This window comes from Ideonella sp. BN130291 (assembly GCF_036231905.1).
Lineage (GTDB): Bacteria > Pseudomonadota > Gammaproteobacteria > Burkholderiales > Burkholderiaceae_C > CAMLIZ01.
The window spans coordinates 340,088-397,758 of record NZ_JAZARE010000004.1 but is presented as its reverse complement, the minus strand read 5'-3'; the positions used below and the strand labels follow the sequence as shown (position 1 = coordinate 397,758).

The following is a 57,671-nucleotide window of genomic DNA, read 5'->3' as shown; positions in this document are numbered from 1 at the left end:
GTCGTCCGTCCACATCCACTGGCCGTCGAAACGCGGCGCCGGCACCGGCTGCGCAGCGACCAGCGGTGCCTGCTTGCCGAACACGGTGAACTGCGCCGCCTTGACCTGGCGCTTGCCACCGTCCCACCAGAACAGCACCTCGTTGGCGCCCTGGTACATGGCCCACTTCTCGGCCTCGTGCCAGAAGGGATACGGGAACTGGCCGGGCTGCAGCCGGTTGCGGAAGGCCACGCGCAGGCGGATCTGGAACAGGCCCTCGCGCTCCACGTAGTCCACCGTGTGCTCGCCGTTGAACATGAACAGCGGCAGGTACATGCCGGTGAGCACGTCGGGCGCGAACTGGGTGAGCGAGGTTTCCTTGAGCGACAGCGACGCATCGCGCTGGCGGCCCCACAGCACCACGCTGGCGAGCTGGCGGCGCACCGCGGAGTCGCCGAACAGGCCCTGGCGGCAGGCATCGAAGGCCGCCTGGTCGCCGGTGGAGGCCACCGGGCAGGCCTGCGACAGCTCAGCCGCCAGGTCGGCGGCTGCCGCGCGCGCCGCGGTCCAGGTGCTGGTGTCGGGTGCGGCCGAGGCCGCGGGCAGGAATGACAAAGCCCATGCGGCTGCTGCCGCAGCCGCGATTGCTCGCGTGTTCACGATTTTTCCCCTGATGGTTCGGCTCTAGCCGACGAGTCGTCCGAAGCGGTCGATGACGACCATCTCCACGTATTGCGATCCGGTGGTGTTATCGGGGCCGAAGGCCACGCGGTAGCCGCCCAGGTCGGCGCGCAGGTTGGCCAGCGTGTCCTTCAGGCGCGCGCGGCCCACGGTGCCGCCCTTGGCGGCCTGGCGCGCGGCTTCCACCGCCACGCGGCCGGCGATGTAGCCCTCGAGCGTGGTCACGCCCAGCTTGGTGCCGTTGCCGAAGGCGGCGAAGTCGTTCTTGGCCTGCGCGACCACCGCCACGCCGAGCGCGGTGGGCCGCGGCACCACCAGGCTCATCACCACGCTGCGGTTGCTGTTGGCCAGGCCGTCCACCAGGTCCTGCCCGGCAAACGACGACGCGAAGAACATGCCCGGGTACTTGGCCGCGGCCATGTGCTCGGTGATCTTGATGATGGGTGCCGCGTTGGTGGTGAACAGCACGCAGTCCAGGTTGGCGGCCATCAGCTGGTCGGCCACCGGTTGCAGGCTCTTGGCGTTGCGGTCGATGCCGATCGCGGCCGCCGGCTTCACGCCCACCGCGTCCAGCGCCTGCGTCATCGCGGCGAGGTTGGCCTTCGAGGTGTCGCCCAGGTACACATACCCGACGCGGCGCAGGCCGAAGTCGCGGATGTAGGTGACCATGCGCTTGTATTCGACGTCGTAGCCCGCGCGCACATGGCAGGCCGGCGCCTTGGCGTTCTGGCGGATGCCCATGTTGCCGCTGGCGGTGCCCAGCAGCGCGATCTGCGCCTGCTCGATCGCCGGCAGCGACGCTTCGGCCGCGGCGCCGCTGGTCAGGCCCACGAGTGCGGCCACGCCGGAGTCGATGAGCTGCTTGACGTTGCCGACGCAGCGGTCCTTCACGCCGCCATCGTCCAGGGTCTGCAGCTCGAAGCGCAGGCCCTTGGTGCCCTCGGCCTTGTTGGCCGCGGCAAAGGCGGCGGCGATGCCGTCGCGGATCTCGGTGCCGTACTTGGCCTGGCCGCCGGACAGCGAGGCCGACTGGCCGAAGGTGACGACGCCGGCTTCCGCCCGCGCGTTGCCGTGCAGGCCGCTCAAGGCGCCAGCCCACAGCGCCGGTGCGCTCAACAGAAGGTCGCGTCGTTTCATGTTCTTCTTCTCCGGGGGGTCAGCCGACCAAGCGGCCGTAGCGGTCCACGGCGATCAGGTCCACGTAGCGCGAGCCTTGCATGCTGCCGGCGAACTCGACCTTGTAGCCACCCAGGTCGGTGCGCAACCCGGCCAACGACTCCTTCATGCGGGCGCGGGTGACGCTGCCCACTTTCTGCGCCTGCAGCGCGGCTTCCACCGCGATGCGGCCGGCGATGTAACCCTCCAGCGTGGTCATGCCCATGCGGGCGCCCTGCACCAGGGCGATGTCGCGCTGGCACTGGTTGACCACGTTCACGCCCATGGCCGTGGGCCGCGGCACCACCATGCTCATCACGCAGCTCTGCTGCTTGGCGGTGAGCGTGTCCACCAGGTCCTGGCCGGCGAACGAGGAGGCGTAGAACAGGCCGGGGAATTTGGCCCGGTGCATGTGGTCGATGATCTTGGCCACCGGGCCGGCGTTGGCGGTGAACAGCACGCAGTCCAGGCGGGCGGCGAGCAGCTCGTTGGCCACGCCTTCGAAGGAGGTGCTGTTGCGGTCGATCGCCAGCGTGAGCTGCGGCTGGATGGACAGCGCGGCCAGCGCCGCGCTCATCGCTTCGAGGTTGGCCTTGGAGGTGTCGGCCAGGGTGACCACGCCGACGCGGCGCAGGCCGAAGTCCTTGGCGTAACCGACCATGCGCTTGTATTCGGCGTCATACCCGGCGCGCACGTGGAAGGCGCCGTTGTTGTTGCCCGAGCGGATGCCCATGTTGCCGCTGGCGGTGCCGAGCAGGGCGATCTGCGCATCCTCCACCACGGGCATGCAGGCCTCCGCGCCCGCGCCGCTGGTCAGGCCGATGAGCGCGGTGACGCCGCTGTCCACCAGCGACAGCGCGTTCTGCAGGCAGCGGCTGCGCACGCCACCATCGTCCAGCGTCATCAGCTCGAAACGCACGCCGGTGGTTGCTTCGTTCTTGTTGGCGTTGGCAAACGCGGCATTGATCCCGTCGCGCACGTCCTTGCCGTAGCTGGCCTGGCCGCCGGTGAGCGACGCGGACTGGCCGAAGCGCAGCACTTTGCCGTTGGCGGCAAAGGCGCTGGCAGCGCCCAGGCCCAAACCACCCATGGTGCCCGCCGAGGCGGCGAGCATGAAGTTTCTGCGCTTCATCGTGATCTCCCTGAGCGCGCCATCGCGGCGCATGCCCTGCTCATCGGCCGATCAAGAAGCACCGTTCAACGGAATTACTCCACAAGACATTTGAAGCATTTGGTTGCAAGATGGACACATCCCGTCTGGAGGCCCATCTCGATGCGAACCCTGCCCACTCTTGCCCGCTCCCTGGTGTTGATCGGCGCTGCCTTGTGCGCCAGTGCCGCGGGCGCCGTCGAGCTGCGCGGCTTCCGCGGTCTGATGTGGGGTGATGCGCCGTCCTACCTGGGGCCGGCGCAGCTGGTGCAGGCCGAGGGCAGCGTGGCCTGCTACCGGCGCGAGAACGAGAACATGCTGTTCGGCGACAGCCCGCTGTCGGCGGTGCGCTACTGCTTCAACCGAGACCGGCTGTTCCTGGTGGTGCTGGATTCAACGGTGAACCTCAACGGCCTGCTGGCCGACTTCAAGAGCGGTTACGGCGCGCCCGATGTGCAGACCGCGGCGTATGCGCGCTGGGGCGGCGCCGAGGCCAACCTGATGGTGGACATCAGCACGGCGGCTCCCGGCGCCGCGGCCACGATGCGCATCGTGGCGAACGAGTACGCGCGCTAAAGGCGCAGCCGCGCTCGGCTCAAACCGTTTCTTTCTGCGCCCGGGCCTGGGCGAGCGCATGGTGACGCGACATCTCCGTCGCGAGTTCCAGCTTGCCGTATCGGGCCAGTCCCGCGAGCGCGTCTTCCAGCACGTTCGCGGGATCGCCCTGCCCCAGCTTGAACTGCACCTGCGTGTCGAGCACGGTGGCCCGGAACGGCACGATGGCGGTCGCGAGTTGCTCGAAGCGCGGGCCCATTTCCTCGATGCTCCAGGGGTTCGGGTAAGGGGCGTCGACGTGGCGAATCAGCGTCTCCAGCGCTTCACGTGCAGCACCTGGGCGCTCGTCCAGTTCGATTTCGACCTTGAAGTGCACCGCCTGGTAGTTCCAGGTGGGGGCGTACCGCCTCTCGCGCAACCATGACGACGAGATGTAGCCTTGCGCGCCGGAGAACGCCACCAGGGCCCGGCGTTCGCGCTTGACCAGTTCCACCTGCGGATTGAAACGCGAGAAGTGTCCGATCAGCGTGGCGCTTCCTGCGGCGTCGCGTTGCAGCACCAGCGGCAGGGGCGACGCTTGCAAGTCCCCGTCCACGGCGCTGATGACCAGCGCCAGCGGGTAGGCGGCCACCATGCGGTCGATCTCGCTGTCGGCGCTGGGACGGAAGATGTCCGGTGTGTTCATGCAGTTCAGTGATGGGTAGTCAATGGGGGTTCAGCGCGCCGCAGCGGTCGGCCGGGCGGGGGAGCCTCCATGAGAGAGCAGTGAGCTTTGGTGCTCACGCACACGGATCTGAGAAAGGTCCCGCGCGTGAGGCGCCTTTTCGACGCGCTGTATGACGGCACGCGCCCGCTGGTGCCTCTGTTCGAAGGTGATGTGCCGCGCCGGGGCCGACCATGCCGGGGTGACCGCAGGTCAGAGCTTGACCGGCCCGTCGCCCGAGGAGGGCGCGGCCGCATCCCGCGCCAGCTGCTGCCGCGTGCGGTCCACGTACTGGTCCGCCCGCGCGATCTGCTCGCGGATGATGGTGTTGTTCTGCCCCATCACGTCGATGGCCTTGGCGCGGAAGGTGTCCATCGCGTCCATGGCCTTGAAGGTCTGGTCGAACATCTCCTTCAGCTTGTCGATGCCGAGCATCGGGTTCTGCGCGAACTGGGTGGTGTGGTCCACATGCTGGTTGAGGGCGCGGCCGGTTTCGCTGATCAGGTTGCCGATGGTGGTGTTCACGCCCGAGAGCATCTCCATCACCTTGATCTGGTTGCCGGTGGCGCGCGCCACCGTCTGCGCCACGGCCAGCGCGCTCATGCCGGTGGTGGCCACTCGCGTGCAGCCGTTCATCATCTCGCGGCCGGTCTTCTTGAGCACGTCGAGCGCCAGGTAGCCGTTGATGCACACCGCCTGCTGGGTCTGGATGTCCTGCAGGTTCTGGCGCGCGTAGAACAGCACCTCCTGGCGCAGGGCCTGGGCCTTCTGCGGATCGGTGGCTTCCAGCGCCTGCACGCGCTCGGCCAGGCGGGTGTCCAGCGTGGTGGCAAAGCGTGCCGCCGCCGCCAGCTTCTGCATCGCCTCCCACAGCTTGCCGCGGGTGGATTCGATCTCCACCACGTCCTTCTGCAGCTCGTCGCGCGCGGTGTACAGCTGCGACATCGAGGTCTGCAGCTGCTCTGCGGCGCTCTGGTATTTGCGGAAGTAGGCCTGCAGCTTGTTGCCGTAGGGGATGATGCCCAGCAGCTTGCGCGGCTGCAGCAGGTCGCCGTCCTTGCCGGGGTTCAGGTCGTCGAGCTGGGCCCGGATCTCGCCGATCGCCTGGTAGGCCGCGCTGCCTTCCATGCCGACGAAGTTGCGCTGCATGAAGCGGCCCTGCATCAGCGCCGAGGCGTTGGAGATCTCCTCCTTGCCGAGCGCAAAGGCGCTGTCCAGCTTGGCCTTGAAGCCCTCTGAGTGCAGGTCTTCCTGCATCAGCGCGTCGATGAAACGCAGCACCTGGTTGTCCACCGCCTGCTGCACCTCGGGCTTGAGCGGTACGGCCTCGCGGCTTTGTTCCGCCGGCACCGGGGTGATGACGGTGGGCGGCTCCAGCTGGAACACCGGGGCGGCCGTGGCGGTCGCCGTCGGCTTGGGTTGGGTCTCGCTCATGAGCGCGGCTCCTTGGGCAATGGCGAATGCTCGCCGAATTTCTGTTTCACGAACTCGGAATGCGTGAGGAAGGCCTGCGCATCCTGCGCGGCCAGGTCGTCGCCGAGCTCGCGCACCTTGGCCTCCAACTCTTCCAGGGTGTCCTTGAAGATCTCGGTGGCCGTCTTGCCGTTGGCCAGCACCTTGCCGGTGGCGTAGGCGGCCGGGATCGACAGGTAGGTGTTCAGCGCGTCGGGCAGGTAGGTGATGGCGATGCGGCGGGCGTCGAAGCTGTCTTCCAGGGACAGCTGGCCACGCGAGCGCTCCCACTGGTGCAGCAGGCCTTCGAGCGCCTTGCACAGCTCCAGCACACGCCCTTGCAGGCTGGCCGGCATGCGGTTCTCGGGGTTGTACTGCGTGAGCTGGCGCACGCCGTGCAGCGCACGCTCCATCGCTTCACGCGCGCTGCCTTCGTCGCTGAACTGGAGCGCCTCCCAGGCGGGCGCCGACCACTTCGGGAAGCCCCACCACAGCCCGCCGGCCGTGAAGCCCGCGGCATATCCCAGTGCGGCCACGGCCAGCCCGGACAGGCCCACGAAGCCCGTCGCCTTGAGCACCAGCACGGCGCTGGCCAGGCCCAGACCGCACCAGTTGGCGGGTGAGCCGAGCCAGCGGAAGAGGCGATCCATCACTGGTAGGCCCGGATGTCCTTGAACACGCTGTACAGCGGCGTGCGGCGCGCGTCGAACACCCGGCCGCCGGTCACCGTCACCAGGTCCTTGAGCGCCTTTTCGTTGGCCTCGCCGAACAGCACCATGAACACCGGGATGCCGCGCACGTCTTCCGGCAGCGCGGCGTAGTCGCGCTTGAACTGCTCCAGGCTGCGGCCCTGGTTGTTCTCGCCGTCGGTGAAGGCGACCACCGAATACTGGTAGTCCGGGTTCTTCTTCTTTTCCTCGACCATGTGCTCCAGCGATTGCAGCACCGCGTCATACAGCGCCGTGCCGCCGGTCATGCGCAGCTTGTCGGCAAAGTCGCGCACGTCGGCCAGCACCTTCTGCTTGGCCTCGCTGTCGGCCTGCAGCTGCACGCCCCTGGCGCTGGCCGAGCCGGCCGGCACCTCGAAGTTCACCAGACCATACGGCCGGTCGGCAAACGGCTGCAGCCACAGGCGCTCGCGATTGGTCAGCTTGGCGATGCGGCCAGTGAGCGACTCATCCGCGCCGGCCACGTACTGGATGGCCTGCACCAGCTGGCCACGGCGCCCTTCACGCTCCATGCTGCCGCTGGTGTCCAGCACGAAGGTGGAGGCGATCGGGCGGCGGAATTCGTTCAGGTACGCCGCGATCAGCCCGTCGGCCAGCGCACGGTCGGGCGAGAACGGCAGCTCCACCCGCATGCCCTGCTGCGGCAGCACGTCGGCCACCTTGGCCGCCACCTCCGGCACGATGGGCCGGCGCAGGGTCTGGCGCGCCAGCCACAGTTGAGCCGGCTCGCTCTTCAAGTAGGCCACCACCTTCTGGTAGTCCTCCCGCCGGGCGTCGTTGAGCAGCATCAGCGGATAGTCGGCCGTGCTCACGCCCTCATGCGGGTACACCAGCACCAGCTTCTCGCGCAGCTTGCCGGACTGGTTGAGGCTCAGCAGCCAGCTCTCGTAGTTGATGAAGGCATTGACCCGCACACCCTGCTGCGCGATGAACTGCTCCGACAGGTAGGTGGAGTTGTCGCCCGGCAGCTTGTAGCCCTTCAAGAAGGCGGCGATGGCGCCACGGTCCACGTCGGCGGCACTCATGGCCTCGGACTTTCCGCTGGCCGCCGCCACCACCCCCATCAGCGCCATGAAACCCTGGTTGGAGGTCGCCGGGTTGGACAGCGCGTAGTTCAGCTTGCCGGTGCGGGCCGCTTCGGTGATCTCCTTCCAAGTGACCTTGGCGGCCGCGTCGGGCGTGTCCCAGCCGAGCTTTTTCGCCGCGGACTCGCTCACGCCCACGGCCATGGGCGACAGCATGATCTTGTCCTGCAGCTTCACGCGCGACTGGCCTTGCGCGTCCGACAGCAGGTACTTGGCGTTGGCGAACCAGGCCACGTCGGCCTTGGCGTTGCCGGTGAGCACGGCCTCGGTGCTTTCCATGGTGCCGCCGAACTGCAGCTTGAGCTTCACGCCGGTGGCCTTGAGCACCATGTCCTCCAGCGGCGTGATGTCGCGCAGGTCGCTGGTGGCCAGCACCTTGAGCTCCGCCACAGCGGCGGCGGGCGGTGCCTCGCGGGGCGCAGGCGCGGGCTCTTCCTTGCGGCCGCAGCCGGCCACCAAGGCGACGGACAGGCCCCAGCCCGCCCAGACCAGCCACTTCGTTTTCATGCAATGCCTCCCTGTTGCTGCGCCGGTCAAGCGCCCGACGCTCATTGGGCCCCCTTGGCGGCGCGCGCCGTCCCCCCCGAGGGGGAGCGAGCGCCTTCGGAGCGGCCGCGCGACGCTCACTGCGTCATCTCCTTGGCGACCACGTCGATCATCTCGGTCATGATCTCGGCAGACGGCGGATCGATCACCTGCGACACCCGCGGCTCGATCGCCAGCCCGGTGGGCTTGACGGCCTGGGCGAAGCGGTCCACGTCCGCGATGCGGAAGCCGTATTCCACCGCGATGCCCTGGAGCTCGGCGTTGGCCGACAGCAGCGCGCCCAGCGCCTTGGCGCGCTCGCTGGTGGCCACGAACACCACCTTGTTGATGATGGTGGGCTGCGGATACAGCAGCACCATGTCGGCGGCCACGCCCTTCTTGGTGAGCGCGTAGCTCACCAGCTGGTTCTCGTAGATGAAGGCCATGGGCGTCTTGCCGATGCCGATGGAGACGTAGTCGTCGAAGTTGCCGTTGACATAGTTCTCCTGGTAGCCCTGGCGCTTGAACAGCTCGGCCAGCTTGCGGGCTGCCTGCTGCGCGGTGGCGCGGTCGGTGACCACGTCGCCGTTGAGCGCATGGCTGGTGAGCGCCAGGTACATGGCGGCGGAGTTGCTGCGCCGCACGTCGGTGGTCGACACCAGCACGCTGCGGCTCACGTCGTAGGCCGCCGCACCCTTGAAGTCCTTCCAGCGCTTCTTGGCCAGCATGGCCTCGGTGAGCTTGGCCATGTCCACGCCATACACCTTGGGCTGCATCGGCCTGGCCAGGCCGTTGGCCACCAGGATCTGCGCGATCGGCTCCCACGAGGCGATGACCATCGGCGTGTAGAACGGCGAGAACTGCGCGTTGCCGATGTTGGCCTGGCGCGCCGCGTCCACGATCTGGTTGGCAGCCACCACGCCGGAAGGGAAGAAGAAGTCGGGCGTGGAGCCGGCCACCACCTTGGCCGCCATGTCGCGGCTGCCCACGCGGGTCACCTTCACCGGCAGGCGCTGGGCCGCCAGGATCTTCTGCACCCGGGGGTCGTTGAAGAAGGGCTCGACGTCCAGCGCAATCAGCCCGGCCAGGGGGGCGACGGCGGCCAGCTCGGCCGTCTGCTGCTGTTCGATGCGCTGCTGCTCGTGGCCGCGGAAGGAGAAAAACAAGGCCGCCCCGAACGCCGCCAGCAACGCCAGCGTGATCAGCGCCTTCACCGGTTTGGACATGCCGCTGTCATCCCTCTCGGCTGCACCTGCAGCCCGGCGCATTATGGGGCGCTGGCGCCCGTTTCAAGGCTCAGTGCCCGCCCGGCCGCCCGTAGGGCGCTGACGCCCCCCTGGGGGGCAGCGAACAAGGTGAGCGTGGGGGCCCCACTCACTTCCCGCCCGGCCGCCCGTAGGGCACTGACGCCCCCATGGGGGGCAGCGAACAAGGTGAGCGTGGGGGCCGCAGTTACTCGCCGAGGTCGGCGGTGCTCTCGCGGATGGTGATGCTGGGCGCCGTGCGCTCGATCACCAGGTGGGTGCCAGCATCGGCCGCGACACTGGCCTGCACGACGCCGGCGTGCTTGCGCTGCGCGGCCGCCTGCCGGCGCTGGCCCTTGGGTGCGGCGGCCACGGCGGTGACCGGGGGCTCGCCTGCCAGCCAGCGGCGGATGTTCAGCGCATCCAGCGCCCGCTCCGACGAGCCCATGGCGCCCATCAGCACCACGGCCACCGTGCGGCCCGCGGCCTGCAGCCGCATGCTCAGGCAGCGGCCGGCTTCATTGGTGAAGCCGGTCTTGGAGGTGAGGATGTTCCAGCCGGGCGAGCCGACCAGGCTGTTGGTGTTCTTCACCGCCCACACATGGCCGTTGACCATGACCGCATGGCGGCGCTTGCTGGTGATGTCGGTGATCACCGGGTAGCCGCCGGCGGCGCGCACCACCTTCACCATGTCCAGCGCGCTCGAGCGGTTGTGGGGCGAGAGGCCGGTGGGCTCCTCGATCAGCGTGCTGGCCAGGCCGAGCGTCTGGATCTTCTGCTGCACGGCCGCGAGGAACGCGTCCATGCCGCCGGGGTAATGGCGTGCCAGCGCGGAGGCCGCATGGTTGTCCGACGCGATCAGCGCCAGCTCCAGCAGCGCAGCGCGCGACAGCACCGTGCCCACGCGCACGCCGGATCGCGTGTGCTTGAGCGTGTCGATGTCGGCTTCGCTGATGCGCAGGCCTTCGTTGGGGTCCTGCTGCGCGTCCAGCACCACCATCGCGGTCATCAGCTTGGTGAGCGAGGCGATCGGCGCGGCGGTGCTGCCGTCTTTTTCCAGCAGCACCTCGCCGGTGGCTTCGTCCACCACGATCGCATGGGCCGAGCCCAGGCGCAGGTCCGACCAGGAGGCGGCCTGCGCGCTGCCCATGAAGAGCAGTGAAACCAGGGCGATGGCGGCAAGACGGTGCATGAAAGGATTGTCGACACCCATGGTCACGGATTGACACTGCCTGGACAGGCATGCCGTGATGAAACACACGCCAGGCAGAGCCAGCAACGAAGATGCCCACGGAAGCCCCCTGTTCAGGGGCCGCCGTGGGCATGGCAGGCCGTGCGGCCCGAAGCCGGCTTAGATCAGCGGCGTGTTCTTGTTGTGCTCGTCGTCCAGCAGGCGATGGACCGGCAGTGCGCCGATGCTGGCGTGCTGCGCGGTGGCCGGGGCCACTGCCGCGCTGGCCGCCGCATGGTCCGCCGGCAGGATCTCTGCCGCCGGTGCCACCAGCACGTCGCTCAGGCTCACCTTCGGCTCGGCAGCAGGCGTTGCCTTGCTGAACCACACGTCGGCCATCTCGTGCGAGGCGCCGTCGGTGGTCTTGTAGCTGCCCACCAGGCCCAGCAGGTTGCCGTGGTCCACCTGGCTGCCGGCCTGGTGAGCCAGGCTCAGCTCGCTGATGCCCAGCTCGCTCAGGCCCTTCATTTCGCCGGCCTCCACCTTGGCGTCGTGGTTGCCGTCCACCCACACCTTCAGCTTGTCCCAGTTGGCGTCGTGCAGGTTCAGCACGCCGTCGTGGTTGCTGTCCTCCATCGCCATCGCGTTGAAGCCGTTGCCGGCGCGCTGGCCGTTGGCGCCGACGGTGGCCACGCCGAAGAGCTCACGCCCGTCGTTGATCTGGCCGTCGCCGTTGCGGTCCATCACCAGCAGGCCGTCGTTGCCACCCACCCAGCCCACCTGCGAGGCATGGCCGGTGGCGTTGAGGTCGAAGCTCACGCCCTGGGCCGCGCTGCGGGTGCTGACGCCATTGCCGTCCAGGTCCAGCACGATCGGCGAGGCCGCCATGTAGGCGTCCAGCTGCGAGCCGGACATCACCGCCACGTCCGCCGTCTCGAAGGCCGACACCTGGGACATCGTCATCGCGGCGATGTCACGGGTCTCGAGCGCCAGGATCTGGTCGGTCGTGAAGGCCACGATCTGGTCCGTGGTCAGGGCATGCACCTGGGCCGTGGTGAGCGCCGCCACGTCGGCGGTGCTGAGCGCCGCGAACTGGTCGGTCGTCAGCGCAGCCACCTGCGCGGTGGACAGCGCCGCCACCTGGGCGGTGGACAGGGCCGTCAGGTCCTCGGTGGCCAGCGCCTGGATCTGCGCCGTGCCCAGCGCAGCCAGCTGGGCGGTGCTCAAGGCAGCCACCTCGCTGCTGATGAGCGCGTCGATCTGGCTGGTGGACAAGGCGGCGATGGCCGAGGTCCGCAGGGCTGCCAGGTCGGCCGTTTCCAGCGCGGCGATCTGCTCGGTGGTGAAGGCCGCTGCCTGGGCCGAGGACAGGGCCGCGAACTGGGCGGTGCCCATCGCGTTCAAGTCCTCGGTGGCAAAGGCCGCCACCTGCGCGGTGGTCAGGGCCGCGATGTGGGCCGTGGTCAGCGCTGCCGCTTCGGCGGTGGTGAGGGCGTCGATCTGCGCCGTGGTCAGCGCGGCGATCGAGGAGGTCTTCAGCGCCGCGAAGTCGGCGGTGTCCATCGCCGCGATCTGGTCGGTGGTCAACGCTGCCACCTGGCTGGCGCTGAGCGCATTGGCCTGCGCGGTGGTGAGCGCCGCCACTTCGGCGGTGGTGAGCGCCGCGATGCCGTCGGTGGTGAAGCCGCGGACCGCCGCCACGCTGAGCGCTGCCACGTCGGCCGTCTCCATCGCCGCGATCTGCGCGGTGGTGAGGGCGGCCACCTGCTGGCTGGTCAGCATGGTCATCTGCAGGGTGCCCAGCGCATTCAGTTCGGCCGTGCTGAGCGCGGCCACCTGGGCCGTCGTCAGCGCCGCCACCTGGGTGGCCGACAGGCCGGCCATCTGGTCGGTGGTGAGCGCGGCGATCTGCGCCGTGCTCATGGCCACCAAGCCAGCGGTGGCCAGGGCCCTCAGGTCATTGGTGCTCAACGCCGCCACCTGGTCGGTGGTGAACGCAGCCACCTGCGCGGTGCTCATCGCACCCACCTGGGCCGACGTGAGCGCCGCCACTTCGGCAGTGGTCAGTGCCGCGATGGATGCGGTGCCCAGGGCGCGGATGCCGGCCGAGCTGATGGCCGCCAGGTCGGCGGTCTCCAGCGCGGCGACCTGCGCGGTCGTCATGGCGGCCACCTGCGCCGTGGACAGCGTCGCGAACTGCGCCGTGCCCAGGGCATCGAGGTTGGCGGTGGACAGGCCGGCCACCTGGGCGGTGGACAGCGCAGCCACCTGGGCGGTGCTGAACGCCGCCACCTCATCGGTGCTCATCGCACCGAGCTGGGCGGTGCTGAAGCCACGCAGGGCTGCCGTGCTGAGCGCACGCAGGTCCGCGGTTTCCAGCGCCGCCACCTGGTCGGTGGTGAACGCGGCCACCTGGGCGCTGCCGAGCGCCGCGAACTGCGCGGTACCCAGGGCGTTGAGTTCAGCCGTGCTCAGCGCGGCCACTTGCGCCGTCGTCAGCGCTGCGGCCTGGGCCGAGGTGAGTGCGGCCATCTGGTCGGTGCTGAGGGCACTGACCTGCGCGGTGCCCAGGGCCGCCACCGTGGCGGTGCCCAGGGCCCGCAGGTCGGCAGTGCTCAGTGCGCCGATCTGGTCGGTGCTCAGCGCTGCGGCCTGCGCGGTGCTCAGGGCCGCCACCTGCGCGGTGGTGAGCGCGGCCACTTCGGCCGTCGCCAGGGCGGCGATGCCGGCGGTGCCCAGGGCGCGGATGTTGGCCGTGCTCAGGGCGGCCAGGTCGGCCGTTTCGAGTGCAGCCACTTGCGCGGTGGTCAGCGCAGCCACCTGGGCTGTGCCCAGCGCGGCGAACTGTGCCGTGCCGAAGGCATTCAGCTCGGCGGTGCCCAGCGCGGCGATCTGCGCCGTGCCGAGAGCAGCCACCTGGGCGCTGCTGAGCGCGGCGGTTTCATCGCTGCTGAAGGCGGCGATCTGCGCCGTGCTCATCGCACGCAGCGCGGCGGTGCTCATCGCCCGCAGGTCGGCGGTTTCCAGGGCAGCGATCTGGTCGGTGGTCAACGCCGCCGCTTGCGCGCTGGTCAGCGCGGCAAACTGCGCGGTGCCCAGTGCGGTCAGTTCGGCGGTGCTCAGTGCAGCCACTTGCGCGGTCGTCATCGCGGCCGCTTGAGCGCTGGTCATGGCGGCCATCTGGTCGGTGGTGAGCGCGGAGACCTGCGCGGTGCTCAGGGCCGCGATGGTCGCGGTGCCCAGGGCACGCAGGTCACCGGTGCTCAGTGCGGCGATCTGGTCGGTCGTGAGCGCCTGCGCCTGGGCGGTGCTCAGGGCGGCGACTTGCGCGGTCGTCAGGGCAGCCACTTCAGCGGTGGTCAGGGCGGCGACAGCGGCCGTGCCGAGGGCGCGGATGCTGGCGGTGCTCAAGGCGGCGAGGTCAGCGGTCTCCAGGGCGGCCACTTGCGCGGTGGTCAGGGCAGCCACTTGCGCCGTGCTCAGGGCAGCGAACTGGCCGGTACCCAGGGCATCGAGGTTGGCGGTGCTCAGGCCAGCCACTTGTGCGGTGGTCAAGGCTGCCACCTGCGCCGTGCTCAGCGCAGCCATCTCGTCGGTGCTCATCGCCGTCAGCTGAGCCGTGCTCATCGCACGCAGCGCGGCGGTGCTCATCGCACGCAGGTCAGCAGTCTCCAGCGCAGCAACCTGGTCGGTGGTCAACGCAGCTGCTTGGGCGCTGGTCAAGGCAGCGAACTGTGAAGTTCCCAGGGCCGTCAACTCGGCCGTCGTCAGGGCGGCCACCTGCGCGGTCGTCATGGCAGCCGCTTGCGCGCTGGTCATGGCGGCCATCTGGTCGGTGGTCAACGAAGAGATCTGCGCGGTGCTCAGGGCCGCGATCGTCGCGGTGCCCAGGGCACGCAGGTCCGCCGTGCTGAGCGCAGCGACCTGGTCGGTCGTCAGGGCTTGCGCTTGCGCGGTGCTCAAGGCGGCTACTTGTGCCGTCGTGAGCGCTGCCACTTCAGCGGTCGTCAGGGCCGCAATCGCGGCCGTGCTGAGGGCACGGATGCTCGCGGTGTTGAGTGCCGCCAGGTCAGCGGTCTCCAGGGCGGCCACTTGCGTGGTGGTCAGGGCAGCCACTTGCGCCGTGCTCAGGGCAGCGAACTGGCCGGTACCCAGGGCATCGAGGTTGGCGGTGCTCAGGCCAGCCACTTGTGCGGTGGTCAAGGCTGCCACCTGCGCGGTGCTCAGGGCAGCGGTTTCGTCGGTGCTCATCGCAGCCAGCTGGGCGGTGCTCATCGCCCGCAGCGCGGCGGTGCTCATCGCACGCAGGTCCGCGGTTTCCAGCGCAGCCACCTGGTCGGTGGTGAGCGCTGCCGCCTGGGCGCTGGTCAGCGCAGCGAACTGCGCGGTGCCCAGGGCAGTGAGCTCAGCCGTGGTCAGAGCGGCCACCTGCGCGGTCGTCATCGCAGCGGCTTGTGCGCTGGTCATGGCGGCCATCTGGTCGGTGGTCAGCGCAGAGATCTGCGCGGTGCTCAGGGCCGCGATGGTCGCGGTGCCCAGGGCACGCAGGTCACCGGTGCTCAGGGCGGCGATCTGGTCCGTCGTCAAGGCTTGCGCTTGTGCGGTGCTCAAGGCGGCCACTTGCGCGGTCGTGAGCGCTGCCACCTCAGCGGTGGTCAGGGCAGCGACTGCAGCCGTGCCGAGGGCGCGGATGCTGGCCGTGCTGAGCGCAGCCAGGTCCGCCGTTTCCAGGGCGGCCACTTGCGCGGTCGTCAAGGCAGCCACTTGCGCGGTGCTCAGGGCAGCGAACTGACCGGTGCCCAGGGCATCCAGGTTGGCGGTGCTCAGGCCAGCCACTTGTGCGGTGGTCAAGGCTGCCACCTGCGCCGTGCTCAGCGCAGCCATCTCGTCGGTGCTCATCGCGCCGAGTTGGGCCGTGCTCATCGCACGCAGGGCTGCGGTGCTCATCGCTCGCAGGTCGGCGGTCTCCAGCGCAGCCACCTGGTCGGTGGTCAGTGCGGCAGCCTGGGCGCTGGAGAGCGCGGCGAACTGAGCCGTGCCCAGCGCCGTCAGCTCGGCGGTGCTCAGTGCAGCCACTTGCGCGGTCGTCAACGCAGCCACCTGCGTGCTGGTCATCGCGGCCATCTGGTCGGTGGTGAGCGCGGAGACCTGCGCGGTGCTCAGGGCCGCGATGGTCGCGGTGCCCAGGGCACGCAGGTCACCGGTGCTCAGGGCGGCGATCTGGTCAGTGGTGAGGGCTTGGGCCTGGGCGGTGCTCAAGGCGGCGACTTGCGCGGTCGTGAGCGCTGCCACTTCAGCGGTGGTCAGGGCGGCGATCGCGGCGGTGCCCAGGGCACGGATGTCAGCGGTGTTCAACGCCGCCAGGTCGGCCGTCTCCAGGCCGGCGACCTGCGCGGTCGTCAGCGCAGCCACCTGGGCCGTGCCCATCGCAGCAAACTGCGCGGTGCCGAAGGCGTTCAGGTCAGCGGTGTCCAGCGCCGCGATCTGGGCGGTGCCCAGGGCTTGCACCTGGGCCGTGGTCAGGGCGGCCAGCTGGTCGGTGGTGAGGGCATCCACTTGCGCGGTGCTCATCGCACGCAGGCCGGCGGTGCTCATCGCACGCAGGTCACCCGTTTCGAACGCGGCCACCTGGGCGGTGGTCAGCGCAGCCACCTGGGCGCTGCTGAGCGCGGCCACCTGGGCCGAGGTCATGGCCACGATGTTGGCGGTGCTCAGGCCCGCCAACTGGTTCGGGTTGGTCACCAGCGCCGCGATCTGCGCACTGGTGAGGGCAGACACCTGGTCGGAGGTGAGCGCAGCGATCTGGCCGGTGCCCAGCGACGCCAGGGCGGCCGTGCCCATGGCACGCAGGTCGGCGGTTTCCATCGCCGCGATCTGGTCGGTGGTGAGCGCTGCCGCCTGGGCCGTGCTCAAGGCGGCCACCTGGGCCGTCGTGAGGGCCGCGATCTCAGCGGTGGTCAGCGCGGCGATGGCGCCGGTGCTCAGCGCCCGGATGCTGGCGCTGTTCAGCGCGGCCAGGTCGGCCGTCTCCAGCGCAGCCACCTGGGCGGTGGTGAGCGCCGCCACTTGCGCGGTGCTCAGGGCAGCGAACTGGGCGGTGCCCAGCGCATCGAGGTTGGCGGTGCTCAAGCCCGCCACCTGGGCGGTGGTGAGCGCAGCGACTTGCGCGGTGCTCAACGCGGCCATCTCGTCGGTGCTCATGGCCTCCAGCTGTGCGGTGCTCATCGCACGCAGCGCCGCGGTGCTCATGGCCCGCAGGTCCGCGGTTTCCAGCGCAGCCACCTGGTCGGTGGTCAGCGCAGCAGCTTGCGCGCTGGTCAGCGCAGCGAACTGCGCGGTGCCCAGGGCCGTCAGCTCAGCCGTCGTCAGTGCAGCCACCTGCGCGGTTGTCATGGCAGCGGCTTGCGCGCTGGTCATGGCGGCCATCTGGTCGGTGGTCAGCGACGAGATCTGCGCGGTGCTCAGCGCCGCGATGGTCGCGGTGCCCAGGGCACGCAGGTCGCCGGTGCTCAGCGCGGCAATCTGGTCGGTGGTCAAGGCTTGCGCTTGTGCAGTGCTCAAGGCGGCCACTTGCGCGGTCGTGAGCGCTGCCACTTCGGCGGTCGTCAGGGCGGCAATCGCACCCGTGCTCAGGGCACGGATGCTGGCGGTGCGCAGGGCAGCCAGGTCAGCCGTTTCCAGGGCGGCCACTTGCGCGGTCGTCAGGGCCGCCACTTGCGCGGTGCTCAGTGCGGCGAACTGACCGGTGCCCAGGGCATCCAGGTTGGCGGTGCTCAGGCCAGCCACTTGGGCGGTCGTCAGCGCGGCCACCTGGGCGGTCGTCAGGGCAGCCGATTCATCGGTGCTCATTGCTGCCAGCTGCGCCGTGCTCATCGCGCGCAGCGCGGCGGTGCTCATCGCACGCAGATCGGCGGTTTCCAACGCGGCCACCTGGTCGGTGGTCAGCGCGGCAGCTTGCGCACTGGACAGTACAGCGAACTGCGCGGTGCCGAGCGCATTCAGCTCAGCGGTGCTCAGCGCGGCCACCTGGGCCGTCGTGAGCGCAGCGGCTTGTGCGCTGGTCATCGCTGCCATCTGGTCGGTGGTCAACGACGAGATCTGCGCGGTGCTCAGGGCCGCAATCGTCGCGGTGCCCAGGGCACGCAGGTCCGCCGTGCTGAGCGCAGCGACCTGGTCGGTCGTCAGGGCTTGCGCTTGCGCGGTGCTCAAGGCGGCCACTTGGGCGGTCGTCAGCGCAGCCACTTCGGCGGTGGTCAGGGCAGCGACAGCGGCTGTGCTCAGGGCACGGATGCTGGCGGTGCTCAGTGCCGCGAGGTCGGCGGTTTCCAGCGCAGCGACCTGTGCCGTGGTGAGAGCCGCCACTTGTGCGGTGCTCAGCGCAGCGAACTGGCCGGTGCCCAGGGCATCGAGGTTGGCGGTGCTCAGGCCGGCCACTTGTGCGGTCGTCAGGGCCGCCACTTGCGCGGTGCTCAGGGCAGCGGTTTCGTCGGTGCTCATCGCAGCCAGCTGGGCGGTGCTCATCGCCCGCAGCGCGGCGGTGCTCATCGCACGCAGGTCCGCGGTTTCCAGCGCAGCCACCTGGTCGGTGGTCAGCGCTGCCGCCTGGGCGCTGGTCAGCGCAGCGAACTGCGCGGTGCCCAGGGCAGTGAGCTCAGCCGTGGTCAGCGCGGCCACCTGCGCGGTCGTCATGGCAGCAGCTTGCGCGCTGGTCATGGCGGCCATCTGGTCGGTGGTCAGCGCAGAGATCTGCGCGGTGCTCAGGGCCGCGATGGTCGCGGTGCCCAGGGCGCGCAGGTCGCCGGTGCTCAATGCAGCGATCTGGTCGGTCGTCAGCGCCTGGGCCTGGGCGGTGCTCAGCGCGGCCACTTGCGCGGTCGTCAAGGCAGCCACTTCGGCGGTGGTCAGGGCGGCGATCGCCGCTGTGCCCAGGGCGCGGATGTCCGCGGTGTTCAGGGCGGCCAGGTCGGCCGTCTCCAGGCCGGCAACCTGCGCCGTGGTGAAGGCAGCCACCTGGGCGGTGCCCATGGCGGCAAACTGCGCTGTGCCGAAGGCATTGAGGTCAGCCGTGTCCAGCGCCGCGATCTGCGCCGTTCCCAGCGCCTGGACCTGGGCCGTGGTCAGTGCGGCCAGTTGGTCGGTCGTGAGGGCATCCACCTGCGCGGTGCTCATCGCACGCAGCGCGGCGGTGCTCATCGCCCGCAGGTCGGCTGTCTCGAACGCAGCCACCTGGGCTGTGCCGAGTGCGGCCACCTGGGCGCTGCTGAGCGCAGCCACCTGGGCCGAGGTCATGGCCACGATGTTGGCCGTGGTCAGGCTGCCCAGCTGGTTGGGGTTGGTCACCAGCGCAGCGACCTGGGCACTGCTCAGCGCGGCCATCTGGTCGGTGGTCAGCGCCTCGATCTGGCCCGTGCTCAGGGCGGCCAGCGCGGCGGTGCCCATGGCCCGCAGGTCAGCGGTTTCCAGCGCGGCAATCTGGTCGGTGGTGAGCGCGGCGGCCTGGGCCGTGCTCAGGGCGGCGACCTGGGCGGTGCTGAGCGCCGCCACTTCGGCGGTGGTCAGCGCGGCGATGGCGCCGGTGCTCAGGGCGCGGATGCTGGCGGTGCTCAGGGCGGCCAGGTCGGCAGTCTCCAGCGCAGCCACTTGTGCGGTGGTGAACGCCGCCACTTGTGCGGTGCCGAGCGCCGCGAACTGGGCGGTGCCCAGGGCGTCGAGGTTGGCGGTGCTCAGGCCGGCCACTTGCGCGGTCGTCAGCGCGGCCACTTGTGCGGTGCTCAGTGCGGCCGCCTCGTCGGTGCTCATGGCCGCCAGCTGCGCGGTGCTCATCGCACGCAGCGCGGCAGTGCTCAAGGCACGCAGGTCGGCGGTGTCCAGCGCCGCCACCTGGTCGGTGGTGAGCGCGGCGGCCTGGGCGCTGGAGAGCGCGGCAAAGTGCGCCGTGCCCAGGGCGTTCAGTTCAGCGGTGCTGAAAGCAGCCACCTGGGCCGTGGTGAGCGATGCCACCTGAGCGGTGCTCAGCGCGGCCATCTGGTCGGTGGTGAGCGACGACACCTGGGCGGTGGTCAGCGCCGCGATGGCGGCCGTGCCCAGGGCCCGCAGGTCGGCGGTTTCCAGGGCAGCGATCTGGTCGGTGGTCAGCGCCTGGGCCTGGGCAGTGCTCAGGGCGGCCACTTGCGCGGTGCCCAGTGCCGCCACTTCAGCGGTGGTGAGCGCGGCCACCGCGCCGGTGGACAGCGCGCGCACGGCAGCGGTGCTCAGGGCCGCCAGGTCGGCGGTTTCCAGCGCGGCGATCTGGGCCGTGGTGAGCGCGGCCACCTGGGCGCTGCTCAGGGCGGCGAACTGCGAGGTGCCGAGGGCGTTGAGCGCGTCGGTGGTCAGGCCGGCCAGCTGGGCGGTGCCCAGCGCGGCCACCTGCGTGCTGGTGAGCGCGGTGGTCTGGTCGGTGCTGAATGCAGCGAACTGGGCGGTGGACAGGGCGGCCACGGCCGCGGTGCCCAGGGCGCGGATGTCGGCGGAGAACAAGGCCGCCACCTGGTCGGTGGTGAGCGCGGCCACCTGGGCCGTGCCCAGCGCGGCCACCTGCGCGGTGGTGAGCGCGGCCACTTCGGCGGTGGTCAGCGCCGCGATGGCGGCTGTGCCCAGGGCACGGATGTTCGCGGTGTTCAGGGCGGCCAGGTCAGCGGTTTCCAGCGCGGCCACCTGGGCCGTGGTGAGCGCTGAGGCTTGTGCGGTGCTCAGCGCCGCGAACTGGGCGGTGCCCAGGGCGTCGAGGTTGGCAGTGCCGAGGCCGGCCACCTGCGCGGTGGTCAGGGAGGCCACCTGCGCCGTGCTCAGCGCCGCCATCTCGTCGGTGCTCATCGCGGCCAGCTGCGCCGTGCTCAGGGCACGCAGCGCAGCGGTGCCGAGCGCACGCAGGTCAGCGGTCTCCAGTGCAGCCACCTGGTCGGTGGTGAGTGCGGCGGCTTGCGCGCTGCTCAGCGCGGCGAATTGCGCGGTGCCCAGGGCGTTCAATTCGGCCGTGCTCAGCGCCGCCACCTGGGACGTGGTGAGCGCCGCGACTTGCGCGGTGCTCAGGGCGGCCATCTGGTCGGTGGTGAAGGCGCTCACCTGGGCGGTGCCCAGCGCGGCGATGGTCGCCGTGCCCAGCGCACGCAGGTCGGCCGTTTCCAGCGCGGCCACCTGGTCGGTGGTGAGCGCGGCGGCCTGGGCGGTGCTCAAAGCGGCGGCCTGGGCGGTGCCGAGCGCGGCCACTTCAGCCGTGGTCAGGGCGGCGACCGAGGCGGTGCTCAAGGCGCGGATGCTGGCCGTGCTCAAGGCCGCCAGGTCCGCAGTTTCGAGGGCGGCCACCTGCGCGGTGGTGAGCGCCGCGGCCTGTGCCGTGGTGAGCGCAGCGAACTGCGCCGTGCCCAGGGCATCCAGGTTGGCGGTGCTCAGGCTCGCGATCTGCGCGGTGCCCAGGCCGGCAACCTGCGCGGTGCTGAGCGCGCCGATCTGGTCGGTGGTCAGCGCGCCGATCTGGGCGGTGCTCAAGGCATTCAGCGTCGCTGTGCCCAGGGCGCGCAGGTCGGCCGTGCTCAGGGCGGCGATCTGGTCGGTGGTGAGGGCGGCGGCTTGCGCGGTGCTCAGTGCCGCCACCTGCGCGGTGGTGAGCGCGGCCACTTCGGCCGTGGTGAGCGCGGCGATGGCCGCTGTGCCCAGGGCGCGGATGTTGGCGGTGTTCAGCGCGGCGAGGTCCGCCGTTTCCAGCGCGGCCACCTGGGCCGTGGTGAGCGCGGCCACTTGCGCGGTGCCCAGGGCAGCGAACTGCGCGGTGCTCAGCGCATCAAGGTTGGCGGTGCTCAGGCCCGCGACTTGCGCGGTGGTCAGGGACGCCACCTGCGCCGTGCTCAGTGCGGCGATCTCGTCGGTGCTCATCGCCTCCAGCTGCGCCGTGCTCAGGGCCCGCAGCGCGGTGGTGCTCAGCGCACGCAGGTCGGCGGTTTCCAGTGCAGCGACCTGGGCCGTGGTCAGGGCAGCTGCTTGTGCGCTGCTCAAAGCCGCAAACTGGGCGGTGCCCAGCGCAGTCAGCTCCGCGGTGCCCAGTGCGGCCACCTGCGCGGTGGTGAGCGCGGCAGCCTGCGTGCTGGTGAGCGCGGCCATCTGGTCGGTGGTGAGCGCGGCCACCTGGGCCGTGCTCAAGGCAGCAACGGTCGCGGTACCCAGCGCACGCAGGTCGCCCGTGCTCAACGCGGCGACCTGGTCGGTGGTGAGCGCGGCGGCTTGTGCGGTGCTCAGCGCGGCCACCTGCGCTGTTGTCAGTGCAGCCACTTCGGCGGTGGTCAGGGCCGCGATCGCGGCCGTGCCCAGGGCGCGGATGTTGGCGGTGCTCAGCGCGGCCAGGTCAGCGGTTTCCAGCGCGGCCACCTGGGCCGTGGTGAGCGCTGCGGCTTGCGCGGTGCTCAGCGCTGCGAACTGGGCGGTACCCAGCGCGTCGAGGTGGGTGGTGCTCAGGCCCGCCACCTGCGCGGTGGTCAGCGCGGCCACCTGGGCGGTGCCGAGCGCGGCCACGGCATCGGTGCTCATCGCGTCGAGCTGGGCCGTGCTCATGGCACGCAGCGCGGCGGTGTTCAGCGCGCGCAGGTCGGCCGTTTCCAGCGCGGCCACCTGGTCGGTGGTGAACGCGGCGGCTTGCGCGCTGCCCAGGGCGGCGAATTGCGCGGTACCCAGGGCATTCAATTCAGCAGTGCTCAGCGCACCCACCTGCGCGGTGGTCAGCGCAGCGGCCTGCGTGCTGGTCATGGCCGCCATCTGGTCGGTGGTGAGCGCGGCGACTTGCGCGGTGCTCAGCGCCGCGATGGTGGCGGTGCCCAGCGCACGCACGTCGGCCGTGCTCAAGGCAGCAACCTGGTCCGTGGTGAGTGCCGCGGCTTGTGCGGTGCTCAGCGCGGCCACTTGTGCGGTCGTCAGCGCGGCCACTTCGGCGGTGGTCAGCGCAGCGATGGCGGCCGTGCCCAGGGCGCGGATGTTGGCGGTGTTCAGCGCGGCGAGGTCAGCGGTTTCCAGCGCAGCCACCTGCGCGGTGGTGAGGGCTGCTGCCTGTGCGGTGCTGAGCGCAGCGAACTGCGCCGTGCTCAGGGCATCGAGGTTGGCAGTGCTCAGGCCGGCGACCTGCGCCGTGGTCAAGGCTGCCACCTGGGCGGTGCCCAGGGCCGCCATCTCGTCGGTGCTCATGGCAGCGAGCTGCGCCGTGCTCAGGGCACGCAGCGCAGCGGTGCTCAGCGCACGCAGGTCTGCGGTTTCCAGCGCCGCCACCTGGTCGGTGGTGAGCGCCGCGGCTTGCGCGCTGCTCAGGGCCGCGAAGTGGGCGGTGCCCAGCGCGTTCAATTCAGCGGTGCTCAGTGCGGCGACCTGGGCCGTGCTCAGTGCGCCCACCTGCGCGGTGGTCAACGCTGCCATCTGGTCGGTGGTGAACGCTGCGGCTTGCGCGGTGCCCAGCGCGGCGATGCCGGCGGTGCCCAGGGCGCGCAAGTCGGCGGTTTCCAGCGCGGCCACTTGTTCGGTGCCCAGCGCGGCCACCTGAGCCGTGCTCAAGGCGGCCACCTGGGCGGTGCCCAGGGCGCGCACTTCATCGCTGGTCAGCGCGGCCACGGAGGCGGTGCCTAAGGCGCGGATGCCGGCCGTGGTGATGGCGGCGATGTCTGCTGTCTCCAGCGCGGCCACCTGGGCCGTGGTGAGCGCGGCGACCTGCGCCGTGCCCAGCGCGGCGAACTGCGCCGTGCTCAAGGCATCGAGGTTGGCAGTGCCCAGGGCCGCCAGCTGCGCGGTGCTCAGTGCGGCCACCTGCGCCGTGGTCCACGCGGCCATCTGGTCGGTGCTCAAGGCATCGAGCTGGGTGCTGCTGAAGGCGCGCAGCGAGGTGGTGCTGATCGCACGCAGGTCCGCGGTCTGGAACGCGGCCACCTGCGAGGTGGACAGCGTCGCGATGCCCAGCGTCGGGATCGCGGCCATCTGCGCGGTGGTGAGCGCCACGATCTGGTCCGTGCTGAACGCCGCCCAGTCCTCCGTGGTCAAGCCGGCGATCGTGGTGGTCGAGAGACCGGCAATCTGGGAGGTCGAAAGCGCCGGGATGATCGTGGACATGTCTTTGTTCCTTTTGCCTTGTTGTGGCAAGTGGTACGGCCTACCAAGATCCGGGTGCGCAACACGCGGCACACGGCCTTCCGGCCCTTTCGATGTCGGTTTATCGGCGACCGGCCGATTGACTTAAGCGGACACAAAAAAAGGGTGCATCAGCACCCGGGGAACGTGAATAAGCCCGCAAGGGCCGCAGCGGCAGTGACTTTGTGCCGTGACGCGCCGCATCGGAAGCCGCCACCATGGCGCTGGAGGCCTACTGCAGCCAGTTGTAGATGCCGCCGCCCAGCGACCACAGCAGCGCGTTGGCCTGCTGGCCGTCATAGAGTGCATTCACATAGGAGATGCGCAGGTTGTAGTGGTCACCCTCGGCGGCCATCACGTCGAACAGCGAGCGCTTGCCCAGCTGCTGCCATTGCTGCAGCGTGAAGTTGCGCACACGGTCGCTGTCGCGCAGCACATCGACGATGCGATGCGCGCGGTCGAAGGCGCTGGACGCCTGCTCATGCACGTCGATCACGCGGGCCCTGCGCGCTTCCAGCGCATCAGCCTTCTGCAGCCGCACCGCGTCGGCCCGCTTCTTGGCCGCATCGGCCTGCGGGTCGGCGGCGGCGTTGTACAGCGGCACGTTCACATTCACGCCGGCGGACCATCCGCTGGGGTTGCCGGTGCCCAGCGCCTTGGTGCCGGACACCGACCAGTTGACCTGCGGCTTCTGCGCCGCCACCACCGCACGCGCCAGCGCCTCGGCGGCGTTGGCCTGCGCGCCCAGGGCCACGATGTCGGCCGCACGCTCGGTCTGCGCCAGCACCTCGTCCATCGCCGGCAGCCGCGTCAGCACCGATGAGAAGCCCTGGCCCACCGGCAGGCCGTCGCCGACGAAGCGGCGCAGCCGGGCTTCCATCTGGCGCACGTTGGACTGCGCCTGCAGATAGGACAGCTGGGCCTGCTGCTGCGTCTTGCGCGCCTGCACCAGCTCGCTGGCGCGGCCCTTGTCGGCCGCCACGATCTGGCCCAGCGCCTCCACCAGGCAGCTCATCTTGCGCGCGTACTGCTGGTACACCTGGGCCTGCAGCCGGTAGCGCCCGCGCTCCAGTGCCAGCGACACCGCCTGGAAGGCAATCTGTTCCTGCGTGCTCAGCATGCCCTGGCGCGCCGATTCGGCCAGCTGCGTGCGCCAGCTGGTGAGCTGGTTGATGCGCCCGCCGTCGAACAGCGGTGCGCTGATGCTCAGCCCGCCACGTACCTGGCCGCCGGCGCCTTCGCTGACGCCGTAGGCTGTGCTGCCCTGCCCGCCCACCGAGCCGGTGAGCGCCACCTGCGGCAGCGCACCGGCCTTCACTTCCTGCACATCGCTCACGGCAGCCTCCGCCAGCAGCTTGGCGGCACCCACCGAGTTGCTGCGGCTGATGGCGTCGCGCACCATGGACTGCAGTTCCACCCGCGGCTCGGCCGGCGGCACCGGGGCGCTTTCGGCGCCCTGGAACTCCACCGCGCTTTCGTCGATGCAATTGCTCGCGGCAGCCGGCAACACACACGCCAGCGCCAGCATCGGCACGACTGCGCGGGGGTTGAACTTCAGGGCCATCATGCGAACTCCGGACATGGCAGCCGCGGGACTGCGGCCATGGTCGGAATTTCATCGCGGTCGGCGCGATGGCAGCGGGTGGAAACGACGGCGAATCGCGGTGCTATTCAGTGGGGCGGGGCGCGCGGCGGCCGGTGTTGCGCGATGATGCGCGCATGCCCGACACCCCGCTCCACGGCAGCTTCGACGACGTGCTCGCACTGGCCAGCGCCGAACTGCGGCCGGTGTGCCAGGCGCTGCACCAGGCCATCCTGGCGCTGCACCCGCATTGCACCCAGGTGGCCTGGCCGCGGCAGAAGATCGCCAGCTACGGCGTGGGGCCGCACAAGATGAGCGAGCACTATGCCTACATCGCCGTGCAGCCCCGGCACATCAACCTGGGCTTCTACCGCGGTGCCATGCTGGACGATCCCGCCGGCTTGCTGGAGGGCACCGGCAAGGGCCTGCGCCACATCAAGCTGCGCAGCGTCGAGCAGGCTGTGCAGCCGGCCGTCATCGCGCTGCTGCGGCAGGCGATCGCCGAGCGCCGGCAGGCAGCCCCCTCACCCTGAAAGGAAGACCTTGAAGCTCATCGGCATGCTCGACTCCCCCTACGTTCGCCGGGTGGCGATCTCGCTGCAGCTGCTGCAGCTGCCCTTCGAGCACCAGTCGCTGTCGGTGTTTCGCACCTTCGATGAATTCAGCCGCATCAACCCGGTGGTGAAGGCGCCCACCCTGGTGTGCGACGACGGCCAGGTGCTGATGGATTCCACGTTGATCCTGCAATACGCCGAGGCCCTGGCGCAGCCGCGCAGCCTGCTGCCACGCGGGCTGCCGCAACTGCAACGCGACTTGCAGCTCACCGGCCTGGCGCTGGCCGCGCTGGAAAAGAGTGTGCAGATCGTCTACGAGCGTGGGCTGCGCCCGCCGGAGAAGCTGCATCAGCCCTGGGTGACCCGGGTCACCGGCCAGTTGCTGGCCGCCCTGAGGCTGCTGGAGCAGGCGCTGGCCGAGCGCCCGCTGGAGGCCAGCAGCGCCACGCTCACGCAGGCCGGCGTCAGCGTGGCGGTGACCTGGCACTTCGTCCAGCAGATGCTGCTCGAAGTGGTGCCGGCCGACCGGCATCCTCAGCTGGTGGCCTTTTCCGCGAGGGCGGAGGCGTTGCCGGAGTTCATGGCCGCGCCGCATGGGGAGGGCGTGGTCGCCGCCCCCGCCCACCGGGCCTGACGCCATGCCATCGGCCACCCCGCCGGCCGGTTATTCCGGCACGCCATTGCCCAAGAAGCTGGGCATCGTCGGTGGCACCCGCCTGCTGTTGCTGAACGCGCCGGCGGACTTCACCGAGCTGCTGCAGCCCTTGCCGGATGGCGTGGTGTTCATGCGGCACGCGGGCCAGGACGTGGACATCGTCCACCTGTTCGCCACCCAGCGCGACGCCTTGGGCACCGACCTCGCGTCGCTGCGGCGAACGCTCGCGCCCAACGCCACCGTGTGGGTGTCCTGGCCCAAGAAGGCCTCTCGCGTGCCCACCACCCTCACCGAGGACACCATCCGCGAGCTGGCGCTGCCCATGGGCTGGGTCGACGTGAAGGTGTGCGCGGTGGACGCGGTGTGGTCGGGCCTGAAGCTGGTGGTGCGCAGGGAACATCGCTGATCCGGGCCATGATCGAACTCGCCTTTCGAACCGCCACCGCCGACGACGCCCTGTGCCTGGGCGTGCTGGGCACCCAGGTGTTCCTGGACACCTACGCCACCGGCGGCATCCGGCCGTCGCTGGCGCGCGAAGTGCTCGCGCATTTTTCGACCGAGGCGATGGCGCGCCTGCTGGCCGCCCCGGACACGGTGCTCCTGCTGGCCGAGTCGCAGGCCCACCTGGTGGGCTTTGCCCAGCTCGCGCCGGGAAAGGGTCACGCACGGGTGCAGGCCCGAGCCCCGGTGGAGCTGGCACGGCTGTACGTGCAGGAGCCCTTCACCGGCCGCGGCGTGGGGCGCGCGCTGCTGCAGCAGGCCGAGGCCAGGATGGCGGCGCAGGGTGCCGACGTGATGTGGCTCACCGCCTGGGTGGGCAATGCGCGGGCGCTCGCCTTCTATCCGCGCCAGGGCTACCGCGAGCAGGGCGTGACCTCCTACGAGTTCGAGGGCGAGGCCTACGAGAACCGGCTCTTCGCCAAGCCCCTCGGGCCAGGCGGGGGTGACGGGGCCGCAGCGGCCCGCCAAGAGTCACCTGGTTGACACCCGGGCTGCGGGCGCAGGCCTAGACTGGGCCGGCACCCTCCGGGTGCCACACCCACAACAGCCAGGAGACCAGCCATGAACCTCTTCAGGCGACGCCTGTCGTTTGCCGTCGCCGGCCTCGGTGCCGGCCTGCTCACCGCAGGGTGCGCCAGCCCCGCGACCACCCCGCCGGCCGCACCCGTGAGCGACTGGCAGAGCTTTGCGGCCGCCGACGGCACCCTCGTCCACTATCGCCGCTGGCTGCCCACCGGCAAGCCCCGCAGCGTGGTGCAGGTGGTGCACGGCGCGGCCGAGCACAGCGGGCGGTATGACCGTTTTGCCCAGGCGCTGGTGCGCGAGGGGCATGCCGTGTATGCCACCGACCACCGCGGCCATGGCCGCACGCGGCTGCGCTCCGGCCAGCTGGGCGACGCCGGGCCGGACGGCTGGAACCGCATGGTGGACGATGAGATCGCGTTGACGCAGCGCCTGCGCGCCGCCCACCCCGGTGTAAAGCTCACGCTCTTCGGCCACAGCCTGGGCTCCTTCATGGCGCAGGACTACATCACGCGCCGGCCCGAGCTGCTGGACGCGCTGGTGCTGAGCGGCACCTCCTACGGCCCGCCGCCGCCCAAGCCGCTGCTGGACCTGCTGGAGACGGCCACCAAGGCCAACCCGCTGGCGCCGTCCGAGGTGTGGGTGAACATCTTCAAGGACTTCAACAAGCCCTTCACCGGCCAGCCGGGTTTCGAATGGCTGAGCCGCGACCCGGCCGAGGTGGCCAAGTACATGAACGACCCGCTCGCCGGCTTTGGTTTCAGCAACGAGCTGGTGCGCGACTTTTTCGTCGGCATGGCCGCGCTGCGCGACCCGGCGCGCGAGGCGCGCATCCCCAAGACCCTGCCGGTGCTGGTGATCCAGGGCGAGAAGGATCCGGTGGGCGAGAACTTGAAGGGGACGCAAGCCCTGCTGGACCGGCTGAAGGCGCTCGGCCTCACCCGCGTGGAGCACCGCTTCTATCCCGGCGCGCGCCACGAGGTGCTCAACGAGACCAACCGCGGCGAGGTGCAGCGCGACGTGATCGGCTGGCTGGCGAAGACGGTGGGCTGAGCCGTCGCGCGAACGTTCAACGCTCGCGGAACGCCTCGCGCGACTTCAGCATCGGCTGCAGCAGGAAGCTCATCACCGTGCGTTCCTGCGTGTTCACTTCCACCGCGCCTGTCATGCCCGGCAGGATGGGCAGGGCCTCGCCGTGGGCCTTCAGGCTGGAGCTGTCGGCCCGGATGAGCGCGCGGTAGTAGGTGTTGTCCCCGCCACCCTGGCGCTCGGCATCGCCCAGCGCGTCGGGGCTGATGTATTCGACCGTGCCGCGAAGGCCGCCGTAGATGTTGTATTCGTAGGCGGAGAGCTTGATCTCGGCCGTCTGCCCCACGCGGATGAAGCCGATGTCGGCCGGCTTCACGCGCGCTTCGATCAGCACGCGCGGCCCCAGCGGCACGATCTCCATGATGGGCGCGCCGCCGGCGACCACGCCGCCCACGGTCATCATCCGGATGTTCTTCACCAGCCCGCGCACCGGCGACTTCAGCACCGTGCGGCGCAGCTGGTCCTCGCGCACCACCTGCTGCTCCTGCAGCTGCGCCAGCTCGCTGCGCACACGCACGAGCTCGGTGCTGGCCTCCTGGCGGAAGCGGTTGACGCGCTCCTGGTTCTGCAGCTTCAGGTCGTTGACCTGGCGGCGCAGCCGCATCACTTCCACATCCGACAGCAGGCCCTTGGAGGCCATGGCCTCGGCCACGTGCAGCTCGCGCATCACCAGCTCGATGCTGCGGGCGTTGGCCGCCACCGAATCATCGAGCGAATAACGGCGTGCGGTGTAGGCCGCGGTCTCGGCCTCCACCACGCCCGGCAGGGCCAGCACGTCGGGTGGGAACTGCAGCGGCCGGCCGGTGGCTTCGGCCTGCAGCCGGGCCACGGTGGCGTGCAGCGCCAGGCGCTTGGCCTGGCCTTCGTTCTGCTGCGCTTCGAAGCGCGTGGGGTCCAGGTGCGCCAGCACCTGGCCGGCGTCCACCGCCTGGCCCTCGCGCACCAGCAGCTCGCGCAGGATGCCGCCTTCCAGGCTGGCGATCACCTGCTCGCGCGCCTCGGGGATGATGCGGGCGTCGGCACGCGTGATCACTTCCACATGCGCGAGGCTGGCCCACAGCAGGCCGGCCACCACCGACAGCAGCATCAGGTACAGCGCCCAGTTCACCTGCGGCGTGCCCTCCACCACATGGGCGGCATTCACGCTGCTCATGAACGCGGCGTCGCCCGGCTCCACCCGGCCGGCCAGCGCCAGCGGCTTGTCGCGGCCGAACATCAGGCGGCCTGCCTTTGCAAGGCCAGGTCAGGCACCGGCGGTGCCGCGGGTGATGGCTGCGCAGCGGGCGGCGCTGCGGGCGCCGCGGCGGCGGGTGCGACCGGCGCGGCGGGCTTCACGCCGGCGAGCGTGTTCAGCACATCGGCCTTGGGGCCGTCGAGCGCCACCTTGCCGCCGTCGATCACCACCACGCGATTGGCCAGCTCCAGCACCGCCGGGCGGTGCGTCACCATGATCAGGGTGCAGTTTCCGGCGGCCTGCGCCAGCTGGCGCAGAAACATCATCTCGGACTGCGCATCCATCGAGCTGGTGGGCTCGTCCATCAGCAGGATCTGCGGCCGCGTGACCAGGCTGCGCGCCAGGGCCACCAGCTGGCGCTGGCCGCCGGACAGCAGACCGCCCATCTCGCCCACCGGCAGCTCCCAGCCCATGGGGTGTTGCGCCACCAGGCGGTCCAGCCCGGTCAGGCGCGCCACCTCGGCCAGCTGCGTGGCGTCGGCCGTAGAGCGGCCCATCAGCACGTTGTCACGCAGGGTGCCGTTGAACAGGCGCGGCTCCTGCGACACGAAGCCCACGCGGGCGCGGTAGTCCAGCGGGTCGATCTGGCGCAGGTCGATGCCGTCAGCTTCCACCATGCCTTCGGTGGGCTGGTACAGCCCGCCCAGCAGGCGCAGGATGGTCGACTTGCCGCTGCCGATGCGCCCCAGGATGGCCACGCGCTCGCCCGGCTGGAAGCGCAGCGTCACGCCCTTCAGAACGCGCGGCGCCGGCACGTTGCCGGCGGAAGGGGTGGCGGGGTAGGCGAAGGCCACTTCGTGCAGCCCGACGCGGCCGCTGAGCTTGCGCATGGGCACATAACTTCGCCCGGGCTCGCGCTCGTTGGGCAGCTCCATCAGCCGGTTGAGCATCTGCATCGCCCCGCTCGCGCCCTGGTAGCGCGTGGCCAGCTGCACCACGCTGCCCAGCGGCGCGATCGCGCGGCCGGCGATCATCACCGCGCCCACCAGCGCGCCGGGGCTGATGGTGCCGTCGTGGATGAGGTACACGCCCCACACCAGCATGATCAGCGTGATCAGCTGCTGCGAGGTCATCGACAGGTTGTTGGTGAAGGCGGACAGCGCCCTCGCCTTCAAGGCGGTTTCGGTGGCAGCGGCCGTGGCGGCTTCGTAGCGGCTCAGGAAGCGCCCTTGGGCGCCCGCGGCCTTCACGTCCTCCAGCCCTTCCACCGCTTCCACGAGCACGCCCTGCAGGTCGGCATGGTGCTGCATGTTGGCGCGCATGGAGCGCTTGAGCGAGCCCTGGATGGCGAAGGCCAGGCCAAGCAGGATGGGAATGGCCAGCACCAGCACCCAGCCCAGCGGCCCGCCCACCACGAACACCATGGCGACGAAGAGCACGATGAACGGCAGGTCGCTGATGGCCGACAAGGTGGCCGAGGCGAAGAAGTCGCGCACGATCTCGATCTGCGCCAGGTGGTGGGCATGGCTGCCGGCCGACTCCGGCTTGTGCTCCATGCGCACGCCCAGGGTCTGGCGGAACAGCAGCGAGCCGATGATGAGGTCGGTCTTCTTGCCGGCCATGTCGATCAGGTGGCTGCGCAGCTGGCGCGCCAGCAGGTCGAAGGCCAGCGCAATGCCGCCGCCGATGGCCAGCGTCCACAGGGTGACGAAGGCCTGGCGCGGGATCACCTTGTCGAACACCACCGAGGTGACCATGCTGATGGCCAGCATCAGCACGTTGGACAGCAGCGCGGCCAGCATGGCCGAGCGGTAATACGGAATGAAGCGCTTGAGCGTGCCCCACATCCAGTGCTTGGCCGGGTCGCGCACCGCGTCTTCGCCGCGCGGCGGCACGGGCTGCTGCGCCTGCGGCGTGGCCACCAGCGCATATCCGGTGTACTCGGCCGACAGCTCGGCCTCGCTGGCCACGCAGCTGTGGAACTCCGGGCCCGGCATCACCACTTCGTACTGCACCGCGCCGCCATTGGGCGGCACGCGGCGCGCCTTGACGATGCAGGCGTCGGCGCCCTTGAGCAGCAGCACGGCCGGCAGCAGCAGCGCCGGCACGTCGGCCACCGAGCGGCGGATCAGCCCGGCGTTGAAGCCGGACTCGCGCATCAGCTTCACCGCCTGGTCCGGGCCCAGCGGGCCCTCCAGCACCAGCCCCGCGAGCAGGGCCTCGGGCGAACGTTCGCGCCCATGGTGGCCGCTCAGCCACACCAGCGAATGCAGCAGCGCATCGTCGGCGCGCACCTGCTGGCCGCCCACCTGCCCTTCACCCGCGCCAGCGCTACCGCGCGGCATGGCCGCGAAGTTCGCCTCGTCGGGGAGGAAGGGGTCCTGGCGTTGCTGCACCGGTGTCCTCGCAGCTCTTTATCGGACGCGCGCCGCCAGGGCCAGGCGCTCGAACTCGGCTTCCAGGTCACGCACCAGCTGCGGCATGTCGAACAGCGCGGAGCTGCGGCCGTGTTCGGCCAGGTAGCGCTTGTACGACGCCACGCGCTTGGGCTCGCGGCCCAGCAGCACCGCCTGGCGCTCGTAATCCGTCAGCGAGGTGGTGATCAGATCCGGCAGGCCCACGGCGGTGAGCAGGCTGCCGGCCATGCGCGAGATGTAGCTGCGGCCGGCGCAGGTGAGGATGGGCGTGCCCATCCACAGCACGTCGTTGGCGGTGGTGCCGGCGTTGTACGGGAAGGTGTCCAGGAACAGGTCGGCGAGCTGGAAGCGCGCCAGGTATTCCGGCGGCGCCACGCGCGGGGCGAAGACCAGCCGCTCGCGCGCCACGCCGTGCGCATCGGCCTCGCGCAGCATGTTCTCGCGCGCCCAGTCGTTGTCGGCCAGCAGCCAGAGCACGCTGTTCGGCACCTGGCCCAACACGCGCATCCAGCTGCGGAACACCTCGGCGGTGAACTTGAAGTTGTTGTTGAACGAGCAGTAGACGAAGGCCTCGTCCGGCAGGCCGTAGGTGGCGCGTTCAGGTTTGGCCGCCACGGGCCGGAACCGGTCGCTGGCCTGGTAGCAATGCGGCAGGTAGATCGGCCGCTCGGTGCAATAGGGCAACAGTTCGTCCGGCATCACGAAACGGTCCGCGATGATGTGGTCCACGCCCGGCAGCGCCGAGGTGCCGGGCAGGCCGAGGTAGCTCACCTGGATGGGCGCCGGCCGCTGCACCAGGATGCCGGGGCGCGCACCGCTGGTGAGGCCCTGCAGGTCCACCAGGATGTCGATGCCCAGGCTGGCGATGAGCTGGGCGGCGGCGTTGTCGTCCAGGCCGCCGATGCGCACATGGTGGTCCAGGCCGTCGATGATGCGCTGGCGCAGCGGCGTGCCGTCGTCGCGGCTCCAGCAGAAGCCGAACACCTCGAACTTGCTGCGGTCGTGCAGGCCGTAGAGCTCGGCGGTGAGCAGGCCCACCGCATGCATGTGCAGGTCACCCGACAGGTAGCCGATGCGGATGCGGCCCTCACGCTTGGGGCCCCGGGTGTGCAGCGGCACGGCCGGCGCCTTGGGCACACGCTCCAGCACGAAGCGCTGCGCCGCCATCAGCTGCAGCGAGGGGTCGTCGCTCACGCTCAGCATCGCCAGCGGCGAGGTGGCAATCAGCAGCTGGCTGGGCGACACCTCACCCACCGGCTGGTACACCGGCCACTTGCACTGCTTCTGGCGGATGTGCACGTAGTGCTGCAGCACGTCGGGCTGGTCGGCCTTGAATTCCAGGCTTTGCACCATGCGTGCTTCGGCTTCGTCGAAACGGCGCTGCACTTCCAGCAGCCGGGCCATGTTGTTCAGCGCATGCAGGCGCAAGGTGGCGCCGTCGGGCGTGCCCGGGGTGATGTCGCGCAGCACCTGGTCCCATTCGGCCAGCGCGTCCTCGGGGCGGCCCTGCTGCTCGAGCTGATGGCCCAGGTTCACCCGCGCCTGCGCGAAGTCGGGTTGCAGCAGCAGCGCCTGGCGGTAGGCTTTTTCGGCGTCCGCCGGGCGACGAAGTGCGCCCAGCACGGTGCCCCAGTTGAAACAGGCGATGTGGCGATGCGGCGAATCGGTGGCGGCGATCCACTGCTCGTACAGCTGAGCCGACGCTTCGGCGTGGCCGGCGGCGTGGAGCTGCTGCGCACGCTCCAGCAGCTCGCCCAGCTGCATGGCGCCGGAACGGGCGCGTTGCAGGGTGGCGTCTTCGGGCGCGGTAGGGGATTCCATCGGGGTTGTCGGCACACTCATGGCCGGTCGATGGTAGGTTTGGGGGGGCTTGGGCAGCGGGCCTATTAGGCCGGGGAAACTGGCCCAGTTTGGTTCTTGCGCCTGCGGCGCTGGCTGTTTTTGCGCTGCTCGCGAGAGCCCGCCGGTCGCGCCCGGCCGGCGGTCACTTTCTTCACTGGCATGAAGAAAGTAACCAAAGAAGGTGCCTTCGAATACCAACATCCGATCAGGTTCGCTGACACCGAATCGGGGCCCGGTTTTCGGGGAGCACGCTGACATTGCCGCAGACCCGAGGCCACTTGCACCTGCCAGGCACATCGACCCGACCTGTCACTCGACCACCAGCCAGCCTCCGCATGCCATGTCCGAGCGAGCGCAGCGAAGCGCCCGCACACGGAGGCTGGAAAGCGGTCCAGCGCGCGGTGCACACAAGCCAAGGCACTTGCCACAAGTGGCCTCTGGTCTCTGCCGACCGAGCGAGCCTCCAGAAAACCGGACCCCCTACCGGCGTGAGGGAGCGAAATCGGATGTTCGGTTTTCCAAGGCTCTTCTCTTGGTTACTTCTCTTGAGCCAGCAAGAGAAGTGACCGCCGGCCGGGCGCGACCGGCGGGCTGCCTCCCCAGGCCAGAAGCCCAGCCAGCGCCGCAGGCGCAAGCACCAACCCAACGCTCAGGCGAGCAAATGATCCGGCGCCATCCCGGCATCGTGCCGAGCCATCATGCGCAGATACAGCGCCTCGATATCCCGCGTGAACCGCACGCTGTCGAACAGCACCGACCCCTCCCTCGCCTGCGCCAGCTGCGCCCGCAACCCGGCCCGCGCAGCGGCATCACAAGCCAGCGCCACGATCCGGTCCTCGTACTCCTGCACCGTCGTGCACACCAGCGACTGGAGGCCGACGGCACCGTTGAGGCTGGCCGCCACCCGCGACGCAAACGTGCGCCCGATGTACGTCACCACCGGCACCCCCGCCCACAAGGCATCGCTCGCCGTCGTGTGCGCATTGCAAGGCCAGGTGTCGATGAACACATCGGCCTGCTGCAACCGCGCCATGTGCAGCGCCGGCGCCCGCCGAGGCGCCCACACGATGCGCGACGGAGCTATGCCGCGGTTCTGCGCCTCGCACTCGATGTTCTTGCGCACCTGGGTGTTCCACTCCAGCAGCCACAGCACCGCATCGGGCAGGCGGTGCAGCAGGCGGCACCAGCTGTCGAACACTTCGGCGGAGATCTTGAACGGCTGGTTGAAGCCGCACAGCACCAGCGCACCCTCGGGCAGCCCGCATTCGGCACGGCTGGGCACCTCCGGCCGCGCACGCTGGCGGTCGTTGGGCTGATAGCACACCGGCAGCTGGGCGATCTTCTCGTCGAAGTGGGCCGCATGCTGGATCGGCGTGACCACCGGGTCGCCGACGATGTAGTCGATGAAGTCGGCACCTGTGGTGCCGGGGAAGCCGAGGAAGCTGGCCTGCACGCGCGCGGGCCGCCAGGCGAACAGGCCCAGCCGGTTGTCCTTGGTGTAGCCCTTCAGATCGATCAAGAGGTCGATGCCGTCCGCACGAATGCGCTGCACGATGTCGGCATCGGGCTGGCGGTACACGTCCACGAAGTGCTCGGCGGCGCGCTCGATGCGCTGGCGCATCGCCGTGTTGTCGCTCTTGCCATGCGAGTACAGCGTGACCTCGAAACGCTCGCGGTCATGGTGCTCCAGCATCTCGGCCATCAGGATGCAGGTGGCGTGCTGGTGGAAGTCCGCCGACACATAGCCGATGCGCAGGCGGCGCTGCTGCTCGGCAGCGGTGCGCGGCTTGAGCGGCGGCAGCGGCTGCACACCCTGGGCCAGCAGGCGCGACGCCGAGCGCGCGGCCAGCAGCTGGTCTTCCGGGGAATCGAACAGGGTGACGTGGGCGAACGGCGTGGTGGGCGCTGCCGCATCGGGTGGCAGGGCGTGCAGCGCGGTGAGCAGCGCGTCCAGGTCCACCTGGGCCTGGCGCCAGCGGCACACCTCGCGTTCGAAGTAGCTCAGCAGGCCGCGCACACCCAGTTCATGCTTGCCGATGCCCAGCGCCAACGCCGTGTGGAAGCACTCGGCCGCCTCTTCCTTCATGCCGATGTCGTTGAAGCACACGCCCAGCTGATAGTGCACCGTGGGCAGGTCCATGCGGATGGCCAGTGCCTCGAAGTAGGTGGCGATGGCCTCCTGCGTCTGGCCGCTGTACTGCAGGCCGCGCGCCAGGGTGTCGTAGTAGTCGTAGTCGCGCGGCACGTCGGCCGGCAGCAGCTTCAGCGCCATCACCACCTCGGCATGGCGCTTCTGTTCGGACAGGCAGTGCGCCCACAGCGCACAGGCCAGGGTGCTGCGCGGATCGAGACGGAATGCACGTTCGGCCTCGCGCGTGGCCTCTGCCATGCGCCCCTGCTTCATGCAGGCGCGGGCCAGGTTCAGCGCATAGACCGCGTCGTGCGGCGCCAGCTTGGCGGCGCTGGCAAAGGCCTTGCTGGCGGCGCTCCACTGGCCGGCCTTGGCGTGGGTCTGGCCGAGCTGCCACTGGCGGCGGGCGCGGTCGGCGGTCTGGGGCGAGCGTTGCATGGTGGGCGCAGGTGGAAAAGGGGCGCCCCGAGTCTAGGAATTCAAGCCCCGCGCGAACCGGCCGATATGGGCTGGTTTGGGCTGCTTTATCGGGCTTTCCGCGGGCTCAAGCCCGTGATGAGGCGAAACACAAAAAAACCTCAAGTTCGTGTCCAGCCCGCTCGATAACGCCTCCAACGGGGCTTGACAAACAGGCAACGTGGTCCGGTTAGACGGGGTCCCAAGCTGCAGTGGCACTGCGGCGGAAGACCCGGCTAGCGTCGGGCGGCGCCAGACCCGTCGTTGGGGATGGCATGGCAACGGCCCAGGCGGTTTACCGCCGCCGAAGCCCGAGTTAACGCCGGCGTGGGTGCCGGGATTTCTGAAACATTAGGAGTTCATCATGGGTGCCACCATCAATACGAACGTTGTCTCGCTGAATGCGCAACGTAACCTGAGCGCGTCGCAAAACTCGCTCTCCATGTCCATGCAGCGCCTGTCTTCCGGCCTGCGTGTCAACAGTGCCAAGGACGATGCCGCCGGCCTGGCGATCGCCGAGCGCATGAACACGCAAGTGCGCGGCATGAACGTCGCCGTGCGCAATGCCAACGACGGCATCTCGATGGCGCAGACCGCCGAAGGCGCGCTGTCGAAGGTGACCGACGCGCTGCAGCGCATGCGTGAGCTGGCCGTGCAGGCCCGCAACTCGACCAACAGCGACAGCGACAAGGACTCCCTGAACAAGGAGTTCTCCGAGCTGCAGAAGGAAATCACCCGCGTCATTGGCGGCACCTCCTTCAACGGCAAGCATGTGATCGGTGCCGATGCCACCGGCATGGTGTTCCAGATCGGTGCCAACACGACGACCGACGACACCGTGACGGTGACCACGGAGAACCTGAACAGCAACGCCGACATCTCCGCCATCGCCGGCACCAGCGTGGTGATCGACAGCACGGCCGATTCGTCTGCCATCGCCTCGATCATCGACAACATCGACACCGCGCTGGACACGGTGAACAACCAGCGCGCCACCTTCGGTGCCACGCAGTCGCGCTTCGACGCGATCATCGGCAGCCTGCAGCAAGGCGTGGAGAACCAGTCGGCCGCCCGCGGCCGGATCATGGATGCGGACTTCGCGACGGAAACCGCGAACCTCTCGCGTGCCCAGATCCTGCAGCAGGCCGGCACCGCGATGGTGGCCCAGGCCAACCAGCTGCCGCAGCAAGTGCTGCAGCTGCTGCGATAACAGCGACGCGTGAGCCGAGGCAGGCCGCTGGCCTGCCCCGAAGCCACCACCGCCGACGCACCGCCACCGCGGTCGTCGGCTTTTTTCTGGCCCGGTTTCTCGCCGCATTTCAAGCTTTTGAACGCCAAAGGCCTCTTCAACAATTCGGTCCACGGATAGAGCGCAAGCTCGAATCCGTGGTCCGGAGCACTGACGCGCAGCCAGCCCTTTGACGCATCCCGTCACTGGAGGCCGCCGGTGAAACGAACCTGACCTTGACCGCTCGTGGCGCGCCAGCGACCCGAGCTGCCACGGCCAGGCTCGATCCGCCGGGAGTCATTGGCTTCTACTGGAGTGCTTGAAATGCCGCAAACCATCAATACCAACATCACGTCGCTGAACGCACAGCGCAACCTGAACTCGTCGCAGACCTCGCTGGCCACGTCCATGCAGCGCCTGTCGTCGGGCCTGCGCGTGAACAGCGCCAAGGACGACGCCGCGGGCCTGGCGATCGCCGAACGCATGAACGCGCAGATGCGCGGCATGAACGTCGCGATCCGCAACGCCAACGACGGCATCTCGCTGGCCCAGGTGGCCGAAGGCGCGCTGTCGAAGATCGGCGACGCGCTGCAGCGCATGCGCGAGCTGGCCCTGCAGGCGCGCAACGCCAGCAACAGCACCAGCGACAAGGATTCGCTGAACAAGGAATTCGCCCAGCTGCAGCAGGAAATCACCCGCGTGATCGGCGGTACCTCCTTCAACAGCAAGAAGATCATCGGCGTGGATGCCACCGCCATGACCTTCCAGATCGGCGCGAACACCACGACGGAAGACTCCATCGCGGTGACCACCAGCAACCTCAACAGCAACGCCGACATCTCCGCCATCGCGGCCAGCACGGTGGTGATCGACAGCACGGCCAACGCCTCGGCGATCGGCTCGATCATCGACAACATCGACACCGCGCTGGACACGGTGAACAACCAGCGCGCGACCTTTGGTTCGGTGCAGTCGCGCTTCGACGCGATCATCTCCAACCTGCAGGTCGGCGTGGAGAACCAGGCCGCCGCCCGCAGCCGCATCATGGACGCGGACTTCGCGGCCGAAACTGCCAACCTGTCGCGCGCGCAGATCCTGCAGCAGGCGGGCACGGCGATGGTGGCGCAGGCCAACCAGCTGCCCCAACAAGTGCTGCGCCTGCTGCAAGGCGGCTGAATGACAACCCCCGTCGCGGGGTACCGCTCCTTGCCCCCCGAGGGGGCGCGGGCCCGCCTTGAGGCGGCTCGGCGCCGGGCCCGCTTCACCGCCGGCACCGCTGGCTCAAGTCCCCGGGCAAATCGCCGAAATACCGTCGTCCGCCGTGGTGTTCTTCGGAACACCGCGCCGGGCGATTTTTGATTTCAGACTGCAGCGCGGAGGCTCGCGATGTCCATTTCTTCCCTCGGTGTGGGCAGCAACCTCGATGCCGAAAGCATCGTCACGCAGCTCGTCGCCCTGCAGCGCCAGCCGATCGACCAGCTGAAGACCGAAAAGACCACGCTGGACACCAAGCTGTCCAGCTTCGGCAAGGTGCAAAGCTACATGTCGGCGCTGCGCGATGCGGCGCGCCGGCTCACCGACCTGAGCACCTGGAAGGCCGTGAGCGCCACCTCGGTGGACCCCAGCGCGGTGAGCGTCAGCGCGGGCGACGGCGCCACGACGGGCAGCTACAACATCGCGGTGGACCACTTGGCCGCGGCCCAGTCGGTGGGCAGTGCAGCGTTCGCTTCCAGCAGCGCCACCGTGGGCACCGGCGTGATGACCATCTCCATCGGCAGCTGGAACGCCGACCAGTCGGCCTTCACGCCCAAGACCGGCAGCTCGGCGGTGGCGATCACCATCGAGGACGGCGACACCCTGGCGCAGGTGCGCGACAAGATCAACGGCGCCGATGCGGGCGTGGTGGCCTCCATCGTCAACGACGCCAGCGGCGCCCGGCTGTCCATCCGCTCCAAGGACACCGGCATCGAGAACGCCTTCCAGATCGTGGTGAACGACGGCGGCGACGGCGTGGACAACGACGCCAGCGGCCTGTCGCGGCTGGCCTACGACCCCGCGGCCAGCGCCGGCGTGATGTCGCGCTACCAGGAGGCCAAGAACGCGGTGGCCACGATCAACGGGCTGTCGGTGGAATCGGCGAGCAACACGCTCAGCAATGTGCTGGACGGCCTGACGCTCACGCTCAACAAGCCGGTGGCCGCCGCTTCGCCGGTGCAGGTGAACGTAGCCAGCGACAAGGACGCGATGAGCAAGGCGATCACCGACTTCGCCACCGCCTACAACGACGCGATGAAGTACTTGCGCGACCAGACCAAGTACAACCCCGACGACAAGACCGGCGGCCCGCTGCAGGGCGACCGCACCGCGATCGACATGATGTCCCAGCTGCGCGCGCTGGCAGGTGGCAGCACCAGCGCCTCCAGCGTCTTCACCCGGCTCACCGACATCGGGCTGGAGCCCCAGAAGGACGGCACGCTCAAGGTCAGCAGCAGCAAGATCAGCTCCGCGCTGGCCAACCTGCCGGAGCTGAAGAAGGCCTTCAGCACCATCAATGCCGCGGGCACCGCCGGCGCCACCAACGGCCTGGCGCAGCAGTTCCGCATGTACGGCGACGGCCTGCTGGCCGACGATGGCAGCCTGGACACCCGCACCGATGGCCTGAACACCCGCATCAAGCAGAACGGCGACCGCCAGCAGCAGCTGGAGGACCGGGTGAGCTCGTATGAAAAGCGCATCCGCGCGCAGTACCAGGCGCTGGACACCCAGATGGCCAGCCTGAACAGCCTGTCCAGCTACGTGGCGCAGCAGATGGCCATGCTCAGCAAGAGCAAGTGAGCACCTCCTGACCCTGCCAACGGCCGGCCTTTGCCGGCCGTTGTGCTTTCAGGGTGAGAACACCCCCTGTTTCCCCCTAGTGGGTGACTCAAGTTCTCCAGGTGAACGCCGAAAACTTCTTCAATCGCATCGAAGAAAGTTGCTCCGACATGTTTGCCACCATGAGCCGATTCGCTTCTCCCAGGGACCTGGGCAGTGTCTACCGCAAGACCGGCGTCGAGATCGACGTGCATGGTGCCTCGCCGCACCGCCTGGTCGCCATGCTGTTCGACGGCCTGATGGAAGCGCTGGCCCAGGCCCAGGGCGCCATCGCCAGCCGCAACATCGAGGCCAAGGCCAATGCCATCAGCCGCGCCGTGCGCATCCTGGACGAGGGACTGAAGTCCGCGCTGGACCTGAAGGAAGGCGGCCGCCTGGCAGCCGACCTCAACGACCTGTACGCCTACGTGAGCCTGCGCCTGACGCAGGCCAACCTGCGCAACGACCTGCAGGCGCTGGACGAATGCAAGCAGCTGATCCAGCCGCTGCGCCAGGCCTGGGCCGACATTGCACCGCACGCCGAGCAGGGCGCCCGCTGATGAACGATCACGACGACGCCACCGGAGCACTCCCCTTGCAAGATACCGCGCACCGCAGCAGGCCCGACATGAACGCCACCAACCTCCTGAGCTACTACGAAGCCATCGAGCAGGCCAGCGCCGAGATGCTCGATGCCGCTCGTGCAGGCAACTGGGACCAGGTGGTCAAGCTCGAAGGCGCCTGCGTGCTGCTGATCTCCCAGCTCAAGCATGCCGCGCGCGGCAAGGACCTGGGGCCCGAGGAGGCGCAGCTGAAGTCGCGCATCATGCAGCGCATCCTGGTCAACGACGCCGAGATCCGCCACCTGGCCGAGCCCTGGCTGGAAGACCTGGACCACATGATGGCGGGCAAGCCCAAGACACTGCACTGAGCGCAGGGACGAGGCCACGATGTTCCGAAACAGCCAGCCGGCACCGGCCGACGATTCAGGCGCGGACTTCCGCGTGGATGCCCCTGCCGAAGTGGTGCGCCTGCTGAAGTCATTGCTGGACAGCGCAACGCCGGTGCACCTGTCCACCCCGGACGGCACCAGCTACACCACCGCCGTGTTGACGCTGGATCCGGTGCAGCGGCGCGTCAGCTTCAGCGCCAACGAGTCCGCACCGCAGCTGCATGCGCTGGTGGAAGCCGGCGAAGTGACGGTGGTGGCCTACCTGGACAGCGTGAAGCTGCAGTTCGAGGCCGCGGGCCTGGTGGAGGTGCGTGGCGGCGGGCATTGCGCGCTGCAGGCCCAGCTGCCCGACGAGGTGTTCCGTTTCCAGCGCCGCAACAGCTTCCGCGTGCGCACCCTGCCGCGCAGCTCGCCCACCGTGCACCTGCGCCACCCGTCCATCCCCGACATGGCGCTCGCGCTGCGGGTGCTGGACGTCAGCAGCGGCGGCTGCGCGCTGTTCCTGCCCGACGATGTGCCGCCGCTCTCCCCGGGTGTCACGGTGCACGGCGTGCGGGTGGAACTGGACCCCCACACCCGCTTCGAAGCCACGCTGCAGCTGTGCCACGTGACCTCGCTGAACCCGCAGACCGGCGGCGTGCGCCTGGGCTGCGAAATGTCGCGCCTGGACGGCGAAGCGCAGCGCACCCTGCAGCGCTACATCGACCACACGCAGAAGCGCCGCCGGCTGCTGTCGCTCGACGGCTGAGCGCGCGGCCCGGCGCCGAGCCGCCTCTAGGCGGGCCGCGGCCCCCTCGGGGCGGCGGACGCGGTACCCCGCGGCCGGGGGCCCTATTTCTGCGCGACCTTCCAGCTCTTCAACGCGTTCATCGTGTTGGCCACGTGCTTGAACGGGTTGAGGCTGGTGTACTGGTACACCACCGTGCTGTTGGGCGAAATCACGTAGGACACCCGGTTGGCGTACTCGGGCTTCAGCGTCAGCACCGCGTCGTAGGACTTCATGATGCTCTGGTCGGCATCGGCCAGCACCGCGAACTTGCCCCGGCATTCGGTGACCGAGAAGCGGTTGAGCGTGTCGATGTCGTCGTGCGACACCCCCACCACCGTGGCGCCCAGCGCCTTGAACTGCTCGGTGGCTTCGGCAAACTGGTGTGCCTCCACCGTGCAACCGGTGGAGAAGGCGGCGGGGTAGAAGTACAGCACCACCGGGCCGGCCTTCAGCGCCTCCGACAGCTGGAAGCGGAACACCTTGCCGGCGAGCGAGCCCTGCGCCGAGAAATCGGGCGCCTTGTCGCCCACGTCGAGCGCCGCGCGTGCAGGCAGCAGCGTGAGCGCGCCCGCGCCGGCCAGGCCCTGGAGTAGCAGACGTCGGTTCATTGCGTATCCTCTCGCGTCGATCGCCGCCTATTGTTACGCCGGCAGGCGTGAGCCGGATTCAACTTTCCCCAATGGCCCCATGACGCACGCAGTCGTCCGCTTCGCCACCCGCTTGCTCCTGGCCGCCCTGCTGGGCTGCCTGGGCGCCTGCGCGAGCCTGCCGCCGCAGGCGCAGCGCACGCCCAGCCACGCCCTGCCCGCCTCCGGCGCCACCGTGCTGGGCCGCATCGCGGCGGACAGCTCGCCCGCGCCCGAGCTCACCGGCTTTCGCCTGCTGCCCATCGGCGCGTTTGCGCTGAACACCCGCATCGCGCTGGCGCAGCGGGCCCAGGCCACGCTCGACGTGCAGTACTACCACATCGCCAACGATCAAACCGGGCGCTACTTCCTGCGCAGCCTGCGCGACGCCGCGTTGCGCGGCGTGCGGGTGCGGCTGCTGGTGGACGACCTGTACACCGCGGGCAGCGACCCGCTGCTGCTGGGCCTGGCCGCCCACCCGAATGTGGAGGTGCGGCTGTTCAACCCGTTCCCGGCCGGGCGCGACGGGCTGGTGACGCGCTTCATCGCCTCGCTGGCCGACTTCCGGCGCGTGAACCACCGCATGCACAACAAGCTGTTCATCGCCGACGGTGCGATGGCGGTGGCCGGCGGGCGCAACGTCGCCGACGAGTACTTCATGCGCAACCTCAGCGCCAACTTCGTCGACCTGGACGCCTTCATCACCGGGGCCCTGGTGCCGCGCCTGGCCGCGCTGTTCGACGGCTACTGGAACAGCGACGTGGTGTTCCCCTTGCACGCCATCGTGCCGCCCACCCTGCCCGCCGAGCTGCAGCGCGCCGAGTTCGAGGCCTTCACCGGGCCGGAACACACGCCGCCGCCGGAGGCACCGCCCGACAACGACGTGCTCGGTTACGGGCCGATCTCCGGCGAGCTGGACGACGGCCGCCTGGGCCTGATCTGGGCCCCCGCCAACGCCTACGCCGACTCGCCCGACAAGATCCGGGGCATGGCCGCCAGCTACGGCCTGGCGCCGCTGCAGGACGTGGACGGCGCCCGCTACAACGTGCTGGACCAGATGCGCCGCGCGCAGAAGGAGATCGTCATGACCTCCCCTTACCTAGTGCCGGGGGCGAGCGGCATGGCGCTGATGCGCGAGGTGCGCGAGCGCGGCGTGAGCTTGCGGGTGCTGACCAATTCGCTGGCCGCCACCGACGAGCCGGTGGTGCACACCGGCTACAAGCGCTACCGCCCCCAGATGCTGCGCCTGGGCGTGGAACTCTACGAGCTGAGCCCCACGCGCGTGAAGCGCAACCTGCGCCTGGGCATGTTCGGCAGCTCGCACGGCCGGCTGCACGCCAAGACCGCCGTGATCGACCGCAGCACCGTGTTCATCGGCTCGATGAACTTCGACCCGCGTTCGGACAAGCACAACACCGAGATGGCGGTGCTGGTGCAAAGCCCGCAGCTGGCGCGCGAGGTGCTGCGCCTGATGGACCTGGACAAGCTGCAGGCCTCCTACCGCGTGCGCCTGCGCGCCGACGGCAGCGACGGGCTCGAATGGCTGAGCACCACCGACGACGAAGGCGAGCTGGTGCTGCGGGAGGAGCCCGACACCAGCGTGTGGACGCGGCTGCTGCTGCAGCTGCTGTCGCCGCTGGCGCCGGAAGAACTGCTGTGACACCCCCGTGACAGGCGCCGGCCGACCTGGGAGCCATCCCAGGGTCGGCGCGGCTCCCGGCGGGCCGACCGCGCCACCCGCCGCATAAACCGCCAGCCGCCTGGGAACCAACCCAGCTGGCAGGCACGGCGGCGCTCGCTATCTTGTGCTCATTGATGCGCACTGCAGGGAGTTCCACACATGAGCCTGACCGTCGACCAATCCGCCGAGAAGATCCACAGCCTTGTCAACGACGACGGCTTCCTCGGCCACAACCGCAACGACCACGTCAAACAGGTGGCCGAGATCTTCAAGCAGGCGTCGGCCGCCGACAGCAACGCCATCGCCGCCAAGCTGAGTGACGACGACCTGCGGGAGCTGGCCGGCGACGTCAACAGCGGCGGCATCCTGGGCACACAAGGATTGTCCGGAGGGGAGAAGCGCGACCTGTTCAATGAGCTGGCCCGCGAGCTGGACGGCACCCAGCTGGGGCGCGTGGCCTCGGCCTTCAGCGACCGCTCGGACGTGCTGGCGCTGGGCGATGCGGTGGCCGGCTTCGCACCCTCGCAGACCAAGGTGGACTTCGTGAAGTCCATCGCCGGCCGCGCCACCGACCGCAGCACCGACATCGATTCGGGCTTCGGTTACAACAGCCTGCGCACCGGCGACAAGGAGGCGCAGGCGATCGGCAGCGTGCTGTCCAGCATGAAGAACGACCCGGCCGGCTTCGACGCTGCGGTGAAGGCACTCACGCCCGACCAGCTGGCCGCTGTGGTGAAGGCCGGCGAAGGCGAGAAGATCACCACCTACTCCGGCATGGGGGGCGTGTCGGCGCCGCAGACCACCTACGACCCGGCCGGCCTGCACTCCATGCTGGAAGCCGCGGCCGGCAGCCACGACCCCGCCGTGAAGGCGCGGGTGTTCGAAGCCGCCACCAAGGCGCTGGACGACATCCGCGGCTCCGACACGCTGCTCACGCCCAACCCCGGCGCCAAGGACGCGGCCAAGGTGGTGGCCGACGGCCTCACCAAGCTGATGGATTCGGACACGCGCGGCATCGTGGACCAGCTCAACACCAACGACATCGGCGGGCGCGCGCTCGCCAAGTACGTGGGCGAGCTCGTGAGCGAAGACGGCTCGGCCAGCAACCCGGTGCTGGGCCGCCAGATCGCCCAGCTGCAGGGCGCGGGCACCGGCAAGACGGCCACCGAGTTCATCAACACCGCGGAGAAGTCGAGCAACGGCGACAACTTCTATCGCAACGCCGAGAACCTGGGCTACTACGCCGGTGCCATCGAGGCGGGCATCAACAAGCTCAACGCCGACGACAAGACCAAGGGCGAGATCCTCACCAACATCTTCACCACCGTGGTGGGCGCGGGCACCGCGGCCGTCACCAAGATGCCCACGGCCGGCAAGGTGGCCTCGCAGGTGTTCAACGGCATCACCCGCGAGGTGGTGCGCCAAGTGGTGGCCGACGTGAGCAGCGACCGCAAGGACCTGCGGCAGGCGCTCACCGAGCTGACCCTGCCGCGCGACCCCGGCCAGACCCAGCGCAGCCGCAGCCCGGCCGACCCGTACTATCAGAGCTCCGCCAACACCGTGGTGCTGGCCAACCAGTGACCATGCCCGCTGCCCATGACCCTGTTTCCCCGCTCCGGCTGGCGCCGGCGCCACTGGCTGGCGGCCACCCTCGCCTGGCCGCTGGCCGCCTGCTCGCGCGCGATGACGGCTGACGCTGCCGCCTTCACCCTGCCCGGCGCGCAGCCGTTCGACGAACGCGGTCCCTGGGACGTGGTGATCGCGAGTGCGGCAGCCGGGCTGGGCCAGGCGCTGGGCCGGGGCCACGGCCCGCTGGAGATCCGGCGCTGGGCCCTGCCGGCGGACGCGGCGCTGGCTGCCTTGCAGGCCCAGGTGCAGCAGGCCTTGGGCGCCGACTGGGAGCCGCTGGTGTCGGTGCCCCAAACCACCAGCGGCGCCCAGTTGCGCGCCTGGCGGCATCAGGGCATGGGGCGCCAGCCGGTGCTGTCGCTGGCCTGGCTGGACGAGCCGGTCGCGGCCGCGGGCGGCGCCCGGCGCATCGTGGTCACGGTGGCCACCACGCGAGGCGGCTGACGGCCGCGTGCGTGCTTACTCGCCCGCCACCCACTCCACCGACGCACCCAGCGCGTTCAGGTTGTCCACGAAGCGCGGATGTGCGCGGCGGATCGGCAAGGCATTGAGGATGGTGGAGCGGCCCTCGATGCTGGCGGCCAGCATGAACAGCGCGATCGCCACGCGGATGATGTAGGGGCTTTCCACCTTGGCCGGTATGAGCGGCTTGCCGCCGTAGACGATCAGCCGGTGCGGATCGCACAGCACGGCATGGGCGCCGAACTTGCCCAGCTCCGCGCTCCAGCCGAGCGCACCTTCGTACACCTTGTTCCAGAACATCACCGAGCCTTCGGCGCGCACGCCCAGCGCCACGAAGATCGGCAGCAGGTCGGCCGGCACGTAGGGCCAGGGCGCGGCCTCCACCTTCTGCAGGATGTTGGCGGTGAACGGCGGCCGCACCCGCAGCGGCCCGCGCACGTGCGCACGGCTCACGCCGTCGCGGTGCTCCACGTCCACGCCGAACTTGGCGAAGGTGCGGTCCAGCAGCGGGAACTGGGCCGACGCGCCGTTCCTCACCGAGACGTCGCCGCCGGTGATGGCGCTCAGCGCCAGGAAGGTGGCCACCTCATGGAAGTCGTCGTCGAAGGTGTAGTCCACCGTGCCCAGCGCCTCCACGCCGTCCACCTGCAGTTGTGAACCACCGGCCCCCGCGATGCGCGCGCCCATCCGCGTGAGGAAGGTGCAGAACTCCTGCACATGCGGCTCGCAGGCCGCATTGGTCAGGCGCGAGCGGCCGCGCGCGGCGATGGCGCACAGCACGAAGTTCTCGGTGGTGGTGACCGAGGCATATTCGAGCCAATGGTCGGCCGCGCTGAAGCCGCGCGGCGCCAGCAGCGTCACCGCACCCGGCTCCAGCTGCACGTCGGTTCCGAAGGTGCGGAACACCTCGATGTGCGGGTCGACCTCCCGCACGCCGAGGGTGCACCCGGTAACGTCGTCCTCCAGCCGCACGCGGCCGAAGCGGTGCAACAGGGGCGGCACCAGCATGATCGAGGAGCGCATGCCCACCGGCAGCGTCGCGCGGCTGGCGTCCAGGCCGGCGCCATGCTGCAGCTTCAGCGTCCCGCTGGCGAAATCCATCTCCACTGAAGAACCGAGCGCGCGGAAGAACTCCAGCAGCTTGCGCACGTCGGTGATGTCGGGCACCCGGTGCAGCGTCACCGGGGCATCGGTGAGCAAGGTGGCACACAGCACGGGCAGTACCGCGTTCTTGTTGGCCGAGGGAGCGACGGTGCCCCGCAGGGGGCGGCCGCCGTGCACGATGAGGTTGCTCATGGAGGAGGAGTGGGGTCAGTGGTGCGGTTGCCGGCGAAGGGGCAAACAAGGTTCCCGCGGGGCTGCGGAACAACCCGGATGCGGGGGGTGATGCAGTGTGCACCGCCGGGCTGCGCCCAGCGCAGCCGCATTGTCGGCGCACGGCCCTCTACCCGCCCGGTGCCCCCGCGGCACTGGCCACCGGCTGCACGCGCCGATCGGGGCTGGCCACGTGCTCCGGCCGCACCCCCAGGCCGACGAAGCGGGCTGCCTGGTGGCGCAGCCAGGGCCAGTGGCTCAGCAGCCGCATGGGCAGCGGCGCACGCGCCGGCGATCGCCCACCGTCCAGCAGCGGCTTCAGCAGGTTCTGGGCGCGCACCTGGAAGCCCTGCGTCACCACGGTAGGGAATTCGCGCCGGGCCTGCACGCGGGCGACGTCAGCGTCCGTCACCCGGCCCTCGCGCAGCTTGTCGGCCAGCAGGTTGGCCGTGGCCACCGCATCCTGGATGGCGAGATTGATGCCGACGCCACCCACCGGCGACATGGCGTGCGCCGCATCGCCGATGCACAGCAGGCCCGGCGCGCTCCATGTCTGGAGCCGGTCGACCGCGACTGTGAGCAGCTTCACCTCGTCCCAGCTGCGCAGCTGCGCGAGGTGCTCGCGCAGCGCCGGCGCGGTGCGCGCGGCGCTCTCGCGAAACGCTTCCAGCCCTTGCGCCTTCACCGCGTCGAAGCTGCCCTTCGCGATCACGTAGGCACATTGCCAGTAGTCGCCACGGTCCAGCGTGATGAGGATGCGGCCGCCGCGCACATGGGTGAACGCATGGTCGAAGGTGGACGGATCACGCGCCACGCGGAACCACAACACGTCGATCGGCGCGCCGATGTCCTTGCGGCGCAGACCGGCGCGCTCGCGCACGGTGGAGTGGCGGCCATCGGTGCCCACGGTGAGCGGCGCGCGCACCGTGAGCGGGCCATCGGGCGTCTGCGCCACCACGCCGGTGATGCGACCGCCGCTGCGGACCAGGTCGGTCACCTCGGCGCGCTGCAGGAGCTGGAAGCCGTCGAGCCGGCGCGCCTCCCCGGCCAGGAAATCGAGAAAGTCCCACTGCGGCATGAAGGCGATGTAGGGGCACGGCACACGCAGGCCGCTGAAGTCGGCGATGCGCACATGCTCCTCCTCGATCCAGCCCTCCAGCCGGTCCAGCTTCTGGTGCGGCAGCTGCAGGAAGCGCTGGAGCAGCCCGAGCTCGTGCATCACTGTGAGGGTCGACGGGTGCACCGTGTCGCCCCGGAAATCGCGCAGGAAGTCCGCATGTTTTTCCAGCACCACCACGCGGACACCCGCGCGCGCCAGCAGGTAGCCGAGCATCACGCCGGCCGGGCCGCCGCCGGCGATGCAGCACTGGGTGTCGAGGCAGCGCATGTCAGGGGCCTTTCGCGGACTTCTTGCGGGTGGGCGTGGCAAAGCGCACCGGTGGCGCGCCGGCTGTGCCGCGCAGGGCGACGAACATCAGGTCGAGCTGCGCCTCGATGAGCGCGCCGGCATCCAGCGGGGCGATGGGGCCGAACAGCATCTGCCACACCACCGAGGTGATCACCGGGGCGACCAACAGCTGCGGGTGTCGCGCCAGCGCGGTGTCGGTCCATTCGCCGCTGTCGCAGGCGCGCCGTGCCAGGCCGGCGACCAGCGCCATGCCGGGCTGCACCACGTTGTCGTAGTAGTGCGTGGCGATCGCCGGGTGACGGCGCCCTTCGCAGATCACCAGCCGCAGGATGTGCTGCTTTTCGGTGTCCAGCACCTCGCGACGAAGCGCGGCCACCAGCGAGCGGATCAAGGGCTCCACCGGGCCCCGGTGTGCGGCGGCCATGGCCTGCAGCCCCATCACGACCGGTGGAATCGCAGCCTGCACGATCGCCTGGAGCATCGCCTCCTTGCTGGCGAAGTAGCGGTACAGCGTGCCCTTGCCCACGCCGGCCAGGGCGGCGATGTCGTCGGTGCGCGCGCCGTCGAAGCCGTCGCGCAGGAACACTTCGAGCGCGGCGGCGCGCACACGGGCTTCGGTGGTCAACGTGATGTCAGGTGGCATGTCGACACTCTGACTGACCAGTCAGTCCGCAGCAAGCAACAACCCGCCTGGTGGCGGGGTCAAGCGATTCGGCTCAGCGGGCCCGTGAGGCCCGCGTCGCTCAGGCGTTCATCACCGCCACCGAGCGCACGTTGAGGTAGGCCTCCAGCGCCTCCGGCCCGCCCTCGGAGCCGTAGCCGGAATCCTTGATGCCGCCGAAGGGCATCTCGGCCGAGGGCATGGCCGGCATGTTGATCCACAGCATGCCGACCTCGACGCGCCGTGCCAGCAGGTCGGCGTTCTTCAGCGAGCGGGTGAAGGCATAACCGGCCAGGCCGTAGGGCAGGCGGTTGGCCTCCGCGATCGCCTCGTCCAGCGTCTCGAAGCTGCGGATCGCGGCCATCGGGCCGAAGGGCTCGTCATTGAACACCTTGGCGTCGGCCGGTACGTCGGCCAGGATGGTGGGCTGCCAGAAGTTGCCCACCTCGCCGATGCGTGCGCCACCCGCCAGCACGCTGGCGCCGCGCTCCACCGCGTCGCGCGTCAGTTCCGCCATGGCGGTGAGCCGGCGCGGGTTGGCCAGCGGGCCCATCTGCGTGCCGTCGGCCAGGCCGTCCCCCACTTTCAGCGCCTGGGCCTGCGCAGCAAACGCCTTGGCAAATTCGGCGCTGATGCTCTTGTGCACCAGGAAGCGCGTGGGCGAGATGCACACCTGGCCCGCGTTGCGGAACTTGGCACCACCCGCCGTCTTGACCGCCAACGCGATGTCCGCGTCCTCGGCCACGATCACCGGCGCATGGCCGCCCAGCTCCATGGTCACCCGCTTCATGTGCTGGCCAGCCAGCGCGGCCAGCTGCTTGCCCACCGGGGTGGAGCCGGTGAAGGTGATCTTGCGGATCACCGGATGCGGGATCAGGTAGCTCGAGATCTCGGCCGGGTTGCCGTACACCAGCCCCAGCACGCCCGGCGGCAGGCCGGCGTCGGCAAAGGCGCGGATCAGCGCAGCCGGGCCGGCGGGCGTTTCCTCTGGCGCCTTCACCAGCATGGAGCAGCCGGCAGCCAAGGCGGCACCGACCTTGCGGACCACCTGGTTGATCGGGAAGTTCCAGGGCGTGAACGCAGCGACCGGACCCACCGGGTCCTTGAGCACCATCTGGCGCACGGCGAGGCTGCCGCGCGAGGGCACGATGCGGCCGTAGACGCGGAAACCCTCTTCGGCAAACCATTCGATGATGTCGGCGCCTGCCAGGGCCTCGCCCTTGGCCTCGACCAGCGGCTTGCCCTGCTCCTGCGTGATCAGGCGCGCGATGTCCGCAGCGCGCTCGCGCAGCAGGCCGGCGGCCTTGCGCATGATCTTGCTGCGCTCGGCCGGCGTCATGTCGCGCCAGGTTTCGAAGCCCTTCTGGGCGGCCGCCAGCGCACGGTCGAGATCGGGAATCCCGGCATGGGCGACGCGGCCGATCTCCTGGCCGGTGGCCGGGTTCATCACCGCCAGGGTGCGGCCGTCCGTGGCGTCCTGCCACTCGCCGTTGATGAAAAGCTGGGTGCGGGGATAGGTCATCGCGGTTTCCGGAGGCGTCATGGGATCCGGGAATTGTCCGGCCTGCCGCCGCGCAGCGCCGGCGCATGGGCTTTGCGGCGCGGCACGTGTGAGGCGAGCATCACCCTGGCGGCCCAACCTGCCATCGCACCGGCAGCACCCGGCGCGCAGCGCGGCCGGCCACGCGGCACTGAACCGCGCACCGTCACGCGCAGCGGCTGGCTACTGTGCTGCTTGTGCCGTGGGAGCGCTCTGCGCCACAGAAGGCGCATCTGGTGTGCAAGCCGCTGAATCCGCGCCTCGTTTCGGCACGGAAAGCATCCAGCCGCGCAGCGTCCTGAGCACCAGACGCCCACAGCTCTCGCCCACCAGGCCGGCGCGTTCGATGCGCTCCGCGCTGCCCTCCGGATAGCGATAGGTCTTCTGCGGAGCCTCGGCTACCGCGGCGTTGCGCTGGGCATCTGCCGCTGCGATGCGCAGCGATTCCCGCAGCAGGAAGGCTGTTTCCGTCCTGATCTGTTCGCCGTTGACGGCAGACCAGTGGGTTTGGGGGTCGTCTTCCGTGCGCGCCCGCGACACCACGCGAATCGTGTTCTGGTAGCGGGGTGTCTTGCTGTTTCCCGCGGCGTAGAACGCGACCACGTTGTCCAGCACGATCGCGCGCTGATCCTGGGTCATCGCGTACACCGGCGCCATGTCGATCCAGTCGCTGTCCGGCATCGAGCCGGGCTCTGCGGGCCGGAAGGCGGCAGCAGATGCCGCCTCGGCCAGCGCGCGTTGCAGCAGCTCTCGGTAGCCCAGCACCGACAGCACCGGCTGGTAGGGCTGCAGCACCTTGTCCGCCGCCTCCTGCAGGCGGGCCTTTTCCTGGTTCTTGGTGGCCTCCATCACCGCGCCATGCGTCAACACCGCGACCAGCAGCCCTGCGACATTGGGTGCCGGGTACAGCATGGCACCCGCGCCGGTCCCGGCCTGGTCGAAACTGACCATGCCGCGAAACACCACGCGGTCATCGGCGGGCAGGCGCACAGCAAGCGCCGATGGGGCATCGGCACACGCCGGCCCGGCCGCGCTGACAAGCGCCCAGGCGAGCACCGCGCCCACCAGCGTCTTCACCGGTCGGCTCACTGGCTGAAGGGCCGTAGCAGGGCGTCGCGGCCCATTTCCACCGCCTGGAAGTAGGAGTTGGTCAGGCCGGGGAACTTCGGCGGCTCGTCCCACGCACCGTCAGCGCTCTTGGTGACGTTGACAGGCAGGTACCACTCGTAGGTGTTGTCCTTCAGGTTCACCATGTAGCCGACTCCGGCCACGGTGCCCTTCGGGTCGCTGGTGGGCACATAGGCGGAGTAGTTGCGAACGAAACCCACGGTGTTGAGATCGATCACCACCAGCTTGTCGACGCCGTACTTGCGCTGAAGCGGCATGAAGTCCTTTTTGGCCGCATTGGGCGCGCTGCCGCTAAAGCTTCCCAGCGCATCCAGCTTGAGTTCCTCGTCGATGACGATCGCCTTGCCGCCCTTCTTGCGGATCAGTTCGGCCACTTCCGTCTTCAGCTTGGGCAGGTCTTCCGCGCCCAGCGTGCGGGCATGCGCGGTCAGCGAAGAGTTGGCGAGGGATGCTGCGGCCAGGCACAGCAGGCAGCCGGCGCCGGGCAGGTAGGTGTCCACCTTCGGCACCGGCGTCATGGCGACGCCGACGCTGCCGCCGTTGGCACCGATCGCGTCCGTGCGCAGGGCCACCGGGGTCTGTGGCGGGGTGGCGCAACCGGCTGTCAGAAGGGCAAGGGCAACCGTGGCAAGGGCAAGACGGGCTTTCATCGGACGGTACGGTTCGTTACGAAGGCCGCGAGCATAGCGGTGGCCTTGTCGGGCCGTCCACCACCCCAACGGGGGAACGGCGCCCACACCCGTGAACAAATCACTGCGCGTAGGTGAACGCGATCACATCTTGCAGCGCGTGCGCCACCACCACCGGCCAGAGCAACCGGGTGCGCCAGTAGAAAAGGCTCACCACCAGGCCGAACACCACGACCGACAGCGCCCCGATGGGCCCCTGGTACACGTGGTACAGCAGGCGCACCAGCAGGCTGATGCCCAGCGCAAGGCTCGCGCCCAGGCCGCTGAAGCCGCGCACCAGGTAGCCCACCAGGAAGGTTTCTTCGTACAGGCCGTTCACCATGGACGCCAGCACGATCATGGTGAGCGATGGCCTGGACACCGCCATGATCTGGCTGATCGGCTGGGCCGCCTGCTCCGCCACGCTGAACAGCGGGCTCACCAGTCCCCAGCCCACCAGGCAGGCAAAACACAGGGCCACGCCCAGCAGCGTGCCCCACCAGGTGGGCAGCGGCAGCAGCGTTCGCACCGAGTGGCCGCGCCCGCGCAGGAACCACAAGGCCGTGCTGCCGAGAAAGCATTCGATCGCGATGGTTTCGGTGAACACCGCATCGGAAAAGCCGGTGCCGGTCTGGAACCCCGCGGCGGCCGCGGACAGCGACCAGACGATGAACAGGCCGAAGCAGATGGCCACCACGGCGCCCGCTTCGGCCGGCGTGGCGGCGGTCGTTGAAGCGCGCTCAGGCATGGGCGGTAGCGGCAGTCGGCATGGCGCGCGATTGTCGCCGGCCTGCATGCCGGGCGCGCCTGCCGTTACACCGGCATGTTCATGATGTCGGAGTAGGCCTGCACCAGCCGGTTGCGCACCTGCAGGGTGGCCTGGAAGCCGATCTGCGCCTTCTGCATGGCGATCATCGTCTCTTCCAGGCTGACGGTCGGGTTGTCCAGCTGCACCTCGCGCTGCAGGCGCTCGGCTTCATGCTGCGACTCGCTCACGCCCTTGAGCGCCTGCGTCATCGCATTCTGGAAACTGGGCGCCTCGGCCGTCTTGCCCACCCCCCGGGTCGACAGCGGGCGGCCGTCGGTGCCCAGGCCGGCACGCGCGACCGCACTCGCGAAGTCGAAGGGTTTGAGTTTCAGGTCCATGGGATGAGCCCGGGTGGGAGGTCTCTCAGCGGCCATCTGGCCATGGAACGCATCGTAGGCAGCGGGCGGCTGCACGGTGGGCTGAAGTGGTGGCGCTTTTCCCGGCTGTTCCCCGCATCTCCTGGTAACACCTTCACCAAGAATCGCTGCAACCGGAAATCTTTCCGCCTGTGCCCAACGACGCGCTTTTGCCGCCCATGGACAACGCCATCGCCCCCTCCGCCCCCCAGACGCTGACGCCGATCGACAACGGCGTCTTCGCCCGCCTGGCCGCGATGCCGCCCAAGTCCCGCACCATGCTGGGCGCCGGCGCCGCCGCGCTGGTGGCCGTGCTGGTGGGCATCACGATGTGGAGCAGCCAGGGCGACTACAAGGTGCTGTACGCCAACCTGAGCGACAAGGACGGCGGCGCCATCCTGGCCCAGCTGTCCACCATGAACGTGCCGTACAAGAGCGCCGATGGCGGCAACGCCATCCTGGTCCCGGCCGACAAGGTGTTCGAGGTGCGGCTGAAGCTCGCCTCCGCCGGCCTGCCCAAGGGCTCGGTTGTCGGATACGAGCTGATGGACAACGCCCGCTTCGGCCAGACCCAGTTCCAGGAGCGCCTGACCTTCCAGCGTGGGCTGGAGGGCGAACTCACCCGCTCCATCGGCGCGCTGGCCGCGGTGCAGGCCGCGCGGGTGCACCTGGCGCTGCCCAACCAGAACGGATTTTTTCGCGAGCAGCAGAAGCCCAGCGCCTCGGTGCTGCTGACCCTGCACCCCGGCCGCACGCTGGACCGCGCGCAGATCGCCGGCATCGTGCACCTGGTGTCGTCCAGCGTGCCAGAGCTGGCGCCGAAGGCGGTGAGCGTGCTGGACCAGACCGGCGCCCTGCTGTCCGACACCGACAGCAACGGCGGCGTGCAGGGCCTGGACGCCAACCAGCTGCGCTACGTGGCCCAGATCGAGGGCACGCTGCAAAAGCGCATCGTCGACATCCTGGAGCCGGTGGTGGGGCGTGACAACCTGCGCGCCACCGTGGCGGCCGAGGTCGATTTCTCGCAGACCGAATCCACGTCCGAGGAATTCAAGCCCAACCAGGGCGAGCAGGCCGCCGCCGCAGTGCGCAGCCAGCAGAGCACCGAGTCCACCAACGGCGCCTCCGCCACGCCCAGCGGCGTGCCGGGTGCCACCAGCAACCAGCCGCCGGTGCCGGCCACCGCGCCGATCAACGGGGCCTCCGCCCCGCTGCAGGCGGCGCAAGGCGGCCAGGCCAACGGCAACTCGCGCCGCGACAAGGTCACCAACTACGAGGTCGACAAGACAGTGCGTGTCACGCGCAACGCCACCGGCCTGGTAAAGCACCTGAACGCCGCAGTGGTGGTGAACCACCGCGTCACCACCGATGCCAAGGGCAAGACCACGGTCACGCCGCTGACCAACGACGAGGTGGAGAAGCTGACTGCACTGGTGCGTGAGAGCATCGGTTTCAACCCGCAGCGCGGCGACTCGGTGAAGGTGATCAATGCGCCGTTCAAGATCGACCCCTCGCTCAAGCCGGACGACCTGCCGCTGCTGAAGCAGCCCTGGCTGCTGGACCTGGTGCGCGCCGGCGCGGTGCCTGGCGCCCTGGCCCTGGTGGCGCTGGCCGTGGTGTTCGGCCTGATCCGCCCGGCCCTGCGCGCCGCCGCGCCGCCGCCTCCGCCCAAGGGCGCCCAGCTCGACGCCGTGGTGGCTGACGATGAACCGCTGCCCGCCCTGCCGGCGCTCAGCGCACCCAAGATCAGCTCGCAGCTGGAAGGCGCACGCAACCTCGCCAAGGAGAACCCGGCGGCGGTGGCGAACATCGTGCGCGGCTGGGTCAGCGGCGAGACCGCCACGTGAGCTCGGCCATGGACGAACAAGGCTTGGAAGACGCGGCGATCCTGCTGATGAGCCTCGGCGAGGAAGAAGCGGCCGAGGTCTTCAAGCACCTGGCGCCGAAGGAAGTGCAACGCCTGGGCGAGACCATCGCGCGCATGAAGGCGATTCCGCGCGACAAGGTGGAAACCGTGCTCGAGCGCTTTACCGCCGTGGCCTCCGACCAGAGCATGCTGGTGGCCGACACCGACGAATACGTGAAAGCCGTGCTGCGCAAGGCGCTGGGCGACGACAAGGCCAACCTCCTGATCGACCGCATCCTGCAGGGCAGCGACGTCACCGGCATCGAAAGCCTGAAGTGGATGGACGCCGGCTCGGTGGCCGAGCTGCTGCGCAACGAACATCCGCAGATCGTGGCCGCCATCCTGGTGCACCTGGACTTCGACCAATCCAGCTCGGTGCTCAAGTGCTTCAATGAACGCCAGCGCAACGAGGTGCTGGTGCGCATTGCCACGCTGGACGGCATCCAGCCCTCCGCCTTGAAGGACCTGAACGAAGTGATGAGCAAGGTGCTGGCCGGCGGCGACAAGCTGCGCAAGGCCTCGCTCGGCGGCGTGAAGACGGCCGCGGAAATCATCAACATGCTGGGCAGCAGCGTCGAGACCTCGGTGCTCGACTACATCCGCGAGGCGGACAACGAGCTGGCCCAGAAGATCATGGACAACATGTTCACCTTCGACGACCTGGAGAAGCTGGACGACAAGGGCATCCAGGCGCTGCTGCGCGAGGTGCAGAGCGAATCGCTGGTGATTGCGCTCAAGGGCGCGACGCCGGAGCTGCGCGACAAGATCTTCAAGAACATGTCCACCCGCGCCGCCGAAACGCTGCGCGAGGACCTGGACGGCCGCGGCCCGGTGCGCTTGTCCGAAGTGGAAGCCGAGCAGAAGGAACTGCTGAAGACCGTCCGCCGCCTGGCCGACGAGGGCCAGATCGTGCTGGGAGGCGGCGGCGATGACCAGTTCGTCTGACCGCCGTTCCGGGCCCCGGCAGGTGCCGCCGCCGCAAGGTGCCGCGGCCAAGCCGACCTCGGCGTATTCGCGCTTCATTCCGCGCGAGGAGCTGGGCGCCTTCGCCAGCTGGACGCCCGACGGCTTCGGCGGCGCCGCCCGGCCGCATCCCGGCGTGAGCGCGCCGACGCCGGAGCCGGAAGCGCCCACGGCTGAACAGATCCAGGGCCACTTGCAGCAGGCGCGCCAGGATGGCTACCAGGACGGTTACCG

Annotated in this window: 42 protein-coding genes (2 of these 42 running past the window's edge); 18 read left to right on the top strand and 24 right to left on the bottom strand. The window is 69.6% G+C overall.

Features of this window, described 5'->3' with window-relative positions:
• The 3 genes in view from VPH43_RS10980 to VPH43_RS10970 are tightly spaced (at most 24 nt apart) and all read right to left on the bottom strand, a layout consistent with a single transcriptional unit that may run on beyond the window.
• Positions 1-639: the 5' portion of a hypothetical protein gene (locus VPH43_RS10980; RefSeq protein ID WP_328577729.1), read on the bottom strand. It extends 411 nt beyond the left edge of the window; the window shows 639 of its 1,050 coding nt (coding positions 1-639); its start codon is at positions 637-639; the stop codon falls past the left edge of the window.
• A 24-nt stretch (positions 640-663) separates the two neighbouring features.
• Positions 664-1,797 (bottom strand): ABC transporter substrate-binding protein, encoded by a 1,134-nt coding sequence (locus VPH43_RS10975; RefSeq protein WP_328577728.1) that lies wholly within the window; start codon positions 1,795-1,797, stop codon positions 664-666.
• Positions 1,798-1,816: 19 nt separating this feature from the next.
• Entirely contained in the window at positions 1,817-2,947 is a 1,131-nt protein-coding gene (locus VPH43_RS10970) for an ABC transporter substrate-binding protein (protein ID WP_328577727.1), read from the bottom strand.
• 141 nt (positions 2,948-3,088) lie between these two features.
• Here VPH43_RS10970 and VPH43_RS10965 point away from each other — a divergent pair, with 141 nt between their 5' ends.
• The gene (locus tag VPH43_RS10965; RefSeq protein ID WP_328577726.1) at positions 3,089-3,541 is read left to right on the top strand and encodes a hypothetical protein; all 453 of its coding nucleotides are present in this window, start codon (positions 3,089-3,091) and stop codon (positions 3,539-3,541) included.
• A gap of 19 nt (positions 3,542-3,560) precedes the next feature.
• Here VPH43_RS10965 and VPH43_RS10960 read toward each other — a convergent pair whose 3' ends face one another.
• The 8 genes from VPH43_RS10960 to VPH43_RS10925 all read right to left on the bottom strand — a co-directional run bounded on the left by VPH43_RS10960 (position 3,561) and on the right by VPH43_RS10925 (position 25,129).
• Positions 3,561-4,205 (bottom strand): FMN-binding negative transcriptional regulator, encoded by a 645-nt coding sequence (locus tag VPH43_RS10960; protein WP_328577725.1) that lies wholly within the window; start codon positions 4,203-4,205, stop codon positions 3,561-3,563.
• Positions 4,206-4,436: 231 nt separating this feature from the next.
• Positions 4,437-5,657 (bottom strand): toxic anion resistance protein, encoded by a 1,221-nt coding sequence (locus VPH43_RS10955; protein WP_328577724.1) that lies wholly within the window; start codon positions 5,655-5,657, stop codon positions 4,437-4,439.
• Entirely contained in the window at positions 5,654-6,325 is a 672-nt protein-coding gene (locus VPH43_RS10950) for a hypothetical protein (protein ID WP_328577723.1), read from the bottom strand. The genes VPH43_RS10955 and VPH43_RS10950 overlap by 4 nt, the downstream gene beginning before the upstream one ends.
• The gene (locus tag VPH43_RS10945; protein WP_328577722.1) at positions 6,325-7,995 is read right to left on the bottom strand and encodes a vWA domain-containing protein; all 1,671 of its coding nucleotides are present in this window, start codon (positions 7,993-7,995) and stop codon (positions 6,325-6,327) included. Before VPH43_RS10945 ends, VPH43_RS10950 begins: the two co-directional genes overlap by 1 nt.
• A gap of 116 nt (positions 7,996-8,111) precedes the next feature.
• Complete coding sequence (locus VPH43_RS10940; protein WP_328577721.1) at positions 8,112-9,239, bottom strand: hypothetical protein; 1,128 nt, start codon at positions 9,237-9,239, stop codon at positions 8,112-8,114.
• 226 nt (positions 9,240-9,465) lie between these two features.
• Positions 9,466-10,449, bottom strand: coding sequence for a serine hydrolase (locus VPH43_RS10935; RefSeq protein WP_328577720.1), 984 nt, complete (start codon positions 10,447-10,449; stop codon positions 9,466-9,468).
• Between the two features lie 159 nt (positions 10,450-10,608).
• Entirely contained in the window at positions 10,609-23,544 is a 12,936-nt protein-coding gene (locus tag VPH43_RS10930) for a hypothetical protein (protein WP_328577719.1), read from the bottom strand.
• Positions 23,545-23,794: 250 nt separating this feature from the next.
• Positions 23,795-25,129, bottom strand: a complete 1,335-nt coding sequence (locus VPH43_RS10925; protein ID WP_328577718.1) for a TolC family protein — start codon at positions 25,127-25,129, stop codon at positions 23,795-23,797.
• A 152-nt stretch (positions 25,130-25,281) separates the two neighbouring features.
• Between VPH43_RS10925 and VPH43_RS10920 the strand changes: the two genes are divergently transcribed.
• From VPH43_RS10920 to VPH43_RS10900, 5 genes are all read left to right on the top strand, one after another.
• Complete coding sequence (locus VPH43_RS10920) at positions 25,282-25,677, top strand: DUF1801 domain-containing protein (protein ID WP_328577717.1); 396 nt, start codon at positions 25,282-25,284, stop codon at positions 25,675-25,677.
• A 10-nt stretch (positions 25,678-25,687) separates the two neighbouring features.
• Positions 25,688-26,332, top strand: a complete 645-nt coding sequence (locus VPH43_RS10915; protein ID WP_328577716.1) for a glutathione S-transferase family protein — start codon at positions 25,688-25,690, stop codon at positions 26,330-26,332.
• A gap of 4 nt (positions 26,333-26,336) precedes the next feature.
• Positions 26,337-26,759 (top strand): DUF3052 domain-containing protein, encoded by a 423-nt coding sequence (locus VPH43_RS10910; RefSeq protein ID WP_328577715.1) that lies wholly within the window; start codon positions 26,337-26,339, stop codon positions 26,757-26,759.
• 8 nt (positions 26,760-26,767) lie between these two features.
• On the top strand, positions 26,768-27,337 hold the full coding sequence (locus tag VPH43_RS10905; protein ID WP_328577714.1) for a GNAT family N-acetyltransferase: 570 nt from the start codon (positions 26,768-26,770) through the stop codon (positions 27,335-27,337).
• Positions 27,338-27,415: 78 nt separating this feature from the next.
• Entirely contained in the window at positions 27,416-28,429 is a 1,014-nt protein-coding gene (locus tag VPH43_RS10900; protein ID WP_328577713.1) for an alpha/beta hydrolase, read from the top strand.
• 16 nt (positions 28,430-28,445) lie between these two features.
• Here VPH43_RS10900 and VPH43_RS10895 read toward each other — a convergent pair whose 3' ends face one another.
• The 4 genes from VPH43_RS10895 to VPH43_RS10880 form a co-directional block, all read right to left on the bottom strand.
• Positions 28,446-29,681, bottom strand: coding sequence for an HlyD family type I secretion periplasmic adaptor subunit (locus tag VPH43_RS10895; RefSeq protein ID WP_328577712.1), 1,236 nt, complete (start codon positions 29,679-29,681; stop codon positions 28,446-28,448).
• Positions 29,681-32,035 (bottom strand): type I secretion system permease/ATPase, encoded by a 2,355-nt coding sequence (locus VPH43_RS10890; protein WP_328577711.1) that lies wholly within the window; start codon positions 32,033-32,035, stop codon positions 29,681-29,683. The genes VPH43_RS10895 and VPH43_RS10890 overlap by 1 nt, the downstream gene beginning before the upstream one ends.
• Before the next feature lie 18 nt (positions 32,036-32,053).
• A complete protein-coding gene (locus VPH43_RS10885) occupies positions 32,054-33,898 on the bottom strand; it encodes an O-linked N-acetylglucosamine transferase, SPINDLY family protein (RefSeq protein ID WP_328577710.1) in 1,845 nt (614 codons plus the stop codon).
• Between the two features lie 649 nt (positions 33,899-34,547).
• A complete protein-coding gene (locus VPH43_RS10880; RefSeq protein ID WP_328577709.1) occupies positions 34,548-36,467 on the bottom strand; it encodes an O-linked N-acetylglucosamine transferase, SPINDLY family protein in 1,920 nt (639 codons plus the stop codon).
• Between the two features lie 382 nt (positions 36,468-36,849).
• On the opposite strand from VPH43_RS10880, the gene VPH43_RS10875 reads away from it, so the two are divergent.
• The 6 genes from VPH43_RS10875 (at position 36,850) to VPH43_RS10850 (ending at position 42,266) form a co-directional block, all read left to right on the top strand.
• Positions 36,850-37,695 carry a flagellin domain-containing protein gene (locus VPH43_RS10875; RefSeq protein ID WP_328577708.1) on the top strand — a complete coding sequence of 282 codons (846 nt, stop codon included), beginning with the start codon at positions 36,850-36,852 and terminating at the stop codon, positions 37,693-37,695.
• 342 nt (positions 37,696-38,037) lie between these two features.
• Positions 38,038-38,889, top strand: coding sequence for a flagellin domain-containing protein (locus tag VPH43_RS10870; protein ID WP_328577707.1), 852 nt, complete (start codon positions 38,038-38,040; stop codon positions 38,887-38,889).
• A gap of 210 nt (positions 38,890-39,099) precedes the next feature.
• A complete protein-coding gene (gene fliD / locus VPH43_RS10865) occupies positions 39,100-40,548 on the top strand; it encodes a flagellar filament capping protein FliD (RefSeq protein WP_328577706.1) in 1,449 nt (482 codons plus the stop codon).
• A 161-nt stretch (positions 40,549-40,709) separates the two neighbouring features.
• On the top strand, positions 40,710-41,126 hold the full coding sequence (gene fliS / locus VPH43_RS10860; protein ID WP_328577705.1) for a flagellar export chaperone FliS: 417 nt from the start codon (positions 40,710-40,712) through the stop codon (positions 41,124-41,126).
• Positions 41,127-41,194: 68 nt separating this feature from the next.
• Positions 41,195-41,497: a flagellar protein FliT gene (locus VPH43_RS10855; protein ID WP_328577704.1), complete on the top strand. Its 303-nt coding sequence runs from the start codon at positions 41,195-41,197 to the stop codon at positions 41,495-41,497.
• 19 nt (positions 41,498-41,516) lie between these two features.
• A complete protein-coding gene (locus VPH43_RS10850) occupies positions 41,517-42,266 on the top strand; it encodes a flagellar brake protein (RefSeq protein WP_328577703.1) in 750 nt (249 codons plus the stop codon).
• An 83-nt stretch (positions 42,267-42,349) separates the two neighbouring features.
• On the opposite strand, the gene VPH43_RS10845 is transcribed toward VPH43_RS10850, so the two are convergent.
• The gene (locus VPH43_RS10845) at positions 42,350-42,895 is read right to left on the bottom strand and encodes a peroxiredoxin (RefSeq protein ID WP_328577702.1); all 546 of its coding nucleotides are present in this window, start codon (positions 42,893-42,895) and stop codon (positions 42,350-42,352) included.
• Between the two features lie 79 nt (positions 42,896-42,974).
• On the opposite strand from VPH43_RS10845, the gene VPH43_RS10840 reads away from it, so the two are divergent.
• The 3 genes from VPH43_RS10840 to VPH43_RS10830 all read left to right on the top strand — a co-directional run bounded on the left by VPH43_RS10840 (position 42,975) and on the right by VPH43_RS10830 (position 46,667).
• The gene (locus VPH43_RS10840; protein ID WP_328577701.1) at positions 42,975-44,573 is read left to right on the top strand and encodes a phospholipase D family protein; all 1,599 of its coding nucleotides are present in this window, start codon (positions 42,975-42,977) and stop codon (positions 44,571-44,573) included.
• A gap of 180 nt (positions 44,574-44,753) precedes the next feature.
• Entirely contained in the window at positions 44,754-46,175 is a 1,422-nt protein-coding gene (locus VPH43_RS10835) for a hypothetical protein (protein WP_328577700.1), read from the top strand.
• Between the two features lie 15 nt (positions 46,176-46,190).
• On the top strand, positions 46,191-46,667 hold the full coding sequence (locus tag VPH43_RS10830) for a hypothetical protein (RefSeq protein WP_328577699.1): 477 nt from the start codon (positions 46,191-46,193) through the stop codon (positions 46,665-46,667).
• Between the two features lie 15 nt (positions 46,668-46,682).
• Here VPH43_RS10830 and VPH43_RS10825 read toward each other — a convergent pair whose 3' ends face one another.
• The 8 genes from VPH43_RS10825 to fliE all read right to left on the bottom strand — a co-directional run bounded on the left by VPH43_RS10825 (position 46,683) and on the right by fliE (position 54,550).
• Positions 46,683-47,981 carry a UDP-N-acetylglucosamine 1-carboxyvinyltransferase gene (locus VPH43_RS10825; RefSeq protein WP_328577698.1) on the bottom strand — a complete coding sequence of 433 codons (1,299 nt, stop codon included), beginning with the start codon at positions 47,979-47,981 and terminating at the stop codon, positions 46,683-46,685.
• A gap of 148 nt (positions 47,982-48,129) precedes the next feature.
• Positions 48,130-49,386, bottom strand: coding sequence for an FAD-dependent oxidoreductase (locus VPH43_RS10820; RefSeq protein WP_328577697.1), 1,257 nt, complete (start codon positions 49,384-49,386; stop codon positions 48,130-48,132).
• Between the two features lies 1 nt (position 49,387).
• Entirely contained in the window at positions 49,388-50,050 is a 663-nt protein-coding gene (locus tag VPH43_RS10815; RefSeq protein ID WP_328577696.1) for a TetR/AcrR family transcriptional regulator, read from the bottom strand.
• 100 nt (positions 50,051-50,150) lie between these two features.
• Positions 50,151-51,590, bottom strand: a complete 1,440-nt coding sequence (locus VPH43_RS10810) for an NAD-dependent succinate-semialdehyde dehydrogenase (RefSeq protein ID WP_328577854.1) — start codon at positions 51,588-51,590, stop codon at positions 50,151-50,153.
• A gap of 201 nt (positions 51,591-51,791) precedes the next feature.
• On the bottom strand, positions 51,792-52,685 hold the full coding sequence (locus VPH43_RS10805; protein WP_328577695.1) for a hypothetical protein: 894 nt from the start codon (positions 52,683-52,685) through the stop codon (positions 51,792-51,794).
• Positions 52,686-52,693: 8 nt separating this feature from the next.
• Complete coding sequence (locus VPH43_RS10800; RefSeq protein WP_328577694.1) at positions 52,694-53,308, bottom strand: hypothetical protein; 615 nt, start codon at positions 53,306-53,308, stop codon at positions 52,694-52,696.
• A 178-nt stretch (positions 53,309-53,486) separates the two neighbouring features.
• A complete protein-coding gene (locus tag VPH43_RS10795; protein ID WP_328577693.1) occupies positions 53,487-54,152 on the bottom strand; it encodes a CPBP family intramembrane glutamic endopeptidase in 666 nt (221 codons plus the stop codon).
• 65 nt (positions 54,153-54,217) lie between these two features.
• A complete protein-coding gene (gene fliE, locus VPH43_RS10790; protein WP_328577692.1) occupies positions 54,218-54,550 on the bottom strand; it encodes a flagellar hook-basal body complex protein FliE in 333 nt (110 codons plus the stop codon).
• A 197-nt stretch (positions 54,551-54,747) separates the two neighbouring features.
• Here fliE and fliF point away from each other — a divergent pair, with 197 nt between their 5' ends.
• The 3 genes in view from fliF to VPH43_RS10775 are tightly spaced (at most 8 nt apart) and all read left to right on the top strand, a layout consistent with a single transcriptional unit that may run on beyond the window.
• Positions 54,748-56,415 carry a flagellar basal-body MS-ring/collar protein FliF gene (gene fliF, locus VPH43_RS10785; protein ID WP_442909257.1) on the top strand — a complete coding sequence of 556 codons (1,668 nt, stop codon included), beginning with the start codon at positions 54,748-54,750 and terminating at the stop codon, positions 56,413-56,415.
• An 8-nt stretch (positions 56,416-56,423) separates the two neighbouring features.
• Positions 56,424-57,419 (top strand): flagellar motor switch protein FliG, encoded by a 996-nt coding sequence (gene fliG, locus VPH43_RS10780; protein WP_328577691.1) that lies wholly within the window; start codon positions 56,424-56,426, stop codon positions 57,417-57,419.
• Positions 57,403-57,671, top strand: the 5' portion of a protein-coding gene (locus tag VPH43_RS10775; protein ID WP_328577690.1) for a FliH/SctL family protein. Its footprint extends 490 nt past the window's final position; the window shows 269 of its 759 coding nt (coding positions 1-269); its start codon is at positions 57,403-57,405; its stop codon lies beyond the right edge, outside the window. Before fliG ends, VPH43_RS10775 begins: the two co-directional genes overlap by 17 nt.

Bases quoted from the DNA above. Each gene is read 5' to 3' on its own strand.
- VPH43_RS10975 (WP_328577728.1), bottom strand. From the start codon at position 1,797: ATGAAACGACGCGACCTTCTGTTGAGCGCACCGGCGCTGTGGGCTGGC.
- VPH43_RS10970 (WP_328577727.1), bottom strand. From the start codon at position 2,947: ATGAAGCGCAGAAACTTCATGCTCGCCGCCTCGGCGGGCACCATGGGT.
- VPH43_RS10965 (WP_328577726.1), top strand. From the start codon at position 3,089: ATGCGAACCCTGCCCACTCTTGCCCGCTCCCTGGTGTTGATCGGCGCT.
- VPH43_RS10960 (WP_328577725.1), bottom strand. From the start codon at position 4,205: ATGAACACACCGGACATCTTCCGTCCCAGCGCCGACAGCGAGATCGAC.
- VPH43_RS10955 (WP_328577724.1), bottom strand. From the start codon at position 5,657: ATGAGCGAGACCCAACCCAAGCCGACGGCGACCGCCACGGCCGCCCCG.
- VPH43_RS10950 (WP_328577723.1), bottom strand. From the start codon at position 6,325: ATGGATCGCCTCTTCCGCTGGCTCGGCTCACCCGCCAACTGGTGCGGT.
- VPH43_RS10945 (WP_328577722.1), bottom strand. From the start codon at position 7,995: ATGAAAACGAAGTGGCTGGTCTGGGCGGGCTGGGGCCTGTCCGTCGCC.
- VPH43_RS10940 (WP_328577721.1), bottom strand. From the start codon at position 9,239: ATGTCCAAACCGGTGAAGGCGCTGATCACGCTGGCGTTGCTGGCGGCG.
- VPH43_RS10935 (WP_328577720.1), bottom strand. From the start codon at position 10,449: ATGCACCGTCTTGCCGCCATCGCCCTGGTTTCACTGCTCTTCATGGGC.
- VPH43_RS10930 (WP_328577719.1), bottom strand. From the start codon at position 23,544: ATGTCCACGATCATCCCGGCGCTTTCGACCTCCCAGATTGCCGGTCTC.
- VPH43_RS10925 (WP_328577718.1), bottom strand. From the start codon at position 25,129: ATGATGGCCCTGAAGTTCAACCCCCGCGCAGTCGTGCCGATGCTGGCG.
- VPH43_RS10920 (WP_328577717.1), top strand. From the start codon at position 25,282: ATGCCCGACACCCCGCTCCACGGCAGCTTCGACGACGTGCTCGCACTG.
- VPH43_RS10910 (WP_328577715.1), top strand. From the start codon at position 26,337: ATGCCATCGGCCACCCCGCCGGCCGGTTATTCCGGCACGCCATTGCCC.
- VPH43_RS10905 (WP_328577714.1), top strand. From the start codon at position 26,768: ATGATCGAACTCGCCTTTCGAACCGCCACCGCCGACGACGCCCTGTGC.
- VPH43_RS10900 (WP_328577713.1), top strand. From the start codon at position 27,416: ATGAACCTCTTCAGGCGACGCCTGTCGTTTGCCGTCGCCGGCCTCGGT.
- VPH43_RS10895 (WP_328577712.1), bottom strand. From the start codon at position 29,681: ATGTTCGGCCGCGACAAGCCGCTGGCGCTGGCCGGCCGGGTGGAGCCG.
- VPH43_RS10885 (WP_328577710.1), bottom strand. From the start codon at position 33,898: ATGAGTGTGCCGACAACCCCGATGGAATCCCCTACCGCGCCCGAAGAC.
- VPH43_RS10880 (WP_328577709.1), bottom strand. From the start codon at position 36,467: ATGCAACGCTCGCCCCAGACCGCCGACCGCGCCCGCCGCCAGTGGCAG.
- VPH43_RS10875 (WP_328577708.1), top strand. From the start codon at position 36,850: ATGGGTGCCACCATCAATACGAACGTTGTCTCGCTGAATGCGCAACGT.
- VPH43_RS10870 (WP_328577707.1), top strand. From the start codon at position 38,038: ATGCCGCAAACCATCAATACCAACATCACGTCGCTGAACGCACAGCGC.
- fliD (WP_328577706.1), top strand. From the start codon at position 39,100: ATGTCCATTTCTTCCCTCGGTGTGGGCAGCAACCTCGATGCCGAAAGC.
- fliS (WP_328577705.1), top strand. From the start codon at position 40,710: ATGAGCCGATTCGCTTCTCCCAGGGACCTGGGCAGTGTCTACCGCAAG.
- VPH43_RS10855 (WP_328577704.1), top strand. From the start codon at position 41,195: ATGAACGCCACCAACCTCCTGAGCTACTACGAAGCCATCGAGCAGGCC.
- VPH43_RS10850 (WP_328577703.1), top strand. From the start codon at position 41,517: ATGTTCCGAAACAGCCAGCCGGCACCGGCCGACGATTCAGGCGCGGAC.
- VPH43_RS10845 (WP_328577702.1), bottom strand. From the start codon at position 42,895: ATGAACCGACGTCTGCTACTCCAGGGCCTGGCCGGCGCGGGCGCGCTC.
- VPH43_RS10840 (WP_328577701.1), top strand. From the start codon at position 42,975: ATGACGCACGCAGTCGTCCGCTTCGCCACCCGCTTGCTCCTGGCCGCC.
- VPH43_RS10835 (WP_328577700.1), top strand. From the start codon at position 44,754: ATGAGCCTGACCGTCGACCAATCCGCCGAGAAGATCCACAGCCTTGTC.
- VPH43_RS10830 (WP_328577699.1), top strand. From the start codon at position 46,191: ATGACCCTGTTTCCCCGCTCCGGCTGGCGCCGGCGCCACTGGCTGGCG.
- VPH43_RS10825 (WP_328577698.1), bottom strand. From the start codon at position 47,981: ATGAGCAACCTCATCGTGCACGGCGGCCGCCCCCTGCGGGGCACCGTC.
- VPH43_RS10820 (WP_328577697.1), bottom strand. From the start codon at position 49,386: ATGCGCTGCCTCGACACCCAGTGCTGCATCGCCGGCGGCGGCCCGGCC.
- VPH43_RS10815 (WP_328577696.1), bottom strand. From the start codon at position 50,050: ATGCCACCTGACATCACGTTGACCACCGAAGCCCGTGTGCGCGCCGCC.
- VPH43_RS10810 (WP_328577854.1), bottom strand. From the start codon at position 51,590: ATGACCTATCCCCGCACCCAGCTTTTCATCAACGGCGAGTGGCAGGAC.
- VPH43_RS10795 (WP_328577693.1), bottom strand. From the start codon at position 54,152: ATGCCTGAGCGCGCTTCAACGACCGCCGCCACGCCGGCCGAAGCGGGC.
- fliE (WP_328577692.1), bottom strand. From the start codon at position 54,550: ATGGACCTGAAACTCAAACCCTTCGACTTCGCGAGTGCGGTCGCGCGT.
- fliF (WP_442909257.1), top strand. From the start codon at position 54,748: ATGGACAACGCCATCGCCCCCTCCGCCCCCCAGACGCTGACGCCGATC.
- fliG (WP_328577691.1), top strand. From the start codon at position 56,424: ATGGACGAACAAGGCTTGGAAGACGCGGCGATCCTGCTGATGAGCCTC.